This window comes from Streptomyces sp. NPDC045967 (genome assembly GCF_056430495.1).
In genome coordinates, this window is the sequence record NZ_JBWKLE010000012.1 from 125,347 (window position 1) to 178,630 (window position 53,284).

60 protein-coding genes and 3 pseudogenes (1 of these 63 cut by a window edge) are annotated in these 53,284 nt (G+C 71.2%); 33 read left to right on the forward strand and 30 right to left on the reverse strand.

Going from position 1 to position 53,284, the window contains the following annotated elements:
• Positions 1-124 precede the first annotated feature (124 nt).
• From AC07FY_RS22730 to AC07FY_RS22745, 4 genes are all read right to left on the reverse strand, one after another.
• Positions 125-2,236, reverse strand: a complete 2,112-nt coding sequence (locus AC07FY_RS22730; protein ID WP_479008937.1) for a xanthine dehydrogenase family protein molybdopterin-binding subunit — start codon at positions 2,234-2,236, stop codon at positions 125-127.
• Positions 2,237-2,262: 26 nt separating this feature from the next.
• On the reverse strand, positions 2,263-3,282 hold the full coding sequence (locus AC07FY_RS22735; RefSeq protein ID WP_479008939.1) for an FAD binding domain-containing protein: 1,020 nt from the start codon (positions 3,280-3,282) through the stop codon (positions 2,263-2,265).
• The gene (locus tag AC07FY_RS22740) at positions 3,279-3,920 is read right to left on the reverse strand and encodes a 2Fe-2S iron-sulfur cluster-binding protein (protein WP_479009089.1); all 642 of its coding nucleotides are present in this window, start codon (positions 3,918-3,920) and stop codon (positions 3,279-3,281) included. The genes AC07FY_RS22735 and AC07FY_RS22740 overlap by 4 nt, the downstream gene beginning before the upstream one ends.
• A 154-nt stretch (positions 3,921-4,074) precedes the next feature.
• Positions 4,075-4,296 carry a hypothetical protein gene (locus AC07FY_RS22745; RefSeq protein ID WP_479008941.1) on the reverse strand — a complete coding sequence of 74 codons (222 nt, stop codon included), beginning with the start codon at positions 4,294-4,296 and terminating at the stop codon, positions 4,075-4,077.
• Between the two features lie 426 nt (positions 4,297-4,722).
• Here AC07FY_RS22745 and AC07FY_RS22750 point away from each other — a divergent pair, with 426 nt between their 5' ends.
• Positions 4,723-5,409, forward strand: coding sequence for a hemerythrin domain-containing protein (locus tag AC07FY_RS22750; RefSeq protein WP_479008943.1), 687 nt, complete (start codon positions 4,723-4,725; stop codon positions 5,407-5,409).
• Positions 5,410-5,651: 242 nt separating this feature from the next.
• The gene (locus AC07FY_RS22755) at positions 5,652-6,905 is read left to right on the forward strand and encodes a PP2C family protein-serine/threonine phosphatase (RefSeq protein ID WP_479009091.1); all 1,254 of its coding nucleotides are present in this window, start codon (positions 5,652-5,654) and stop codon (positions 6,903-6,905) included.
• A 134-nt stretch (positions 6,906-7,039) separates the two neighbouring features.
• Here AC07FY_RS22755 and AC07FY_RS22760 read toward each other — a convergent pair whose 3' ends face one another.
• Both AC07FY_RS22760 and AC07FY_RS22765 read right to left on the reverse strand, forming a co-directional pair.
• The gene (locus AC07FY_RS22760) at positions 7,040-7,243 is read right to left on the reverse strand and encodes a cold-shock protein (RefSeq protein WP_019072426.1); all 204 of its coding nucleotides are present in this window, start codon (positions 7,241-7,243) and stop codon (positions 7,040-7,042) included.
• A 239-nt stretch (positions 7,244-7,482) separates the two neighbouring features.
• A complete protein-coding gene (locus tag AC07FY_RS22765) occupies positions 7,483-9,207 on the reverse strand; it encodes a PP2C family protein-serine/threonine phosphatase (protein WP_479008946.1) in 1,725 nt (574 codons plus the stop codon).
• A 295-nt stretch (positions 9,208-9,502) separates the two neighbouring features.
• Between AC07FY_RS22765 and AC07FY_RS22770 the strand changes: the two are divergent.
• Positions 9,503-9,616: pseudogene (locus AC07FY_RS22770) on the forward strand (LuxR C-terminal-related transcriptional regulator); the annotation flags it as partial.
• Here the strand turns inward: AC07FY_RS22770 and AC07FY_RS22775 are convergent.
• The gene (locus tag AC07FY_RS22775; RefSeq protein WP_479008948.1) at positions 9,589-10,629 is read right to left on the reverse strand and encodes a hypothetical protein; all 1,041 of its coding nucleotides are present in this window, start codon (positions 10,627-10,629) and stop codon (positions 9,589-9,591) included. The pseudogene AC07FY_RS22770 and the gene AC07FY_RS22775 sit on opposite strands and share 28 nt — an antisense overlap.
• Positions 10,630-11,220: 591 nt before the next feature.
• On the opposite strand from AC07FY_RS22775, the gene AC07FY_RS22780 reads away from it, so the two are divergent.
• From AC07FY_RS22780 to AC07FY_RS22815, 8 genes are all read left to right on the forward strand, one after another.
• Entirely contained in the window at positions 11,221-13,455 is a 2,235-nt protein-coding gene (locus AC07FY_RS22780) for a HAMP domain-containing protein (RefSeq protein WP_479008950.1), read from the forward strand.
• Positions 13,456-13,461: 6 nt separating this feature from the next.
• Entirely contained in the window at positions 13,462-15,060 is a 1,599-nt protein-coding gene (gene pgsB, locus AC07FY_RS22785; RefSeq protein ID WP_479008952.1) for a poly-gamma-glutamate synthase PgsB, read from the forward strand.
• Positions 15,057-15,539: a poly-gamma-glutamate biosynthesis protein PgsC/CapC gene (locus tag AC07FY_RS22790; protein WP_479008954.1), complete on the forward strand. Its 483-nt coding sequence runs from the start codon at positions 15,057-15,059 to the stop codon at positions 15,537-15,539. The genes pgsB and AC07FY_RS22790 overlap by 4 nt, the downstream gene beginning before the upstream one ends.
• 46 nt (positions 15,540-15,585) lie before the next feature.
• Positions 15,586-16,665, forward strand: coding sequence for a C40 family peptidase (locus AC07FY_RS22795; protein ID WP_479008955.1), 1,080 nt, complete (start codon positions 15,586-15,588; stop codon positions 16,663-16,665).
• 132 nt (positions 16,666-16,797) lie between these two features.
• Positions 16,798-17,193: a DUF4190 domain-containing protein gene (locus AC07FY_RS22800; protein ID WP_479008957.1), complete on the forward strand. Its 396-nt coding sequence runs from the start codon at positions 16,798-16,800 to the stop codon at positions 17,191-17,193.
• A gap of 141 nt (positions 17,194-17,334) precedes the next feature.
• Positions 17,335-17,766 carry a large conductance mechanosensitive channel protein MscL gene (gene mscL / locus AC07FY_RS22805; RefSeq protein ID WP_479008959.1) on the forward strand — a complete coding sequence of 144 codons (432 nt, stop codon included), beginning with the start codon at positions 17,335-17,337 and terminating at the stop codon, positions 17,764-17,766.
• 284 nt (positions 17,767-18,050) lie between these two features.
• Positions 18,051-18,782 carry a hypothetical protein gene (locus tag AC07FY_RS22810; RefSeq protein WP_479008961.1) on the forward strand — a complete coding sequence of 244 codons (732 nt, stop codon included), beginning with the start codon at positions 18,051-18,053 and terminating at the stop codon, positions 18,780-18,782.
• Positions 18,783-19,182: 400 nt separating this feature from the next.
• Positions 19,183-19,431: a hypothetical protein gene (locus AC07FY_RS22815; protein WP_479008963.1), complete on the forward strand. Its 249-nt coding sequence runs from the start codon at positions 19,183-19,185 to the stop codon at positions 19,429-19,431.
• A 78-nt stretch (positions 19,432-19,509) separates the two neighbouring features.
• On the opposite strand, the gene AC07FY_RS22820 is transcribed toward AC07FY_RS22815, so the two are convergent.
• From AC07FY_RS22820 to AC07FY_RS22835, 4 genes are all read right to left on the reverse strand, one after another.
• The gene (locus tag AC07FY_RS22820) at positions 19,510-21,636 is read right to left on the reverse strand and encodes a PP2C family protein-serine/threonine phosphatase (protein ID WP_479008965.1); all 2,127 of its coding nucleotides are present in this window, start codon (positions 21,634-21,636) and stop codon (positions 19,510-19,512) included.
• Positions 21,637-21,640: 4 nt separating this feature from the next.
• A complete protein-coding gene (locus AC07FY_RS22825) occupies positions 21,641-21,916 on the reverse strand; it encodes a hypothetical protein (protein WP_479008966.1) in 276 nt (91 codons plus the stop codon).
• A 257-nt stretch (positions 21,917-22,173) separates the two neighbouring features.
• Complete coding sequence (locus AC07FY_RS22830; protein WP_479008968.1) at positions 22,174-22,479, reverse strand: cupin domain-containing protein; 306 nt, start codon at positions 22,477-22,479, stop codon at positions 22,174-22,176.
• 194 nt (positions 22,480-22,673) lie between these two features.
• Positions 22,674-22,982, reverse strand: coding sequence for a hypothetical protein (locus AC07FY_RS22835; protein ID WP_479008970.1), 309 nt, complete (start codon positions 22,980-22,982; stop codon positions 22,674-22,676).
• Positions 22,983-23,174: 192 nt separating this feature from the next.
• Here AC07FY_RS22835 and AC07FY_RS22840 point away from each other — a divergent pair, with 192 nt between their 5' ends.
• Positions 23,175-23,936 carry a dienelactone hydrolase family protein gene (locus AC07FY_RS22840; protein ID WP_479008971.1) on the forward strand — a complete coding sequence of 254 codons (762 nt, stop codon included), beginning with the start codon at positions 23,175-23,177 and terminating at the stop codon, positions 23,934-23,936.
• Positions 23,937-24,080: 144 nt separating this feature from the next.
• On the opposite strand, the gene AC07FY_RS22845 is transcribed toward AC07FY_RS22840, so the two are convergent.
• On the reverse strand, positions 24,081-24,491 hold the full coding sequence (locus AC07FY_RS22845; RefSeq protein ID WP_479008973.1) for an ATP-binding protein: 411 nt from the start codon (positions 24,489-24,491) through the stop codon (positions 24,081-24,083).
• 73 nt (positions 24,492-24,564) lie between these two features.
• Between AC07FY_RS22845 and AC07FY_RS22850 the strand changes: the two genes are divergently transcribed.
• The 5 genes from AC07FY_RS22850 to AC07FY_RS22870 all read left to right on the forward strand — a co-directional run bounded on the left by AC07FY_RS22850 (position 24,565) and on the right by AC07FY_RS22870 (position 28,978).
• Complete coding sequence (locus AC07FY_RS22850; protein WP_479008975.1) at positions 24,565-24,780, forward strand: aminotransferase class IV; 216 nt, start codon at positions 24,565-24,567, stop codon at positions 24,778-24,780.
• A gap of 139 nt (positions 24,781-24,919) precedes the next feature.
• Positions 24,920-25,861, forward strand: coding sequence for an AEC family transporter (locus tag AC07FY_RS22855; protein ID WP_479008977.1), 942 nt, complete (start codon positions 24,920-24,922; stop codon positions 25,859-25,861).
• A 337-nt stretch (positions 25,862-26,198) separates the two neighbouring features.
• Positions 26,199-27,194, forward strand: coding sequence for an AraC-like ligand-binding domain-containing protein (locus AC07FY_RS22860; protein ID WP_479008979.1), 996 nt, complete (start codon positions 26,199-26,201; stop codon positions 27,192-27,194).
• A 648-nt stretch (positions 27,195-27,842) separates the two neighbouring features.
• A complete protein-coding gene (locus AC07FY_RS22865; protein ID WP_479008981.1) occupies positions 27,843-28,343 on the forward strand; it encodes an N-acetyltransferase family protein in 501 nt (166 codons plus the stop codon).
• A 110-nt stretch (positions 28,344-28,453) separates the two neighbouring features.
• A complete protein-coding gene (locus tag AC07FY_RS22870) occupies positions 28,454-28,978 on the forward strand; it encodes a cupin domain-containing protein (protein WP_479008985.1) in 525 nt (174 codons plus the stop codon).
• Positions 28,979-29,026: 48 nt separating this feature from the next.
• Here AC07FY_RS22870 and AC07FY_RS22875 read toward each other — a convergent pair whose 3' ends face one another.
• A complete protein-coding gene (locus tag AC07FY_RS22875; RefSeq protein WP_479008987.1) occupies positions 29,027-29,395 on the reverse strand; it encodes a VOC family protein in 369 nt (122 codons plus the stop codon).
• Between the two features lie 251 nt (positions 29,396-29,646).
• On the opposite strand from AC07FY_RS22875, the gene AC07FY_RS22880 reads away from it, so the two are divergent.
• The 6 genes from AC07FY_RS22880 to AC07FY_RS22905 all read left to right on the forward strand — a co-directional run bounded on the left by AC07FY_RS22880 (position 29,647) and on the right by AC07FY_RS22905 (position 34,311).
• Positions 29,647-30,243: a hypothetical protein gene (locus AC07FY_RS22880; RefSeq protein ID WP_479008989.1), complete on the forward strand. Its 597-nt coding sequence runs from the start codon at positions 29,647-29,649 to the stop codon at positions 30,241-30,243.
• A gap of 473 nt (positions 30,244-30,716) precedes the next feature.
• Positions 30,717-31,256 carry a 2'-5' RNA ligase family protein gene (locus AC07FY_RS22885; RefSeq protein WP_479008990.1) on the forward strand — a complete coding sequence of 180 codons (540 nt, stop codon included), beginning with the start codon at positions 30,717-30,719 and terminating at the stop codon, positions 31,254-31,256.
• A 324-nt stretch (positions 31,257-31,580) separates the two neighbouring features.
• Positions 31,581-32,042, forward strand: coding sequence for an LIC_13387 family protein (locus AC07FY_RS22890; protein ID WP_479008992.1), 462 nt, complete (start codon positions 31,581-31,583; stop codon positions 32,040-32,042).
• A gap of 132 nt (positions 32,043-32,174) precedes the next feature.
• Positions 32,175-32,558 (forward strand): VOC family protein, encoded by a 384-nt coding sequence (locus AC07FY_RS22895; RefSeq protein WP_479008994.1) that lies wholly within the window; start codon positions 32,175-32,177, stop codon positions 32,556-32,558.
• A 245-nt stretch (positions 32,559-32,803) separates the two neighbouring features.
• Positions 32,804-33,805 (forward strand): ArsR/SmtB family transcription factor, encoded by a 1,002-nt coding sequence (locus tag AC07FY_RS22900; RefSeq protein WP_479008996.1) that lies wholly within the window; start codon positions 32,804-32,806, stop codon positions 33,803-33,805.
• Positions 33,806-33,909: 104 nt separating this feature from the next.
• A complete protein-coding gene (locus AC07FY_RS22905; protein WP_479008998.1) occupies positions 33,910-34,311 on the forward strand; it encodes a hypothetical protein in 402 nt (133 codons plus the stop codon).
• Positions 34,312-34,429: 118 nt separating this feature from the next.
• On the opposite strand, the gene AC07FY_RS22910 is transcribed toward AC07FY_RS22905, so the two are convergent.
• From AC07FY_RS22910 to AC07FY_RS22920, 3 genes are all read right to left on the reverse strand, one after another.
• Positions 34,430-34,726, reverse strand: a complete 297-nt coding sequence (locus AC07FY_RS22910) for a zinc-ribbon domain-containing protein (RefSeq protein ID WP_479009000.1) — start codon at positions 34,724-34,726, stop codon at positions 34,430-34,432.
• Between the two features lie 133 nt (positions 34,727-34,859).
• Positions 34,860-35,324: a DUF4142 domain-containing protein gene (locus tag AC07FY_RS22915; protein WP_479009002.1), complete on the reverse strand. Its 465-nt coding sequence runs from the start codon at positions 35,322-35,324 to the stop codon at positions 34,860-34,862.
• Positions 35,325-35,510: 186 nt separating this feature from the next.
• Positions 35,511-35,984 carry an SPW repeat domain-containing protein gene (locus AC07FY_RS22920; protein WP_479009004.1) on the reverse strand — a complete coding sequence of 158 codons (474 nt, stop codon included), beginning with the start codon at positions 35,982-35,984 and terminating at the stop codon, positions 35,511-35,513.
• A gap of 296 nt (positions 35,985-36,280) precedes the next feature.
• Between AC07FY_RS22920 and ctaD the strand changes: the two genes are divergently transcribed.
• Both ctaD and AC07FY_RS22930 read left to right on the forward strand, forming a co-directional pair.
• On the forward strand, positions 36,281-38,020 hold the full coding sequence (gene ctaD, locus AC07FY_RS22925; RefSeq protein WP_479009006.1) for an aa3-type cytochrome oxidase subunit I: 1,740 nt from the start codon (positions 36,281-36,283) through the stop codon (positions 38,018-38,020).
• Between the two features lie 12 nt (positions 38,021-38,032).
• On the forward strand, positions 38,033-38,371 hold the full coding sequence (locus AC07FY_RS22930; RefSeq protein WP_479009008.1) for a hypothetical protein: 339 nt from the start codon (positions 38,033-38,035) through the stop codon (positions 38,369-38,371).
• A 20-nt stretch (positions 38,372-38,391) separates the two neighbouring features.
• Here the strand turns inward: AC07FY_RS22930 and AC07FY_RS22935 are convergent, their stop codons facing one another.
• Complete coding sequence (locus tag AC07FY_RS22935; RefSeq protein ID WP_479009010.1) at positions 38,392-38,853, reverse strand: STAS domain-containing protein; 462 nt, start codon at positions 38,851-38,853, stop codon at positions 38,392-38,394.
• Between the two features lie 693 nt (positions 38,854-39,546).
• Positions 39,547-40,005 carry an STAS domain-containing protein gene (locus tag AC07FY_RS22940; protein WP_479009012.1) on the reverse strand — a complete coding sequence of 153 codons (459 nt, stop codon included), beginning with the start codon at positions 40,003-40,005 and terminating at the stop codon, positions 39,547-39,549.
• A gap of 266 nt (positions 40,006-40,271) precedes the next feature.
• Between AC07FY_RS22940 and AC07FY_RS22945 the strand changes: the two genes are divergently transcribed.
• Positions 40,272-40,736, forward strand: coding sequence for a DUF4383 domain-containing protein (locus AC07FY_RS22945; protein ID WP_479009013.1), 465 nt, complete (start codon positions 40,272-40,274; stop codon positions 40,734-40,736).
• Between the two features lie 19 nt (positions 40,737-40,755).
• Here the strand turns inward: AC07FY_RS22945 and AC07FY_RS22950 are convergent, their stop codons facing one another.
• Both AC07FY_RS22950 and AC07FY_RS22955 read right to left on the reverse strand, forming a co-directional pair.
• The gene (locus tag AC07FY_RS22950; RefSeq protein ID WP_479009015.1) at positions 40,756-41,340 is read right to left on the reverse strand and encodes a TIGR03086 family metal-binding protein; all 585 of its coding nucleotides are present in this window, start codon (positions 41,338-41,340) and stop codon (positions 40,756-40,758) included.
• Between the two features lie 437 nt (positions 41,341-41,777).
• The gene (locus AC07FY_RS22955; protein WP_479009017.1) at positions 41,778-42,941 is read right to left on the reverse strand and encodes a serine hydrolase domain-containing protein; all 1,164 of its coding nucleotides are present in this window, start codon (positions 42,939-42,941) and stop codon (positions 41,778-41,780) included.
• Between the two features lie 102 nt (positions 42,942-43,043).
• On the opposite strand from AC07FY_RS22955, the pseudogene AC07FY_RS22960 reads away from it, so the two are divergent.
• A pseudogene (locus AC07FY_RS22960) lies at positions 43,044-43,223 on the forward strand (TetR/AcrR family transcriptional regulator); the annotation flags it as partial.
• 138 nt (positions 43,224-43,361) lie between these two features.
• Positions 43,362-43,586 (forward strand): hypothetical protein, encoded by a 225-nt coding sequence (locus tag AC07FY_RS22965; protein WP_479009093.1) that lies wholly within the window; start codon positions 43,362-43,364, stop codon positions 43,584-43,586.
• A gap of 135 nt (positions 43,587-43,721) precedes the next feature.
• Here the strand turns inward: AC07FY_RS22965 and rpsR are convergent, their stop codons facing one another.
• The 4 genes from rpsR to rpmG form a co-directional block, all read right to left on the reverse strand.
• On the reverse strand, positions 43,722-43,958 hold the full coding sequence (gene rpsR / locus AC07FY_RS22970) for a 30S ribosomal protein S18 (protein ID WP_479009019.1): 237 nt from the start codon (positions 43,956-43,958) through the stop codon (positions 43,722-43,724).
• A 46-nt stretch (positions 43,959-44,004) separates the two neighbouring features.
• On the reverse strand, positions 44,005-45,156 hold the full coding sequence (locus AC07FY_RS22975; protein WP_479009021.1) for a CobW family GTP-binding protein: 1,152 nt from the start codon (positions 45,154-45,156) through the stop codon (positions 44,005-44,007).
• On the reverse strand, positions 45,156-45,401 hold the full coding sequence (locus AC07FY_RS22980; RefSeq protein WP_479009023.1) for a type B 50S ribosomal protein L31: 246 nt from the start codon (positions 45,399-45,401) through the stop codon (positions 45,156-45,158). The genes AC07FY_RS22975 and AC07FY_RS22980 overlap by 1 nt, the downstream gene beginning before the upstream one ends.
• 64 nt (positions 45,402-45,465) lie before the next feature.
• On the reverse strand, positions 45,466-45,630 hold the full coding sequence (gene rpmG / locus AC07FY_RS22985) for a 50S ribosomal protein L33 (RefSeq protein WP_479009024.1): 165 nt from the start codon (positions 45,628-45,630) through the stop codon (positions 45,466-45,468).
• 67 nt (positions 45,631-45,697) lie between these two features.
• Here rpmG and rpmB point away from each other — a divergent pair, with 67 nt between their 5' ends.
• A complete protein-coding gene (gene rpmB, locus AC07FY_RS22990; RefSeq protein ID WP_479009026.1) occupies positions 45,698-45,934 on the forward strand; it encodes a 50S ribosomal protein L28 in 237 nt (78 codons plus the stop codon).
• Positions 45,934-46,239 carry a 30S ribosomal protein S14 gene (gene rpsN / locus AC07FY_RS22995; protein ID WP_479009028.1) on the forward strand — a complete coding sequence of 102 codons (306 nt, stop codon included), beginning with the start codon at positions 45,934-45,936 and terminating at the stop codon, positions 46,237-46,239. Before rpmB ends, rpsN begins: the two co-directional genes overlap by 1 nt.
• 58 nt (positions 46,240-46,297) lie before the next feature.
• Here the strand turns inward: rpsN and AC07FY_RS23000 are convergent.
• A pseudogene (locus AC07FY_RS23000) lies at positions 46,298-46,739 on the reverse strand (DUF4396 domain-containing protein).
• A gap of 82 nt (positions 46,740-46,821) precedes the next feature.
• On the opposite strand from AC07FY_RS23000, the gene AC07FY_RS23005 reads away from it, so the two are divergent.
• The 3 genes from AC07FY_RS23005 (at position 46,822) to AC07FY_RS23015 (ending at position 49,606) form a co-directional block, all read left to right on the forward strand.
• Positions 46,822-47,604, forward strand: a complete 783-nt coding sequence (locus AC07FY_RS23005; RefSeq protein WP_479009030.1) for a SpoIIE family protein phosphatase — start codon at positions 46,822-46,824, stop codon at positions 47,602-47,604.
• A gap of 153 nt (positions 47,605-47,757) precedes the next feature.
• Complete coding sequence (locus tag AC07FY_RS23010; RefSeq protein WP_479009032.1) at positions 47,758-48,930, forward strand: PP2C family protein-serine/threonine phosphatase; 1,173 nt, start codon at positions 47,758-47,760, stop codon at positions 48,928-48,930.
• 220 nt (positions 48,931-49,150) lie between these two features.
• Positions 49,151-49,606 (forward strand): MarR family transcriptional regulator, encoded by a 456-nt coding sequence (locus tag AC07FY_RS23015; RefSeq protein ID WP_479009034.1) that lies wholly within the window; start codon positions 49,151-49,153, stop codon positions 49,604-49,606.
• Between the two features lie 26 nt (positions 49,607-49,632).
• Here the strand turns inward: AC07FY_RS23015 and AC07FY_RS23020 are convergent, their stop codons facing one another.
• The 5 genes from AC07FY_RS23020 to AC07FY_RS23040 all read right to left on the reverse strand — a co-directional run.
• Complete coding sequence (locus AC07FY_RS23020; RefSeq protein ID WP_479009036.1) at positions 49,633-50,133, reverse strand: MarR family winged helix-turn-helix transcriptional regulator; 501 nt, start codon at positions 50,131-50,133, stop codon at positions 49,633-49,635.
• Positions 50,134-50,224: 91 nt separating this feature from the next.
• Positions 50,225-51,490 (reverse strand): PP2C family protein-serine/threonine phosphatase, encoded by a 1,266-nt coding sequence (locus AC07FY_RS23025; protein WP_479009038.1) that lies wholly within the window; start codon positions 51,488-51,490, stop codon positions 50,225-50,227.
• Complete coding sequence (locus AC07FY_RS23030; RefSeq protein ID WP_479009040.1) at positions 51,487-52,512, reverse strand: SpoIIE family protein phosphatase; 1,026 nt, start codon at positions 52,510-52,512, stop codon at positions 51,487-51,489. Before AC07FY_RS23030 ends, AC07FY_RS23025 begins: the two co-directional genes overlap by 4 nt.
• Positions 52,512-53,018 (reverse strand): anti-sigma regulatory factor, encoded by a 507-nt coding sequence (locus tag AC07FY_RS23035; protein ID WP_479009042.1) that lies wholly within the window; start codon positions 53,016-53,018, stop codon positions 52,512-52,514. Before AC07FY_RS23035 ends, AC07FY_RS23030 begins: the two co-directional genes overlap by 1 nt.
• Positions 53,002-53,284 carry the 3' portion of an STAS domain-containing protein gene (locus AC07FY_RS23040; protein WP_479009044.1) on the reverse strand. Its footprint extends 125 nt past the window's final position, so only the last 283 of its 408 coding nucleotides appear in the window; its start codon lies off the right edge, out of view; its stop codon occupies positions 53,002-53,004. The genes AC07FY_RS23035 and AC07FY_RS23040 overlap by 17 nt, the downstream gene beginning before the upstream one ends.

Sequence of the window (53,284 nt, forward strand, 5' to 3'; positions counted from 1 at the left end):
AGAACGGAATTGGCCTCTGATCTCAGCAACCCCCGGGGGAAAAACGCTCCTGCGGGGGGGGGGGGGGGGGGCTGTCCTCTCCCCCTCCCCCCCCCCCCCCCCCCCCCCCGCCGGCGCATTCCTCTCAGCCGGCCCGGCCGAGTGCGGTCAGTACGCGGTCCGGTGTCAGGGGGAGTTCGCGCAGGCGGTGTCCCGTGGCGTGGCAGAACGCGTTCCCGATCGCGGCCGCCGTCCCGACGATGCCGATCTCGCCGATCCCCTTGCTGCCCATGGGGTTGAGGTGCTTGTCGTGTTCGTCGATCCAATGGACCTCGATGTCCGGCACATCGGCGTGCGCCGGTACATGGTAGGAGGCCAGGTCGCTCTCCACGAAGTCTCCGAACACCCCGTCCATCGTGCTGTGTTCGGTCAGCGCCATGCCCAGTCCCATCACCATGCCGCCCTTGAACTGCGACCGCGCGGTGAGCGCGTTGAGGATGCGGCCGGCGGCGAAGACGCCCAGCAGCCGCCGTACGCGAACCTCCCCGGTGACCGTGTCGACCCTGACTTCGGCGAAGTGCGCACCGAAGGCGTGCCGGGAATAAGGGGACTTCTGCTTGGCGGACTGCGTGGTGTCGGCGGACGCGGACAGCCCCCCGGCCGGCAGCGGCCCGTGGTGGCGTTCCAGGCGGGCGGTCAGCGCGTCGCAGGCGTCGTGGACGGCCCACCCCCAGGAAGCGGTGCCCGAGGAACCTCCGGCGAGCGCGGCGGCGGGCAGGCCCGTGTGTCCGATGGCGACGGACACACGGTCGAGCGGAACCCGCAGGGCGTCCGCCGCGATCTGGGCCAGGACGGTACGGGCTCCCGTTCCGATGTCGGTGGCGTTGATGTCGACGCGGTAGCGGCCGTCGGGCAGGGCGTACGCCCGGGCGGTGGAGGGCGCGACGAGCACGGGGTAGGTGGCGGCCGCGACTCCACTGCCGATGAGGTGGGGGCCCTCCCGGCGCGGCTCGCGGCTGCGGGCCCAGCCGAAGCGCTCGGCGCCCTCGCGCAGGCACTCCACGAGGTGCCGGCTGCTGAAGGGAAGGCCGCTGTCGGGCTCGGTGCGGGGTTCGTTGCGCACGCGCAACTCGATCGGGTCCATGCCGAGGGCGTCGGCGAGCTCGTCCATCGCCGATTCCAGCGCGTACATCCCCGGCGCCTCCCCGGGGGCACGCATCCAGGACGGGGTGGGTACGTCGAGGGCGACGACGCGGTGGCTGGTGCGCAGGGCGGGCGCGGCGTACATGACGCGGGCCGGCACCGCGGCCTGCTCGACGAACTCCCGGACGCGCGAGGTGTGCGTGGTGACCTCGTGCGTCAGGGCGGTCAGGGTTCCGTCGGTCCGGGCGCCGAGGCTGAGGTGATGCACCGTGGGCGCGCGGTGGCCGACTGTGGCGGGCAGGTGGGCGCGTGGCAGGGCGAGCTTGACGGGCCTTCCGTAGTGGCGGGAGGCCATCGCCGCCAGGACCACGTGGGGGCGCGGTGTGCCCTTGGAGCCGAATCCGCCGCCGACGTGCTCGGAGACGACCGTGACGTCGTCCTCGCTCAACTCGAGCAGCGCGGCCAGCGTGCCACGGACGGGTCCTGCGCCCTGGCTGGAGTCGTGCACCGTGAGGTGGTGGCGTTCCGCGTCCCAGTCGGCGACGGCGGCGTGGGGCTCCATGGGGTGGTTGTGCAGGGGCGGCACGGCGTAGGCGCAGTCGATCCGTACGGGGGCGGCGGCGAGCGCCGCGTCGGGGTCTCCCTGCTCGCGGTGTGCGGGATGGCCCCCGTTGGCCTCCTCGGGGGCGTAGGCGCCTGGGTGGTCGGCGCCGAAGGTGGCGTCGTGGGGTTCGCGCGCGTAGACGATGCGTACCGCGTCGGCGGCGGCCCGGGCGCCTTCGGCGGTGTCCGCGACGGCCAGCGCCACGTACCAGCCGCGGTGGGGTACGCGCAGGTCCTGCAGGAGGCGCAGGGTCGGGTCGTCGGCCGCGCCGAGGCGGGGCGCGTCGTGCGGGGTCAGTACGCCGAGCACGCCGGGCAGGGCGGTGGCGGGCGCGGTGTCGATGGAGCTGACGCTGCCGCGCGCGATCGTGGCGGGCACGGGCCAGGCGTAGACGCAGCCCGGGGGCGTGTGTTCGGCGGCGTAGCGGGCGGAACCGGTGACCTTCTCGCGTCCCTCGCTGCGCCGGGCGGGGCTGCCGAGGGCGGTGGGGCTGTCGGCACGGGTGGGCATCGCGGGTTCCCTTTCGGCTGGGGCGGTCACGGCTGGGGCTGGGCGGGAGGGCTGCCGGAGGCGGAGCGGATCAGCGTGCCGAGGGCGTCGCAGGCGAGGTTCCGGGCGAGGTCGACCTTGAAGGCGTTGTCGCGCAGGGGACGGGCCGCGGCGAGCTCCGCGTCGACGGCTTCCCGTACCGTCTCGCCGGTGGGTAGGGCGCCGGTGAGGTGTTCCTCCGCGGTGGCGGCGCGCCAGGGCCGGTGGGCGAGGCCGCCGAAGGCAAGGGCGACGCGGCGGATGCGGCCGTCGTCGAGTTCGAGTACGGCGGCCACCGAGGCGAGGGCGAAGGCGTAGGAGGCCCGGTCGCGGGCCTTGCGGTACAGGGAGACGGCTCGGGGCGCGGCCGGGGGCAGGACCACGGCGGTGACGATCTCGCCCGGGCGGATGACCGTGTCCTGTTCGGGGTGCTCGCCGGGAAGCCGGTGGAAGTCGGCCGCCGCCACCTCGCGGGTACCGTGCTCGCCGCCGTAGAGCTCGATCCCGGCGTCCAGGGCGGCCAGGGCCACTGCCATGTCCGAGGGGTGGGTGGCGATGCAGTGCGCGGAGTGGCCGAGGACGGCGTGGTCGCGGTGCACTCCGTCGAGGGCCGCGCAGCCGGTGCCCGGTTCCCGCTTGTTGCAGGGCTTGGACACGTCCTGGAAGTAGGGGCACCGGGTGCGCTGGAGCAGGTTCCCGCCGGTGGTGGCGACGTTGCGCAGCTGACCGGACGCGCCGGCGAGGACGGCCTGCGACAGGGCGGGGTAGCGGGTGCGCACCAGCGGGTGGACGGCCAGGTCGGTGTTGGTCACACCGGCGCCGACCCGGAGCCCACCGGTGGGCAGCTCCTGGACGTCGTGGAGCGGCACCCGGGTGAGGTCGATGAGGGTCTGCGGGGTTTCCACGCCGTGCTTCATGAGGTCGACCAGGTTGGTGCCGCCGCCGAGGTAGCGGGAGCCGGGGTGGTCGGCGTAGGCGGCCGCGGCTTCCTGGAGGCTGGTGGCCCGCAGGTAGGCGAAGGGCTTCACGCGATCACGTCCCGGGGCGGCGCCTGGTCGGGGCTCTCGGTGCCGCCGCAGGCGGCGACGGCGTCGGCGATCCCGTTGTAGGCGCCGCATCGGCAGAGGTTGCCGCTGAGCCGCTCCCTGATCTCCTCGGCCGACAGGGCGGCCGGGCAGGTGGGGTCGGCGGCGGTGGCCGCATCGGTGGCGTACGAGGGGTGGCCGGCGGCCGCCTCGCGCAGCACCCCGGTGGCGGAGCAGAGCTGGCCGGGGGTGCAGTAGCCGCACTGGAAGGCGTCGTGGTCGAGGAATGCCTGCTGGAGGGGGGAGAGGGCGCCGTCGGCGGCGAGCCCTTCGACGGTGGTGATCTCGGATCCGTCCTGGGCCACGGCGAGGAGCAGGCAGCTGTTGGCGCGCCGGCCGTCGACGAGGACGGTGCAGGCTCCGCATTGCCCGTGGTCGCAGCCCTTCTTGGATCCGGTCAGGTCCAGCCGCTCGCGCAGGGCGTCGAGGAGGGTGACGCGGTTGTCCAGGTCGAGGGTGCAGGTCCGGCCGTTGACGCGGAGCGTGACGTGCGAAGTCGCGACCGGCGGGCACCCGACGTGCGGACTCTCGGCTTGCGCACGTGGCGGGCCTGCGGCGGAGGGCGGATCGGCCTGTTGCAGAGGATGGTGTACACGTGCAGCCACAGTTGTCCTCCATGTCGGGTTTTGGGAAGTATGACCTGTCGCCTTCCCCGACGCGGTGGTCCCACACGTCCGCGCAGCCGCGGCCCTCGGACACCGGCGGCCCGTCCAGGACGGTCCAGCTGGGCGGGGGTCACCACTCGGGGTGGACGTCGTGGCTGTCGTAGCGGTGACCGGCGGGGGTGGTCCAGGGCCGGAACCGGCCCGGACCGGTCGAGGCCGGGCTGTAGGTGACGACCTCGTGGGTGTCGTCGGTGACGATGACGGCGCCGGCGCTCTGGGCGCGTCGCAGGGCGTGGGTCCAGTGGGGGCCGTGTCGGCCGGTGACGTAGTCGGGGGTCTTGCATCGCGCCATGGGTTCGCCCCTTCTCCTTCGGTCGTGGACCGGCGCTGTCACGCGCAACCGCGTGGTCTGGCGTGATACCCCGGGCCGACCACCGGTATACCCGGGACACGGCCCGATTTCCGGCGGCGTGCACGCCCGTCGGGGCGAACGGTTTGCGCGCGGCCGCGGGGGTTGCCGGTCACCTCACCCTCCAGGGCGCACGAAGCCGCGCAACAAGCGGCCGAAGCGCTTTCGGGGGCCCGGGCGAGGGGGACGTTCGCATGCACCGTACGGCGACGCCGTTTGCGCGCGCACCGCCAGGGCAGGCGCTGGCCGGGCCGACCGAGCGCCATGGGTCCTGCGACACGTCAGACCGGGAAACGCGCACGGCCCGCGGTCCGCCGCCGAGAACCGCCCCCGACCCGCACCGTACCCACCGACGGAAGGATGCCCCCCGTGTCCCGGTCCATCGCTCAGCAGACCACCAGTCAACTCGGCGGCGAGGCCAGCGTGCTGTCGCGGCAGCGCCGCGACCACGCGGAACTCGAACGCCTCATGGAGTTCTACACATCCGCCGATGCGCCCGAGCCGGACCGGCAGGCGGCGCTCCGCGACGTCTTCCAGCTCACGTTCAGCCACGCTTTCGCCGAGGAGACCGTGCTGTGGCCCGCCCTGCGGCGGCTGGCCCCCGACGGCGAGGAGCTCACCTCGCACGTGGAGCAGGAGCACCAGCAGATCAACGACCTCGCGACCGAGATCCAGTCCACCGACCCGGACGACCCCCGGCATGATCGACTCGTCATGGAGGCGTTCGCCCTGATCCGCCAGGACATCCGCGATGAGGAAGACGTCCTGCTGCCCCGCCTCCAAGAGGCCGTGAGCAACGATGCCACCCGCCTGCGACGCCTCGGCACGGCCTGGGAGGTGGTGCGGCGTACGGCTCCCACCCGCCCGCACCCCGCCGTGTCACGACGGCCCCCGGGCAACGCCCTGGCCGGTGTCCCCCTCAGCGCCACCGACCGACTCCGCGACGTGCTCTCCCCCGCCTCCCCGTCGCGCAGCCGTGGCCTGGCCATCGCAGCCGCCGCGACGGCCGTCGCGGCGGCCGCCGGCCTGATCGCCGCCGTGCGCCGCAGGCGCTGAGCAGCGCACCGCGGATGCGGCCGGACGGCCGCAGAAGCCGGAAGCCGGAAGCCGGTGCGCACGGACCGCAGCGACTCTCGCGGAGAGCGGGATCCGATCGACACCGGCAGACCGGACGTGGGAGCGGCGGAGCGGGTAGGCGCCCCTCGGGGCAGACGCACGCTGGAGATGGCACAGTCGGTTCTTCGCAGCCGACGGGAGATGAGGCGGCCGTGAGCGACCGGACGGAAGACTCGCGGCGGATGCTGGTCGGGCTGTTGAACGCCAGCCACCTGCTGCGCTTCGAGCAGCTGCCCGCACGGGTCGGCGAGTACGCGGCCACCGCCGGTCTGACCGACGTGCGCATCTACCTCGCGGACCTGCAGCACGACGTGCTGCGCCTGCTCACCGGCCACGGCCTGGACGCCGGACAGGACAGTGGCGAGTACCCGGCGCAGCTGCCGATCGAGGGAACCGTGGCGGGCCGTACCTACCAGTACGGGCAGATCCTGCCGGCATCCGGTGAGGGGGAGGACGTCCACCGCTGGTGGATTCCGCTGCTGGACGGCACCGAGCGGCTCGGCGTCCTGCACCTGGCATCGGCGACGGATGACGACCACACCAGGCAGGACATCCTGGCGCTGGCGTCACTGGTGGCGATGCTGGTCGTCGGCAGCAGCGGCACCAGCGACGCCTACGCCCGGCTGAGCCGGCTGAAGCCGATGAACGTGGCAGCGGAGATGCAGTGGCAACTGATGCCGCCGCGGACCTACGCCGACGACCGCGTGGTCATCGGAGCGGTGATGGAACCGGCCTACCAGGTCAGCGGGGATGCCTTCGACTACGCCACCGCCGGCGACGTCCTCCACCTGTCGATCTTCGACGCCATGGGGCACGACACCGCCGCCGGCCTGACCGCCAACCTCGCGGTCGGCTCCTGCCGCAACCGGCGCCGGCAGGGCACCGGCCTCGCCGAGCTGGGGGACGCCGTCGAAAGGGTGCTGCTCGAGCAGTTCGGCCGCAGCCGCTACGTCACCGGCATCCTGGCCGACCTCGACACCTCCACCGGACTGCTCACCTGGGTGAACCGGGGACACCACCCGCCGGTCGTCATCCGCGGCGGACGCTGGGCCACCCGACTGCAATGCCCGCCGGCCCACCCGCTCGGTACCGACCTGGGGCTTCCCACCAAGCTGTGCCGGGAACACCTCCAGCCCGGCGACCGCCTGGTCTTCTACACCGACGGCATCACCGAAGCCCGCACGGCGAAGGGTGAGGAGTTCGGGCTGCGCCGCTTCACCGACTTCCTCATCCGCCACCACGCCGACGGCCTGTCCGTCCCCGAAACCCTCCGCCGCCTCATGCGCGCCCACCTCCACCACCACGGCGGCCGCCTTCAGGACGACGCCACCATCCTGCTGTGCGAATGGCTCGGTCCCCCCGCAGCCGGCACCGCACGCGCCGCACCGCTGGCCGGTGTCCCCCTGCCACCCGGCACACCCCCCACCGGCACGTGACCCGGGCGTCGGCAGGGCGAGACGAGCGCACGGGGCCCTGGAGCACGCCACCGAAAAAGCCGGGGCTGCGCAGCGACAGCTGCGCAGCCCCGGCTCGGTCCGTCAGATCCCGACTCGGCGGGTGCCGTGCGGGGTCAGGCCGGGTTGATGTTCTCCGCCTGCGGGCCCTTCTGGCCCTGGGTGACGTCGAACGTCACGGCCTGGCCTTCCTGGAGCTCACGGAAGCCCGAGGAGTTGATCGCGGAGTAGTGGGCGAAGACATCCGGGCCGCCGCCGTCCTGGGCGATGAAGCCGAAGCCCTTCTCCGCGTTGAACCACTTCACAGTTCCCGTAGCCATGTCTCATGCCTTCCAGTCGAGTACGCCTCCCGCGACGTGCGGAAGGCGGAGGTGATCGCCCTGGTTCCTGCGGCACAGCACAGCAAAAAGCCCACGCCAAGGCGTGGGCAAAGGGAACTTCCGAACCACGACAGCTGACGCAGACGGTACACGTCCGCACATGGTGTCACCACAGGAAAACGGACACAGGGCGCGCCTTTTCCCCGGACCGGGGGTACGCCGGGCCCCCACGGGGTTCCTCAGGGCGTCCCGGCCGGGGGCATGCGGATGGCGAGCACGGCCACGTCGTCATCGTTGTCGGCCGGCCGCGCGTGCTCCATCAAAGCGTCGGTGAAGGCTTCCAGCGGGTGACCCGCCAGACGGGCGGCGTGGTGGCGCAGCTGCTCCAGGCCGTCGTCGAGGGTGTGCTTGCGGGATTCGATCAGTCCGTCGGTGTAGAGCACGAGTGTGGACCTGGGCGGCAGGGGGTGGGTGGAGTCGGTGCGGGGCGTTCCCGTCTGGGTGCCCAGCAGGATGCCGGGGCCGCCTTCGAGGTAGCGGGCTCGACCGTCGTGGGTGACCAGGAGGGGTGGGGGGTGGCCCGCGTTGGTCCATTGCAGTCGCCAGTTCCCGCCGGCGCGGGCCTCGAGCCGGCCCATGATCATGGTGGCCGTGCCGACGTCGGTGATGTGGGGAAGGGCCTGGTCGAACCGCTCGACGACGGAGCTGGGCGGTTCTTGCCAGGACCAGGCGTAGGCCCGCAGGATGTTGCGGACCTGGGCCATGCCGGCTGCGGCGTCCAGGTCGTGTCCGGCGACGTCCCCGATGACCAGGGCGAGCGCGCGGTCGGGTAGCTGGAAGACGTCGTACCAGTCGCCGCCCACCTGGGAGGCGCGCGGTGCGGGCAGGTAGCGGGCGCTCATGTCCAGGCCCTGGATGCGGGGCAGGTGGGGCAGCAGGTGGCGCTGCATGGTCTCGGCGACCTTGCGCTGGCGCTGGTAGAGGCGCGCGTTGTCCAGTGCCAGGCCGGCTCGGCGGCAGAGGTCCTCGAGGAGGGGGATCTCGGCCGTGGTGAACGGCTCCGGCTGTCCGGATCGGCCCAGGGTGAGTGCGCCCAGGACCTCGCGCAGTCCGCGGATAGGGGCGATGACGGCGGAGTGGATGGCGGTGGCGTCGAAGAGCCTGCGCTGCTCGACGGCGACGGGAGAGTCGGGCGGGCCTTGGTACGTCTGCGGCGTGGCCAGGGTGGATCCGGCGCCGCGCAGGGCTCGCGACAGGGGCAGTGGGGAGGTCTCCGGTACGGAGAAACGCGTCCCTTGCAGGTCCTGCCTGCGCACGACGTGCCCGTTGTCGTCGTGGGCGACCAGGGTGCGCTGGACTTCGCCGCTCTCGATGACGAGGTCGATCACCATCCAGTCCGCCAGGAGCGGGATGACCAGCCGCACCAGTCTGTCCAGTGCCTCGCCGACGTCCAGGGTGGCGGTCAGCTGCGTGGTGGTCTCGGCCAGCAAGGCCAGCCGTTCCAGTTCGGGCAGCAGTCCTGCCTGGAGGGTGGCGACGGGCGGAGCCCCTCCGGAGGGGTCGTACGGGTGGAACACCACCAGCGCTCCGGTCTCCACCGGGGTGATGCGCAAGGGGGTCACGAGCCACGACGCCGTCAGCAGCGAGCCGTCCCCGCATGCGAAGAAGTCCCGCTCGCCCTGGCGGACCCGGCCGGCGACGAAGGCGGCCATCATCGGGCACCGGCTGCGGGGCATGCTCATCCCGTTGGCCTGCCGGTGCAGGAGATCGTGCGCGTCGTGCCCCAGCAGTTCTTTCGCGCAGCGGCCCAGCAGCATCTCCGCCTGCGCGTTCACCGCGACGATGAGACCGTCGGCGTCCACCGCGTAGGCTCCCGCCCCCAGCCTGTCCAGCGCCTCGCCCAGCAGGCGCTGCAACACCGAGAGGCGCTCCGGGGGGCCGGTCGCCCCGGACGGACTGTTCATCCCCGCACCTCCACGCTCCCGGTTCAGCCATCGCGCCCGGTGCCGGCGCCCTGCCGGGCGGCGGGTGCTCGTCACGGCATCGGCAGCCGCACGCGGGCGGTGCTGCCGCTGCTCGGGGACAGCTGATTGACAGCGGGAAATGTACACGCCCGGCACGGATGTCCGGGGCCTGATCACCGGCCGGCCCCCATGTCCGGAGCTCGATCATCGCCCTCACGCCCGGGCTCCTCACCCGCCGCGGCGTGCTGCGGCGTCCCAGCCTCCGCAGGGTGACGGGCCCTCGGCCGGGGTGGTGGTGTCGGAGGCGACCGTCAAGACCCACCTCCACCACACGATGACCAAGCTCGATCTGCGCAGCAGGGCCCAGGCCGTCGTCGTGGCCTACGAGTCGGGACTCGTCACCCCCGGCCGGCCGCAGCCGGGTCCGGAGCCGGCCGGCCGGCCCCACCACGCCGCACCGCGGCTGCGCCGCCCGAACCGGCGCCCCGCTTCCGCCCCACCCCCGCCCCCGGTCCGAGGCCCGGTAGCGGGGAGCGGCGAGCCGGTCTCGGACCAGCGGTTCGTCAGTGCCGTGAGCGAGGCCGCGGTCCGGTCGAGTGCCGCGTCGTCGGATCTGACCGTCTTGTTCAGTTCGACGTGGAGGAAGCGCACCTTCTTGTCGGCGGCGAGTCGCCCCTGTTCGTTCTCCGTTCCGGCGAGCTTGCACCGTGCCCCGTAAGCCGGGCAGACCTTCAGCCCGGCTCGCCGCAACTCCTCGGTCAGCCGTCGCGCGTCCGCGACGGCCGCCTCGCCGACGCCCGTGGAGATCACCGCGTCCTGACCGGGGAACGACTCGTTGGCGAAGCCGTGGAGCTGGACACCGGGAAGCCCGCGCCGTGTCAGCTCGTCGACCACCGCGTGGAAGACGGAGTCGTCGCGGTGTGCCACGTCCGCCGCGCCGTCCTCGGCCGCGTTGCGGTGGGCGCCTGCGAGCACCAGCACCCCGCCGGGCGCCCCGCGGAGCACCCGCGTGCCGAGCACTTCCGTACGGGCATCGGCGACGGGGTGCGGGACCTGCACCGACCAGCGGGGCGGGCTGGAGAGGTCGACGTACACGCGGCCCCAGCCGCGGTTCGCCGAGCCCGACGCACCGACCGCGTCCGCCACCTCCGCGTACCGGCGTCCGCTGGCGGCGTCCGTGACGGTCAGAAGCGTGAAGTCGATGTCGGCCAGCCGAGCTCGTGCGGCGTCCTGGTCCCCGTCGAGCACGAGCGCCACGGCCTGCGTGAGTACGAGCCGCTCCGCGCGGGTGGGGATGCGATATCCGCCTCGTTCCCCGAAATCAGCCGTGAACCGGGTGACCCTCTCCTCGAGGTCCGTTCCGGCCGACGGCCGCGGCTCGACGCCGGCCGGGCCTGGGGAGGGTGACGTGCTGGGGTTCATCGCCAAAAGCATCAAAGCAGCACAAAGCACCGTCAAGGCGCCGCACAGTACTGCAATCGTTACCCGGCTGGTCGATGGTGCACTCATAGTCATATGAAAATATCGGAGTGATGACCTCCGCTTCTCCTCCCGTCTGCCTCCGGGCCGCGCGAAAGCCCGCCCGTCCGGCTTTCGCCGATCGGGCTGCGGCATTCTGGATGCTCCAGGAGGCGGACGGGCCGCCCTCCCCCGGCGGAGGCCCCCGGCTCGGACTCCGGTCGCGCCGGACGACGCCCCGCAGGACGGCGACACACTCCTCGGGTGCTCCGCGGTGAGCTGAGCCGACGGCGGCTGAACCACGAAGCCGCGTCAACGCCCGCACGCGCCGCACGACCTCCTTCCCAGCCGCAGGCCCGCCCCGCCCCGGGGCCTGGCATGGCCCGGACACGGAAGTGCGCGGCGTTCAAGCGTCCGCCCCCGACACCACACGCATGTCCGAACACCGGAGCCGGTGCCTGGCCGCACCGGCTCCCGGACAGACAGAACCAAGAGGAGCCTCCGTTGGCCGCGTCGCGATCGAGTCGGCGGCGCCGTGCCCGCCGCAGAGCGGACATGTCGCTGCTGGGTGGCATCCGGCCACCCATCGCGGCCCTGTCGGCCCTGCTGCTCGCCCTCGCCGCCCTCACCGCGTTCCAGCTCGGCCGCGTGGGCGATGCGGCCGTGCCCCCGGCCGTCCTGAGTTCGCAGCAGTACTTCGCCGAGGACGGTGCCATAGCCCTGCGCGCCTCGCTCGACGAGAGCATCACCGACCTCGGCCGCACCGCCTCGTTCTTCAGCGCGGGCGAGCCTGTCTCGCCCGACTCGGTGCTCGACAAGCTGGGCGCCGTCTACCAGAAGTGGCGCGGCATGGCCGTCGTCGAGATCAAGTCCGGCCGTCTCGAAGCGCAGCGCGGCGAGAACCTGCCGCTCTCCGCCATCGATCTGACCGGGTTGAACGGCAAGGCCGCGCCTGCTCCGCGCATGGTCCGGCTCGAGAGCGGCGAGACGCGCCTGCTCACCTTCGCCGTGCTGTCCTGGCCCAACCGGCCACAGCAGCTCCTGATCACCTCCAGCAGCCTGAAGGTTCCGGTCGCCAGTGCCGGCAAGTCCCGTGCGATAGCCGTCCTCGACTCGTCCGGCGAGGTCCTGAGCAGTGACGGCGCCGCCGACTCCGAGCACATGCGCCAGCAGCTCGGCTCGTTCGCCAAGACCACGGCCCAGGAGGCTTCCCAGCACCCGCTGCAGGCCAAGGAGCCCGGATCCGGCGGCTTCGCCGGGGTCAGTGGCGGCCTGCTGGGTGACTCCACGGACGGTCAGCGCTTCGTCGCCGGATACGCCCGGCTCGCCGGTTCCGAGCCGGGCGTGGGGACCGACGCGACGGCCCTCGGCCTCACCGTCCTCTCCCTGGTCGGCGTGGCCGAGGAGCGTTCCGTCGCCGTCGACTCCTTCTTCTGGATCTCAGCGGCCGGCGCCCTCCTCGTGCTCGGCGCGCTGGCCGTCGTCCTGCTCGTGCTCACGGTGCAGCGCCCGCTGCTCGGGCTGTTCCTGGAAAGCCGCCGGATCGGTCGTGGTGACCTGCGCCGCCCCGTCACCGTTCCCAGGTTCGGCGAGACCGCCCGGATCGGCGCGGCTCTCGACCGGCTGCGCCGCCAGCTTCTCGGTGAGCCCGGTTCGCCACCCCCCGGCGCCAAGACCGGCCGGCGCGCGCGCATCGGATCCCGGGCGCTCATCGCGGCGTGCGGCCTGCTCCTGCTGGTCTGGTCCGCGCCGCTCCTGTTGACGCTGAACCGTGCGGGCGCATCCGTCGCGGTCCCCCGGACGATCGTCGAGGACCAGCGCGAGCGCACCGACACGATGGCCGACCGCGTGCGCCGTGCACTCAACGAAGGCCATGCCGACCTCAGCTCCGTCGCCTCCGTACTGAGTGCCACGAACACACCGGCCGACATGACGAAGGTGCTGGAGCGCACCCGCGCCCAGCACGGCCGTTACGAGTCCCTCTACGTGCTGAAATCCGACGGCACCCTCCTGGCCCAGGCGGGTGGCAAGCCCCACCACACCGGTGGCAAGCCCCCCTCGGGCCATGCCGTGACCGTCGTCGAAAGCGGCAATCAGCCGGTCATCACCGAGTACGCCGAAGCACCCGCCCTGGGCGGCGCGTCGGTGGTCGGCGAGCTGCGCATCGACTTCCTCAACGCCATGCTCAAGCGGCCCGGGCTGGGCCAGGTCCGCGTGCTCGACGCCAAGCGCCGGGTGCTGGGCGGCGACAACGGCTACCTGGCCTTCTCCAGGCTGCCCGAGAAGCGGCTCGATGCCCTGGCGGCCAAGGCCAACCGGAAGTCGGACAACGGTCCGCGCCCGAGCAGCGTCCTCCTCCGAGAGGGCGGCGCCGTGTCGGTCGCCGCTGCGGCTCCCATGACCGGTGGCGGCGTGGCCCAGCCCCTGGGGTGGACCGTGGTGACCTGGCAACCAGTCCAGGGCCTGGACATCCCCGCGTACACCCTCCAGAACCGCACGGTGCTGGCCGGTCTCCTCGGGCTCACCGGCGCCGCCGCCTGCCTGGGCTGGATCCACATCATCGTCGTCCGGCCGCTGCGTGATCTCACCGCGCGCGCCGAGGCCCTCGCCGACGGCGACCGCCGGACCGTCCTCTACCCGACCCACCACGACGAGGTCGGCGCCGTCACCCGCAGCCTGGAAGTCATCCGCCAGCAGCTGCTGGAGCAGCGCAAGCGCGAAGCCGGCGCCGCGCCGGACACCGCGTCCGGACCGAACGGCGGCCGCGGCGTCCCGGCCGGAAGGAACTGATCCCCCGTGCTCTTCCTGTACTGCGTGCTCCTCCTGTGCTGCCTGGTCATGCTCGTCGCAGGCATCGTCGAGCAGCGGCGGCACTTCGCCAACCTGGCCCAGATCCGAAACAGGGTTCTGGTCAACGGCATCCGGGGCAAGAGCTCCATCACTCGGCTGTGCGCGGGAGCGCTGCGCGGCGGTGGGCTGAGGACGGTCGCCAAGACCACCGGTACCGCGGCCCGCTTCATCCACCCGGACGCCACCGAAGAGCCGGTCTACCGCAAGTTCGGCATCGCCAACGTCGTCGAGCAGATCGGCATCGTGCGACGGGCGGCGGCCTACCGGCCGGACGCGCTGGTCATGGAATGCATGGCGGTCATGCCTGCGCTCCAGGAGATCAACCAGTCGAAGCTCATCCAGTCGACCATCGGCGTGCTGTGCAACGTTCGTGAGGACCACGTCGCCGAGATGGGCCCGACCCTCGACGACATCGCGCGTTCCCTGTCCCGTTCGATGCCGCACGGCGGCATCTGCGTCACCGCCGAGAAGGAGCGCTTCGACGTCCTGCAGAAGGAGGCCGACGCGCGGAACTGCCGGCTGATCTACGCGGACCCCGACACGGTCAGCGACGAGGAGCTGCGCGGCTTCAGCTGGTTCACCTTCAAGGAGAACGTCGCCATCGCGCTCACCGTCGCCGATCTCCTCGGCGTCGACCGCGAAACCGCCCTGCAGGGGATGTACGACGCGCCGCCGGATCCGGGCGTGCTCTCCGTCGAGCGGTACCAGACGCCCGACGGCCGCAGGGTGCGTTTCGCCAACGTCTTCGCGGCGAACGATCCCGAGTCGACGCTGATGAACATCAACCAGCTCCTCGACCTCGGCGCGATCGACCGCCCCTTGAACGTGGTGATCAACTGCCGCCCCGACCGCGTCGAACGCAACGGCCAGATGGGCCAGATCATCCCCGACCTGGCGCCCGACAAGGTCTTCGTGATCGGGCATCCCGCCAAGAGCGCCATCGACGCGATCCCGGCCGAATGGCGTGCGCGCGCGGTGGACCTGGGAGGCGACCAGCGCGACGGCGAGGAGTTCATGCACGAACTGCTGAGCCACCTCGGTGAGAGTTCCTCGCTGGTCGCCATCGGCAACATCCACGGGCAGGGCGAGATCCTGCTGGAGCACCTCGCGGAGCTTCCCGCGTTCGAGGAGGACGCCGACGGGGCGGCCGCCCCGGGCGGGCCCGGAGCGCCCGGCGGCCACGCGCAGGCGGGGCCGCCGGCCCACCTCCCGCAGCACCTGACGCACCTCGACCCGTACGCGGATCTCACCCCGGCTCAGGAGGCGCGGTTCACCCCGCCGCCCGTACCCCGGCAGTACGTCCATCCCCGCTACCCGTACGAGCAGAGCGCACCGTACGAACAGGGCGAGTCGTACGAGAAGCCGCAGAACGGCCACGACCCCGAGGTCCCGTACGGGCGCCAGGAACCGCAGGACCGCCGCCCGGAGTGGCGGCCCCAGCAGCCCCGACTCCACCCGCCCCAGGAGCCTTGGCCGAGCCGGCCCCGGGAACCGCAGCCGCCCTACCCCGCCCCGCACTGGCAGAACCCAGGAGAATCCCGTTGATCCCCGCAGTCCTCACGCCCGAGATAGCCGCGATCGGCATCGCGCTGGGCCTGCTGTTCTCCCTGGTGTGCTACCTGACGACGAACCTTTCGCCCGGCGGGATGATCACCCCGGGCTGGCTCGCGCTCACCCTCATCGAGGACCTCCAGCGCGCCGCGCTCGTCGTGGGCGTCACCGTCCTGACGTACCTGCTGACCCTGGTCACGCAGAGGTTCGTGATCCTCTACGGCAAGCGGCTGTTCGCCGCCGTCGTCCTGATCGGCGTGCTGCTCCAGGCCACCGTCGTCATCGTGCTCCAGATGCAGTTCCCGCTGCTCTACGCGAACCAGACGCTCGGCTTCATCGTCCCCGGCCTGATCGCCTACCAGCTGATCCGCCAGCCCAAGGGCGCCACGCTGCTCGCCACCGGCTCGGCGACCCTCATGACGTACGTCGTCCTGACCTCAGGCATCCTGCTCGGATTCCTGCCGCACGCCTGACGAGCACTGCCCGACCCGATCACCCGCGTCGTTCCCGGAGCACCCGATGACCGCCAGACCCGCCCGCCGCACCCGCCCCGTCCTGCACGCCACCGTCGTCACGAGCCTGCTGGTCGCCAGCGCGTACTGCACGTACGAGCTGCGCAAGAAGGAGCAGGCCACCGCCCCCGTGGCGCAGCTCGTGACCGACCAGGGGCCGCAGGGCGGCGCCACGGGCGGTCTCGACGGCGCCCGCAGGTGGGACCGGTTGAAGAACCCCGAGCGCTCGGTGCTCCGCAGCGCGGACGGTGCCGTGCTCGCGACGTTCACGGACGGAGCCCGCACGGCCACGCTCACCGGGAAGAACCGCACCTTCACCGAACCCGCCACCACGCAGACCCGGGTCGTCACCGACACCTGGGTCCGCCTGCTGCCGGAAAGCTGGCGCAACGGGGCGGAGCGCGAGCAGTGGTTCCAGGACTGGCTCAAGAAGTACTACGGCAGCGAAGAGGACGACCTGTTCGCCATCGCCTTCCAGTACGGGCACCAGGCTCCGGTGAAGAAGGACGCCGCCGGAGTGGCCTACGCGGGTGACGCCTCGTTCGGACCGATCAACCCGAAGGGATCCGAGGGCAACGACCTCCGCCTGGAACAATCGGACTTCTACGACTACCTGGGTACCCCCTACACCTTCCGCAGCGGCGCCACGGAACGGCCGGAGAAGCTGAAGTACCGGGCCCTGGACTGCTCGGGCTTCATCCGCGCGGTGTTCGGCTACCGCAGCCGTTTTCCGCTGATGGCCAACGACACGACCGGCGACGGCCTCCCGCGGAGCGCCAACGGGATGGCGCGCGCGAAGATCGGTGTCGACATACTGCCGCTCAAGGGTGTCTCCGCACAGGACCGGCCGGCTTCCATCGACGTGTTGCAGCCGGGTGACCTGGTGTTCTTCAAGCTCGACGCGCGCACGGGCGAGCGCCTGGACCACACCGGCATGTACCTCGGGAACGACACCGACGGGCACAAGATCTTCATCTCGAGCCGGGAGGAAGCCGACGGCCCGACCATCGGGAACAAGGGAGGCGCCTCGCGCCTCGACGGCAACGGCTACTACGCGGGCACCCTGCGCAGCGCGAAGCGGCTCTGACCGGCGGTTCGTTCGTGGCGCGCGGAGGCGGGCCGGCAGACGGGTTTGCGCGGGGCAGTCCGTGGCAGACGGATCAACATCGCACCGGTTCGAGCGAGTTGCCCCGTAGCCCCCCGAGAAGGGACCCCTTCCATGTCCGACGCGCATCACTCCCAGGCGTCCACCGCCTCCACGCCGGCCAAGACCGGCAACGGCCTCGCCGTTGCCGCGCTCGTCACCGGCATCGCGTCCCTGCTGCTGCTCTGGCTGTGGTTCGTGGGCATTCCGCTGGCACTGGTGGCCATCGGACTGGGCGTAGCCGCCCTCCGCAAAGCCCGCCGGGGTGTCGCGGGCGGCCGCGGCATGGCCATCACCGGCCTGGTCCTGGGTGCCGTGACGGTGGTGATCGCGGGAATCCTGGTCGCCGTCGGCGTGTCGATCCTCAACTCCGACGAGGGCAAGGACCTGCAGGCCTGCCTCAACACCGCGCAGACCCAGCAGGAGAAGCAGGAGTGCTCGAACCGCTTCAACGACGACATCGATGACTGACACCGCGCCTCCCCGGCCAGGAGCCGGCTCCCGCACCCCTGTGACGTCCGCGCTCCTCGACGCGGACAGCACGGGGGTGCGCGATTCGGCGGCCGTGATGCGGCGGTCGATCGAGATCAAGAGCTTGTGAGGAGTGAGTAGGTGAAGGGCTTCCGCAGTTTCATCCTGCGCGGCAACGTGGTCGACCTGGCCGTCGGCATCGTCATCGGGGCAGCGTTCACCGCCGTGGTGAACGGCTTCGTCGGCGCGTTCCTGACCCCGCTCGTCGGCCTGGCCGCCGGCGCCACCGGCGACATGAGCCGCAAGACCTTCACCGTCGGCGCCACCGAGTTCCCCTACGGCGCCTTCATCAACGCGGCGATCAGCTTCCTCCTCCTCGCCGGCGCCCTGTACTTCCTGGTCGTGCTCCCGATCAACAAGCTGCACGAACGCCTCGCCCCCCATCAGGACGTGCAGGCCCCGAAGCGCGACTGCCCGGAATGCCTCAGCCCCGTCCCTGCCCAGGCCCGACGCTGCGCCTCCTGTACCGTCCCGCTGCCCGCCCTGCCCGCCCAGGCCGGCGAGACGACCTAGCGCGCCGGGTGACGGGCCCCTCCTTTGATCACGGGCCGGAACGGGCCACGTGCGTGTCGTAACGAGGGCAGCTCCCCCGCGCCTGGACTTGGACCATCCTCCTGGGAAGACAGGTCGAGCTGACGTCGCACGCGCCTCCAGCTGATCATGGACCGGCGTATGCGGCCTCACGCGACGGTCTCCGGTTGCCGAAGGGATCACAGCGGGCCCGTCCGGCGTTGAACCGTCAAGCGGTGCGCTCCGCACAAGCACACTGGGCCGCCCATGGGACGAGGAGGATTTCGATGAACGCCGTCGAGGAGAAGCGGCACGAGCTGGACGCTGTCAGCATCCTGAACGCGAAGAGGACGCTGATCCAGCTGCTTGCCCGGGCGGGGGTCTCCACCGGCGACGCGGAGGGCCTGATCGCCTTGGTCGAGGCGGGCGCCCTTGCCGAGGCGTACGAGACGGTCGGCGCGCTCGGAGGGGCCGTGCCGGGGGACAAGGGCGAGCCGTACGAGTCCGGCTGGCTGGACGGCGCCCGCGCCGTCACCGACGGACTCGCTGCGGTCGTTGCCCGGGCACTGCGGCAGAGCGCCGACCCAGAGGGGCCGACCAGCGCCCCGGAGGCCCGGCCGCCGGTCCGGCGGATGGAGGTGGAGCGCACGAAGGTGGCCGCCACATCGCTCTATCTCACCTTCACCGCCGTCTCCGATCTCGACCCCGAGGTCACCGAACAGGTGCTCGGTGCCGTCCTGCGCACGATGACCCCCGGGCAGCGGGCCGGGTACGCCGGCCGGCTGGCGGAGTTCGCCGCGGCGCACCAGGCGCGTCTGGAGCGGCTGTACGTGGAGTACGGGCCGGGCAGTGCCACCGCCATCCACGGCCGCTACTCACTCCTGCACTCCCCCACCAGCGTCGCCGTACTGGAGCGGCTCGCCACGACCGCGACCGCGCTACGGGAGGAGTGGGACGCCGCCGAGCTGCCGCCCGTCTGGCTGGACGGTCTGACGAGGGCCTGGAGCGCGGAGGGCTGACCGCGCGGCGTGGAACGGGCACGCGCACCGGGTGCGCCGTACCGGCTTCGTGCGCGGCGACCCCGCTGCTGGGCGTCCTTCGCTCCGGCATGGCCCATGCGGGTCTGCGCGGGCCTGTGGCCTCCGCCCGGTTCGCCGTCGTACGGCTGACCGATGACCAGATCCGGAGAACGCCACCGGCCATAGTCGCCGTCGCACTCGCCGCCCGGAACGGGCTCGGCCCCGGCCAGCGCCACGCCGCTCGACGCGCCGGCCGGTACGGGGGCGTCGGGCCCCTTCCCCGCGGCAAGGGCGGGTGAGCCCGGGCCCGCGTGCTTGCCCGTCGCGGGAGGGTTGAAGGGGCGAGGAAAGGACAGGCGCCAAGTCGGCAGTACTCGAAACCAGTGCAGGGAGCGTTGTCATGGATCCACGGGAACGGAAGGACGGCAAGTCACCGCTGGAGCGTGTGACCGGCGAGAACGACGTGACCCCCGAGGAGGAGCGGCAGCAAGCGGCGCGGTCCGGCGGAACGGGCCGGATGCAGGACGCGGCGCACAAGATCAAGGAGGCGGCACGGGAGGTCATGGGAACCGGAAAGCGCGAAGCGACGCAGGGCACTCAGGAGCAGCGGGACATGCTGCGCGGACGCCGTGACGGATCAGAGCAATGACGGCAGAGCAGTGACGTACGAGCACTGCCGTACGGGCTCTGACGTGCGGGCTCTGACGCACGAGCACCGGTGTCCCCCTCATGACCGTTCCGAGGACGCCTGGATGAGGAGGAGGGCAATGTCGTCGTGCCGGGGCGCGGAGGCCGTGGCGTAGGCCACGAGAGCGTCAGCCACCTCGTCCATCGTGCGGCCCTGGACCTCGGTGAGGTGGCGGGCGAGGTCGGCGGTGGTGTCGTCGATGTCGGTGCCGGGGACTTCGACGAGTCCGTCGGTGTACAGGGCGAGCATGCTGCCGGGCGGCAGGGAGATGTCGGTGGTCGGGTAGTCGATGTCGGGGGCGATGCCGAGGAGCAGGCCCGGGGTCACTTCGAGGACCTCGGTACGGCCGTCGGGGTGGCGCAGGATCGGCGGCGGGTGCCCCGCGCTGGCGAGATGCGCGCGGTGCCGTACGGGGTCGATGTGCGCGATCAGGCAGCTGGTGAAGAGGCCGGGGTCGAGGTCGACCAGGAGCCGGTTGGTGCGGGCGAGGACTTCGCCGGGGGACGTGCCGAGGGCGGCGTGCGCGTGGACGGCGGTGCGGACCTGCCCCATGAGGGCGGCCGCCGTGATGCTGTGGCCCTGCACGTCGCCGATCGCGACGGTGACGGCCGTGCCGTCCCGGCGGATGAGGTCGTAGAAGTCTCCGCCGATGTCCATTCCGCGGCCTGCGGGCAAGTAGCGGGCGGCCACGTCCAGGCCTCGGACGGAGGGGAGGCGGTGCGGGAGGAGGACCGCTTGCAGGGTGTGGGCCAGCTCGTGCTTGGTGTCGTAGAGGCGGGCGCGGTCCAGTGCCTGGGCGACAAGGCCCGCGAGTGAGGTCAGCACGGCGCGTTCGGCGGGCGTGAAGGAGTGGGGCCGGCCGTAGGCGAGGACGAGGGAGCCGACGACACGGTCGGAGGCGATCAGCGGCAGAAAGGCCCAGGAGGCCATGTCGTCCAGATGGACGGCTGCGGGGTACTCGCGCTGCAGTTCGGCGAAGGTGGCGAAGAAGTGGGGCGTTCCGGTGCTCAGGACCCGTGCCGTCGGGGTGTGGGCGGTCAGCGGCTGGCCGTCGAGGAGGTCCATCAGGTCGGCGTCGTATCCGCGGTGACCTACGTTGCGGAGCCGGCCTTCCTCCGCGGTCAGCAAGGCCATCGCTTGGGGGCCGAAGGCGGGCACGATCTGGTCCGCGACGAGATCCACGACCTCCTGCACTCCGACGGCCTCGGTCAAGGCGGCCGCCAGGTGCATCAGATGGTAGAGGGACGTCACGCCGGCCAGTTCGGCGGAGGGCAGCGGCTGCGGCCGTACGTGTGAACCCTGCGGGCCTGCGGCCGGGGTGATGTGAACGCTGATACCGGAAGCATCCGGGTAGAGCTGGAACGACAGCCATGTGTCAGGCGGACGCAGTGCCGTGAAGGACGTGGGCTGACGGCTGACCACCGCCGCCCGGTAATGATCTTCGAAGACCGGCTCGCGCATCCACTGCAGCACCTCCCAGGGCCGGGCCCCTCGCAGGGCCGCGGCACCAGCGCCGATGAGATCGGTGGCAGCGGAGTTGATGAAGGTGATGCGGCCGTCGAGGTCCATCGCGCAGCATCCCAGCGGCAGGCGCTCGGCGAAGCTGACTCCGGCCAGCGCCTCGTCCCGGTCCGGGACACGCGCCGTGGGCGGGGCCAGAACACGGGGCGTGTCGATCGGCAGCGCCAGGCTCCCGCTGTCGGCGGCCCGGCGCAGCACCGTGCACGCCGTGGTGCGGAAGGTGTCCATCGCCGCTCGTTCGGCCGGGCTCAGTTCCGGCGGGCGGAAGGCGGGCCAGAGCAGGACGAGACCGCCCGACACGGCGGCCCCTTTCGTGATCGGGGCGGCGGCGAGCATGAAGTCGTACGGCAGCACGAGTCCCAGCCGGGGATAGCGTTGCGCGACCTCTTCCCGACCGCCCAGCCAGACCAGGCGCTCGTCCCGTATGGCGTCCGCGACGGGGACGGGTGCGCTCAGGTCGATCCGCGCCCAGGGAGCCGTGATGTGCCCCGGAGCTCCGGAGACCACCAACAGGTGCAGGACCCGCTCACCAGGCGGAAGCACGTAGACGAGGGCCACCGAAGCCCGAGTGGTCTCGACCAATTCTGCTACGGCGGCGTCCAGCTGCTCGAGGGCGGCCCCTGCGTCGGAGGCGGCGGGCTGCATGCCCCTACCCTCCTCGGGCGGCGGCGGGCGACAGCCGGGCGCGCCCGTAGCGGCTGGGGGCCGCCTCCGCGCCGATAGCCAGGCCGGCACCGATCCGCGCCCAGCCGGCACCGTCCTCCCGGTCCACCCTCACCTCCAGGTGCACCAGCTGTCCGGCCGGCTCCGGCAGCGTTGCCACCACCGCGCTGTGGCTGACGCGGGCGAGTGCGGGTGACGGGCCGTGCTGCGCCTCGGTGTGGAGGTCTTGGACGCGTCCGATCGGGGCGGCACCGGCTGCCACCGTCGCCTGCCGCGCCGAGGCGGCCTGCTGCCACCTGCGCCGTACGCGCCACGCCGCCTGGCGATGGGCCGCCCGGCCACAGCGCCGGCAGGCCGCCCTGCCGGGCTCCGGAATCCGAGCGCCGCACCCGTCGCACCGGCCGTCACCCATGGGGCGACCATATGCCCGCTGTGCGGTGACGGCATCCCCGGCCGCGCCCAGGACCGCGGCGTGACCCCGAGGCCGCCGTGGCCGCTCTCAGGGCCGCCTGGACGCCCTCACGTCCCGGGTTCCTCCACGATCATCAAGGTGCCGCGGCTGCCGGGGCGGACAGCATGTCGCGCACCGGCCGGTATCCGGTACATCTCGCCCGCCCGCACGGTGACTTCGGCCCCCTCCACCTGCAGTTCGAGCTGCCCGTCGAGCACCAGCAGGACCTCAGCAGCCCCGTGCGCCTCTTCCTGGACCGCTCTGCCGTCCATGCGCAGGACTTTCACGCAGGCCGCCCCCACCTGCCCCACGGTGCGGGAACTCCAGGCAGCCGACAGCGCGGCCGCCGTGTCCACGACGTTGATCGGACCCATCACATGCCTCCCCCGCGAGCTGCTCGCACCACGGCCCGAGCAGCCCGCCCGTCACATTCAGCGGATGCCCGGAAGCTATCCGAGCAGCGACGACCGTTGGTGGACCGTTTGGCAAAACCTGCCGCCGTCACGAAGGTCCCGCTCATCACGCCACGCTTGTACCGTGCCCCGTAGGTGGCGGCGTGGAGGTTCCTTCAGAGGTCGTGGCCCTGCGTGGTGAGCCAACGGTGGACGGCGGACTTGTCGGAGACGGTGATGTGCGCGGGGCCGGATGGAGTCGGGCCCTCATCCTCGTTGAACGCCGTCTCCGTGACCCGAGCCGTGACCCAGTCGGCCAGTTCCCGGGCGGCCGCCGGCGACAGGCGACCGTCCTCCCAATCCCGTTCGGCTTCTCGGGCAGCCGACGCCTCGTGCGACTTCGCCTCACGAAGCCACACCGGCACGAGTCGCTCGACGACCTGCTCATCCGTTGGGGGACGCGGCTGCTCACTGGATTCGCTCATCCTGCAAGACTGACATCCCGAGCCGTGCCCCGTCGGTCACCTCACCGAACGGTCCCTCCGGCGGCACACCCGCCCCGTGGGGCGATGACTGCCAGGACGCGCGCATCGCCGCACCGCAGACCGCAACCGCGCGGTTCTGCCGGCGGCAGAACGCCGCACTGACGGGACTCGGCGCCCCCTATCGTCCCTCACATGACGACAGTGACGACGCGGACGGTGGAGTACCCGGCGGACGGTCTGACCATGAGCGGGTACCTCGCGCTCCCGGCCGGTCTCGAGCGACGGCCCGCGGTCCTGCTGGGGCCCGAGGGCCTCGGGCTCAGCGAAGTCGAGCGCCGCCGAGCCGACGCCCTCGCCGAGTTGGGGTACGTGGCGCTGGCCTTCGACATCCACGGCGGGCGCGTCTTCACCGACCCCGAGGAGATGCTCGCACGCTGCATACCGCTGCTCGCTTCACCCGACCGGATGCGGGACATCGGCCATGCTGCGCTCGACGTGGTGCGCGCCGAGCCGCGGACCGACCCCGATCGGATCGCCGTCGTCGGCTACGGCACCGGGGGCGCCATCGGGCTGGAGCTGGGGCGCGACGGCGTCGACCTGCGCGCGATCGGTACGGTCAACGGCCTGATCACGGGCCGGCCGGGCGAGGCGGCGCGCATCCGCTGCCCGGTGTGGGCCGGTGTCGGGTCGGAGGACCCGATCATGCCGCCCGCGCAACGGGAGGCGTTCACTGCCGAGATGCAGGCCGCGGGCGTCGACTGGCGTCTCGTGGTCTACGGCGGTGCCTTGCACGCCTTCCACCATCCGCCGGTCGGCCATACCGTGCTTCCCGGCGTCGGCCACCACCCACGACACGCACAACGGGCCTGGCGCGACGTCGTCGACCTGCTCACCGAGTGCCTGCCCGTGACGGAGGACGGCCCGGATGCGGCTGCAGGAACTGACCGCCCGTGAACGGGAGGCCGGCGTGGGACCGGGCGCAACGCGTCTCACTCGCCCGCGAGTCCGGGCCCGGTCGCCCCGCGCCCCACCTGACATGCCGCCTCGGCTCGATCAGTCGTCGGGCCAGGCATCCCGGCTGAGCCAGGCGGGTGGCCGTCACGGCTCGGGGCCGCGTGCCACTCTGGCGTGGACGGTTTTGCCGCCCTGGGGTGTGGGGCGGACGGCCGTGTCCTCGGCCAGGTCGCGGACCAGGATCCAGCCCCATCCGCCGGCTCCGTCGGTGTGGGGTGCGCGCGTGCGGGGCGGGACGGGGCTGGAGTCGGTCACGTCGATGTCGATCCCGTGATCGTCCAGCAGCAGATCAAGGGTGCAGGGGCCGCCCGTGTGGCGGATCGCGTTGGTGACGAGCTCGCTGGTGATCAGCACGATGACGTCCGCCACGGCGCCCGGCACGGGCTGCCCCCCGTCGGCGGCCTCTTGGAGAAGGAGCAGTGCCGCGTCACGGGCGGCCGCCGCGGCCGCGGTGTCGGGCAGCAGGTCCAGATGCCGGTGGAGGGGCAGCGTCATCCACTCCTCCAGGAGAGTCGTGAAGGTCCTCGACCGGCCCCTACCCGCCCGCACCGCCGATACGGGTCCACCTGTGTACACCCCGACCAGCCGGTGCACCATCGACGGGATCACCCGGGCGTGCGGGCCGGCGCTCGCGGAGCGGGAGGGGATCGAGTGCGTGGTCGCCGATCTGCCCCCGGCGTTCGCGGGCGAGGCCGACGGCGCGTTCCTGTGCGGGACCGCGTGTGAGATCCTCCCCGTCAGCCCCTCGATGATCATCACTACGACGTCGCGGGCAACGCGGTGACACGCAGGATCGTCGCGGGCTGCCGGGAGCCGGTCCGGGGGTGCGCCCAGCTGCGCGCACCCGGCGGTCGGGTCCGGTAGCGAGCCGTCGCGACAGGGAATCAGGCCCCCTCGGGTGCCGCAACAGCAAGGGCACGTGCATGGGAGCCGTTGATGCTCTGGAAAAACTCGCACCGGTGGTGCTGGCGTTCGGCTGCGGGGTCGTTCTGGCGCGGCGGAAGGTGGTGCCGGCCGAGAGCTCCAAGGCCTTCGCGGACTACGCGTTCCTCTTCGCCGTGCCCTGCTTCCTCTTCGGGAACATCTACCGCAGCGACCTGGGGGCCCTGTTCGACTGGCGGGCCATCGGCGGCTACGCGGCCGCGGCGTGCGCCGCGGCCGCGCTGGTCGGAGTGCTGAGCTGGGCCCTGGGCGTACGCGATCCCCGGGGGGTGGCGCTGCGCATCATGGCAGCCGTCCAGGTGAACACGGCCTACTTCGCGGTGCCGGTGTTCATCATGCTGTTCGGGAACGCGGCACCGATCTTCCCGGTGCTGCTGTTCCAGGTCTGCGTGTTGTCCCTGATCATCATCTCGATCATGGAGCTGGGCCGGCCGGACCGGGTCGGGAGTCCGGCGCGGCGGCTCGGATCGGCGGTCGTCGCCTCGCTGACGACCCCTGTCGTGATCGCCTGCAACGCGGGCATCGTGCTGAACCTGCTGCCGGTCACGGTCCCCGAGGTCGTGCTCGACGGCTTCGCCTTCGTCGGCGACAGCGCCTCACCCGTCGCCCTGTTCGCCCTCGGCCTGCACCTGGGCGGGAGTGGCCTGAAGATCCGGGGCACCTCCCTCGAGGAGGTCGGGATCATCGGGTTCAAGTGCCTGGCGCTGCCGGTGATCACCTTCGCGGTGTGCCACTACGTCTTCGGGGTGGAGGGCGAGTGGCTGAGCTACCTCGTCCTGATCGCGGCGATGCCCGCGCCGCAGAACCTGTTCATCTTCGCCCAGCGCTACGACGTCGGAGTCGACATGTCGGCTTCCCTCGTCATCAAGAGCTCGGTCGTCGCGCTGCTCCTGCTGCCGCTGTGGATACAGCTGGTGGCCTGACCGGCCTGAGCCCTTCCGACACCGGCGCTCGGCCCGCAGCATGGACAGGCTGGGCGGGTTGACGCCCCGGACGCCCGCCTTCGGCGGTGACACCCAGTGGACCAACACGGTCGCCGAGCACGAGGGCCTCTCGGCGCCGCCGCGCGTGTTCGTGGTCGGGGGCCGTCTCCGTGAGGACGAGCCGCGAGCTCACGGAATCGAGGACGGAAGTGGTGGGACCGACCCTCGGTCGCCGGGCACCGGCTCGCTCCGCACCGCTGCACGTCGACGGCAGCACCACCCTCCTGCCAGAGTGTGGCCGGGCAGCGTGAAGCCCAGGTGAACGGGATGGGGAGCGATGATCGGGACAGTGTTCCGCAGTACGGACGTATCGGCGGAGGACCGGTTCGAGTACTGGCGGGAACTGGTGGGCCGCACGCACGCGCCCAGCGAGATGAGCAGTGAGTTCGCGGCCGATTTCTGGGCGGAGCAACGGCTCCTGGAGTTGGGGCCGGTGACGGTGTGGCCGGCGTCGTTCAGGCCGATGCGGTTCCTGCGGGGCGCACGGATGGTGCGGCAGTCCGACCCGGAGTTCTACCACGTGTCCCTGGTCCTCGGCGGTGAACTGGGGGTCGAGCAGGCGGGCCGGGCCGACCGGCACGGTCCGCAGGACCTGTACGTGGTCGACACCTCGCAGCCGTACGACGTCGGTCCGCCGGTCGCCGGGGACAGTCGCGTGGTCACCGGCGTGGGCGTGGAGTTCTCCAAGACGCTGCTGCCCATACCGCCGGACCGGGTCGCGGACGTGCTGGCCAGGCGGCTGTCGGGAAGGGAGGGGGTGGGCGCCCTCCTGACGGGCTTCCTCACCGGCCTGCACCAGCAGGCCGACTCCCTCCAACCCTCCGACGTACCGCGCTTGGGCACCGGTCTGCTCGACCTGCTGCTGGCCTGGTTCGCCCACGTCCTCGACTCCGAGAACGCGTTGCCCCCGGAGACCCGCGAGAGAACCCTGACCACCCGGATACGCGCTTTCGTCCGGCAGAACCTCCATGATCCGGGACTGACCCCGCCCGTGATCGCCGCCGCGCACCACATCTCCCTCAGCTACCTCCACCGCCTCTTCCAGAACCACCGCCAGGGCGAGAGCGAGACGGTCGCAGCCTGGATCCGCAGCCAACGCCTGGAAGGCGCCCGCCGAGACCTGGCCGACCCCGCGCTGCGCGCCACCCCGGTGCACAGCATCGCCAGCCGCTGGGGCATGTGCAGACCGGCCGACTTCAGCCGCGCCTTTCGCACCACCTACGGCGTATCGCCCTCGGGATACCGCCGCCAGGAACTTTCCGGGCGTGAGTAGACGCAGATCCAAGTGGCAGTGGACTCCAGGCCAACGACACGAGCGGGTTCCGCGCACATGATGGAGAACACGCGGACACGCGGGGCACACGGACGAACCACTGCGGAGCCGACGGTGGGACCGCGCGCCCATCAACCGCCGTGAACTGAGGGGTCCTTACATTGAAATCCTGACCGCTGTCCATGTCGGCGCTGCTCGCCGCACCTGTGATCGCTCTGGTGGTGGCGTCCGAAGCGCACTGAGGCAGGACGTGCAGAACATGAACCACCGGATCACGGTGTGCACGGTGGACGGGCTGGGCAACACCGCTCACCACCCGTGCTCCGGCTGGAGGACCTGCGCGGAGAGATCTTCCACCAGCACGCGGATCAGGGCGCAACCGAGCCCTGGATCCAGGGGCCGCACCTCGGACGGCCAGATCGTGCCGCGCTCCGCGGGGGAGTGAGCGGCCCGGTACGGCCGATGTGGTGGTGGGCCGCTGCGGAGGCCGCATGGTGCGCAGACGCGGCGGCCCTTCGTGCGAGCCCCCACCACCGTGCGGTACGTGCCGTCACGTGACGCCGGCGTGACGTGGTGCCGGGTGACGTGACGCACGGTTGGCGCTCGCGAACGCGCCCTCGGTACACGCCCTTTGGGTAGGGTGAATGAATGATCCAATGTCGTCGTGCCGGCGTCGCGGACGGGACGGTCCTGGGCGAGATTCACGCTGCCGCCTGGGAGCAGTCGTACGCACCCTTCTTCGAGGCGGACTTCGCCGCCCGCCAGGTCGCGAGCCGACGCACCCGGTGGCACGACAGGGTCGCCCTGGAGACCCCGGTGATTCTGGTCGCCGAGTGGGAGGGCAGGCCACTGGCGCTGTCCTCGTTCGCACCGTCCACCACGCGGCCGGGGATGGCCGAGATCCTCAGTTTCTACAACCATCCCGATGGCTGGGGCAGCGGTGTCGCCGCCGCCCTGATGGCCGAGACCTTGCGGCACCTGCGCGCCGAAGGGTTCGCCCAGGTGCACTTGTGGACCCTGCGGGACACCGCCCAGTCCCGGCGCTTCTACGCGAAGTCCGGCTTCCGGGCGAGCGGCGCGGCACGAAGCTGCGACTTCGGCGAGGGGAACTTCCTCGAGCAAGTCGAGTACGAACGTCCCTGCCGGTGATGGACCGGACCTGAACGCAACCGGAGCGAATCCCGCCCCGGCGTACGCCGCCCGCCCCGCACGCGGGCATCAGAAGGAACCCTCACATCGGCTGCAGGAGGACGGACGCCGTGCTCACCGCACACCAGTGGATCGACGCCCTCGGCCTGGAAGCCCATGTGGAGGGCGGGTACTTCCGCCGGACCTTCCAAGCGGACCACCGCCCCCGGATCCGCACGCCAGACGGCGACCGCTACACCCTCACCTCCATCCACTACCTGCTCACGCACTGGTCGCCGGTCGGCCACTGGCACCTGAACCGGTCCGACATCCTGCACTTCCACCACCACGGCGAGCCGGTCACCTACCACCTGATCCACCCCGACGGCTGCCACTCCACCGCCGTCCTCGGGCCGGACCCCCGCCGAGGACACGTCCTGACCCTGGCTGTAGCGGGAGGCGTCTGGAAGGCCTCCCACCTCACGGCAGGAGACCACGCCCTGATCAGCGAAGCCGTCGCGCCCGGCTTCGACTACGCCGACATGACCCTGGGGCACCCCGACGACCTCGTCACCCGCTTCCCGGCGCATGCCGAGCTCATCCAGCGCTACTGCCGACCCACCCGGCCGGACGCAGCGGCCACTCCCCCGGCGTAACCGGCCTCCCGTGGCCGCCCCCGGCCGGCGCAGGCACCCGGAAGGCCGTCACCGAGTCCGGATCGGCTGGGTGAGGTTCACCGGGTTGCCGTCGGGGTCCTGGATGTGGGCGACGCGCTGTCCCCACGGCATGTCGGTGGGGCCGCCACTGAGCGAGCCGCCGAGCGCCGTCACCCGGTCGAGCAGCGCATCGACGTCGTCCACAGCGATGCTGAGCAGGATCCGCGGTGCCGCCCCGGTCCCCTCAGCCGCCTTGGTCACCAGCCCGAGGTCGGTGTCACCGATGCGCAAGCCGAGGTAGAAGGCCGGCCCCTCCTCCGGTACCCGGAAGATCTCCTCGGCGCCGAACAGTTCCGTGTAGAAGCGGCGCAGGACATCCTGGTCGGCGGTCAAGATCACTGGCTGGATGGTGGACATGTCACTCCTTGACAGAACGGTCGTGTCACCGGGTAGACCGTTCGAGGGCGGTGAACTCATCGGCCGTCACCCCACTGCGTGGCCACACCGGCAGCCCAGAGTCATGGCCGAGGCGCTTTTGGGCGGTGGCGGGGCTGACGGCGGGCCGTTCGGACCAGTCGAAATGGCGGCGCCGGGCAGGGCGCGCGACGGTGTGGGCAGCGCCGACAGCAGTTGGTGCTTCCACCACCGCGCCCGCGAAGGGGACCCGCATGTCCGAACGCAATACCGTCCTACGCAGCCTGCACGACGTGGGGCTGGCCGCCTGGTTCGGTGGCTCTTTGATGGGCGCCGTCGGCCTCAACGGTGCTGCGAAGGAGCAAGGCCCCAGCTGGGAGGAGGGGGCGCGGATCGCCAGCTCGGGGTGGGCGAAGTGGACGCCGGTCAGCGCCGCGGCGATCGGCCTCCACCTGGTCGGGTCCGGTGGCCTGCTCGGCGCCAATGCCGCCCGTGTAGCCACGCAGAGCGGAGTGGCCGCGTCCACACTGGCCAAGACGGTCCTGACCGGCGCGGCCCTGGCCGCGACCGCGTACGCCCGGATGCTCGGCAAGAAGATCGAGCAGGCTTCCTCCGACAACCCTCAGGACCGCGAGCAGGCCGACCGCTCCTCCATCGACCTCAAGCAGGCCGAACAGCAGCTGGCCCGCATCCAGTGGGTTGTACCTGCCCTGACCGGGGGCCTGCTGGTCCTCAACGCCCTGCACGGGGAGCAGCAGCGTCCCAGCGAGCAGGCCCACGGCATGTGGCAGCGCTACCGGAGCGTGGCCCCCCATATGCCGTCGCCGGGCGACTGGCACTTCTCCCACTGACCTGCCGTCACCGTGCACCGCCCGTGACGCGCACCCAGCGTGCCCCCACGTGTTCTCGGGCGGCGGCTTCCGAGTGAACTCTCGAACCCGTTCGAGGTGCTCGGTGGCGTAAGGACGGGTGACAGCCGACCGCGATCCTATGGGTCCGCCTTGGTGACGGACGGTGACATCTGTCATCGTCCGTCACCACAGTCGCGTTTTCGGCACCTGCAGCCCCGATACCGAACCGCACTTGCGGCCCTGTCCAACTGAGCCCCCCACGGGAACGGCCGCTTCGCCCAGATCGCCTACACCACGCTCAAGCGCTTCGCGCCGGGGGGACGCGGTGAATCGACGGACGGTGCCCGCCCGGCCCGGCCCTTGCGTTCCTCGCGGCCGACCGGGAGGCGGGTCGGGTGGATTGGGCGGTCCTCGGCGTCGTTCCACGAAAAAGAAGCCGTGCCGTTCACCCGGAGATGTCACCATGCGATGTCATGGCTCATGACAGCACGACGACATTCCTGGCAGGCCAGACGGGGCTCATCGTTCGGATTCCGGAAGCGGAGTCGGCGGTCCGCACGTGGCGCGAACAGCTTGACCCCTCAGCTCGGGCCGGGGTCCCGGCACACGTCACCGTGCTCTTCCCGTTCCTCGCGGAAGACCGAATGGATGCGCGCGTCCACTCCGCTCTCGCCGACGTGCTGGGCGACCACCCGGCCTTTGACCTGCGGTTCGAGAAAACCGGCCGCCTCCCGGAAGTGCTGTACCTGGCCCCCGACCCTGACGTGCACTTGCGGCAGCTCACAGAGGCGATCGTCGACCGCTGGCCCGAGGCTCCGCCGTACGGCGGCCGGTTCGCCGAGATCGTGCCGCACCTGTCCGTGGCCCAAGGTCAGGACGATGCCGTCCTGACCCGGATCGAGGTCGACCTCGCTTCCGGACTCCCGTTCACGTCTCGCGTCACCTCCGTCGAACTGATGGTCCACGGCGGTGTGAGATGGCAAGAACGGGCTTCGTTCGCACTCGGTGACTGAGGCAGGCCATGCGCCCGGCCCGGTCGGATGCCCGTCGGGGCAGCGGATTGCTCCCGCCGGATCCGTCGCCAACGGAGCAAGTTCCACGACGGGCGTCGGCGCACCTCCCCCAGGGCTCGGGCCTGCGGCAAGCCGGCCCGCCTCAACGCACGCCCGTACGGGTCAGACCTCCCTCACCGAGGAGGTCCGCGGCCGGCCCGTACCCCTTCGACCCGACAGCGGCACCGCGTGACACCTCACCCGGGACACCCACCATGGCTCTACAGGTGTAGAGTTCCCCTCGACCTCTACACCTGTAGAGGTCAGATGCGCGAAGGAGCCCCCGTGAGTGCAACACCGAAACCCGTCCCGAGCCACCAACCCGATCCCGTACGCCCCTTCACATGGGGTGCCGCCGGTTTCATCCTGCTGGGTGCGGGCCATCTCGCCCTCACAGCCGTTGGGGAACTCAGCGAGCCGACCGCACAGCAGCAGGCGTCATCAGCGGCCATGCGAGCGTCGACCATGACGCTGCTCGGCCTTGAGCGCAGTACCTTCGAGATCGTTCACGGCATGAGCCTCGCCATGGCCCTGTTCGCCATCGCATGCGGGCTCCTTGCCCTCACTGCCGTTCGGCACTGCCCGACACTGGTCCAGCACCGCGGCGCGTTCGGCTGGATACACCTGGCCGCCTCGCTCGTCACCTTGGCGATAGCCCTGGTCTTCCTGCCCGCTCCGCCCATCATCGTCCTCGGCATGACCAGTTGCGCCTTCGCCTTGTCCACCTACCGGGCGGCGAAGCCCTGACCCACCTCAACCCGAAGTTCGAAGAACAGACCTGGAGGCGCGCGTCGAAGAAGCTGCCATGCGTCTGGGCTGCGGGTGCGGGCGAGGGCGGCTCGGTGGCGTTCGGTGTGCAGTTCGGGCAAGCTCACGCGCATGGTTTCGGTATTGCAGAACGTGGCGATTGACTGTGCGGATGCCTACGAGTTGGCCAGGTTCTGGAGCGGGGTGACGGGTCGTCCGCTCCATCCAGAGGACAGGCCGGGTGCTCGGGAGACCCAGGTACTGCTGGCGGAGGGCCCAGTGCTGTACTTCAATCAGGTGCCCGAGGCCAAGACGATCAAGAACCGGCTCCACCTGTGCTTGCGCCCGGAGACCTCGCGGGACGAGGAGGTGGAACGGCTGATCGGCCTCGGTGCCGCCTTGGTCGCCGATCACCGGAATCCCGACGGTTCGGGCTGGGCCGTCCTTGCCGATCCGGAAGGCAACGAATTCTGCGTTCTCCGGAGCGAGTCCGATCGAACCACGACGGGCTCGTGACGCCGTGCGCCACCCCGCCGATGTCGTGCGGCCGCTCTTCCCGGCCTCCCAACCGCTCGCCGATCACTGCTACGAGGACGGTTTCTCGTAGCGGTCCGGGATCCTGTCGTACGTCTGCGGCCATGGCGCGGCGCCATGGCCCACCACCGCCATGACGAGGCCGGAACCCGCCTTGCTGCGCTTGTGAGTTGGAGGATGCTGGGGATGCGCCAAGGCGCCCCACTTCGGCGGCAGGAGGCCGGTCGGTGTTACGTATTCACTTCACGGCGGAAGACCTCGCCAGGACACGGGTGGCCGCAACAATCGGCGTCGCAGCCGAGGTCTACTACAGCCTGGAGCTCCTGAGGGACAACCGCGGGCTTCCGCACTTCCGTTCGTGGCGGTCGGCAATCGTGGGCCAGATGGGAGCGGACACGCGCCCCCTGACGTCCCTGGTGCCCCTGCGCGGACCCGGGCTCGATCTGCTGGCCCTGATGGGCGATGTCCCCTCGCTGGACCACGCCTTGGACAATCTGCTGCACACTCCGGTGTCCCGGCTGCGACGGGAGTTCGAGGGGCTCGAGTTCCACCCCGGACACCTGTCCTGGGCCAGGCGGGTGTCCGAGGGTGACCGCGAAGCCCGGCGGGAGCTCGCCGGGGCCGTGCGGGCCTGCCATCGGCTGACCGTGGAGCCCTACTGGGATCGGGGGCGGTCCGAACTGGTCGCGCTGTCGACCCGTTGCGCGAACCTGATGCTGGAGGGAGGCATCGATCTGCTGCTGCGTTCGGTCTGCGCACCGCTGGTCCGCTGGCGTCCACCGGTGCTCGAAGCTCCCTACCCGCGCTCGGTCGAGGTGCGTCTCCAGGGAAGGGGGCTGATCATCACGCCCACGGTCTTCTCCGAGCACGCGGTGAGCCTCCTGTGGAACCCGCTCGATACCGCGCAGCCACCCCGACTGACCGTACCGGCTCTGCGCAGGCCGCTGACCGGCTCCGGGTCGATGGAAGCGGACGGCTCCGCCATGCGGAACCTGGCATCCCTCCTCGGCCGGACGCGCGCCGGCGTCCTGCACCTGACGGCAGAAGGCTGCACGACGAGCGAGCTGGCCCGCCGCCTCAACGTCACGGCCGCGGCGGCAAGTCAGCACGCGACAGTGCTGCGGAACACGGGCCTCATCACCACCAGCCGCCGAGGCGGGTCCGTGCTGCACTCCATCACCCCCTTGGGGCTGGCCTTGCTGCGGACCGGTGTCCTGGGGGAACCGTGAGGCTGCCCGCCCCCCTTTAAGCCGTGGCTTAAGAGGTGGGCCGCGGGCGGCCGACCCGTCCAGGATGTGAAGCCGCAACCGGCTCATCCCACCCTGGAGATCGTATGAAGACCCCTCTCGCCGCCGCGCTCGGTTCGGTCGTGCTGGCCGCGGGCGCGTTACTGGGAGCTCCCGCCGCCAGCGCGCAGACCACCGCCTACCCCACCAACCCTGTCGACGTGACGTACGGCGCCAGCTACATCCGCGGCACCCTGACCTGGTACAACCGGGGGGTCGGTTTCGATGGCGTACTCCGGGCCGTTGGCTGTCGCAGGGCGTGGTTCGGCACATACGGAGCCTCCGGCAACCTGCTCGCCGCCAGGAGCACCAGCACCAAGTGCGACGTGACGTACCCCATCAATGTCGGAATCCCCGCGGATGTCCCCGGTGGGGCCGCGTCTGTCATCGTCTGCCTGGACGACGCGGACGCGAACCCGCTCAAGTGCACCCGGTACTACCGGCCCTGACGGTCCGGGCGACCGGCCGCGTGGTGACAACGCCATCGGTTGACGGGGGTGCCGGTCCCAGGACAGGCGCCCGACCGGATCGTCCGTACCGGGTCCCGGCGGCAGCATCGGTGATCCATCAGGCTCCGGGGTGCCGGTACGACTGCCGCGACTGGCCGTGCGCTTCCCCGGGAGCGCCGCCTGCCGCTTGGACCTGCAACTGTGCGGCCCACTCCTTGGGCACCTCCTGCTCCATGCCGCAGAACGTGCACTGTGTTGCATAGTTCGTCGAGACGGGGAACAGCGGCACGAAGAACAGCGTGAACTTGCTGACGCGCTTCCTGAGCGTGTGCGCGGCGGCGTTACCGCAGTGACGGCAGGTCAAGGTCAGTATCGCGAGCTGGTACAGGTACAGCTTGGTGCCAAAGATGATCATGAGTCGGCCCTTCCCGTATGCGAGCCCACCGCCCGGCGGAAGACGCCGGCCGAGACCCCTCTTCGCCATGAGGCGGGCGGCGGCTACACGGTCGCCGCCCGCCTCCTCACCGTAGCCGGGCTCGTCCTCGGGATCAGCTGCTCGGAGGCATGGGGTGGCAGGTGCCGCCACGCACCATTTCCAGGTGCATGGCCACGATCGGGCGGGCCTTCTGGGCCGCTGCCGTCGTCTCGGCGTCCGCGCCACGGCTGATCTGCTCGTCTATCCGGGCCAGCGTCTTGGTGTGGGCGTCCTCTTGCGCGGCCAGCCATGCCTGGTCGTAGGCGGCAGTGCCCGCCTTCGCCTTGATGTCGGCCAGTACGGTCTGCTGCTCCTGCGTGGCGGCGTCGGGCAACGTCACGTTGCCCTCCTTGGCCAGCGCGGTGAGATCCGCGTCGAGCTTGGTGTGGTCACGCACCAGGGCGGCTCCCGCGTCCTTCACACAGGTTCCCTCGGCGTTCTTCTGCGCATCCTGGCCGGCGGCGATCTCCGCCAGGTTGCCCTGGTGCGCCGTACGGACGTACTCGGCGTCCGAGCTGCCCGGCGTCGGAGCCGCCACGACCGAAGACGCACCGGCACCCGTCAAGGCTGCGGCAAGCACCGCTGCGGTCAACCATCTGCTGCTGCGCATCATTGCTCCTCCTTGCTCCGCATGGCCGCGCCCGCCGTGGCTTCCGGAGAGAAGCCGGTCACGACGCGGCCGTCTCGCCCGGCGCCTGTCCACCCACCTCGGGGCCAAACACCCTCAGCGGCGGGTCTCGGTTCCGGGACGGCGTACGGTCTCGGCTCGGCGGTCGGTGCGGATGATCAGCAACGAGACCAGCGAGCACGCCAGGAGTACGGAGCCGACGGCGATGTCGAGGACGAGATTGCCGTTGTCCACAGCGGTCTTCTGGAGCCCCAGAACGAACGGAGAAACGATCATCCACAGGCCCGCCAGGCCGATGACCGCGTCGGAGCGCCAGCCGCTGCCCCGGTAGATCCGCAGGCCGACCACGAACAGCAGGAAGCCCCCGATCACCGCCTCGTTGATCTGTGCGTCCTTCGCTCCGTCATGGGTCGCCATCGGAAAGATCCACAGGGCGGCGGAGGCGGCGAGCATGATCAGCCCGATCACCTGATCGTGGACGCCCTGCCGGAAGGCGTGTGCCTGCGCCGGTGGAACCGCGGCGTGGTGGGAGCGGGAAGGCGCGTGGGAGTGGGAGTGGTAGATGGCCATAGCGTCAACCTCCTGACGATGGCCTACCCGGACCGGGAAGGAACATCCTGCCGGGGCAGCCCGAGCTTGAAGCGCCGCCTGCGAAACCGGCCCGGCTCCTGTCGAGCGAACGCAGGAAACCCACTCGATCGGCCGATCACGATGAGTGAGCCAATCGGGTCACAGCGCGCCTGCCGTATGGCTCGCCGTCACGTTCCGTAGTACACCTGTAAACCGCGCGTAAGGCTTGCGGCGGCGGGTACTCGCGCGTCCGCCCGTGTGATCTGCCCGTCTGAACCGATGCAAAGGAATCGCCCATGGCGACGTCGACCGAGCCCGTCACGCCGATCCCGGTACGGGGTCGCTCGTGGGGGTCCGTGCTGGTCTCCTGGCTCACCACCACGGACCACAAGAAGATCGGGCACCTCTACCTGATCGCGTCGTTCGGCTTCTTCATCATCGGCGGCGTACTGGCACTGCTGCTGCGAGCGGAACTGGCGCGGCCGGGCATGCAGATCGTCTCCAACGAGCAGTACAACCAGATCTTCACCCTGCACGGCACGATCATGCTGCTGTTCTTCGCAACGCCGACCTTCGCGGGTTTCGCCAACGCGATCATGCCGTTGCAGATCGGTGCACCGGATGTGGCGTTCCCGCGGCTGAACATGCTGTCGTTCTGGCTCTTCCTGTTCGGCGGCCTGATCGTCGTGGCCAGCGTGCTCACCCCGAACGGCACCGCCGACTTCGGCTGGACCGCCTATACGCCGCTGAGCAATTCAACGCGTACCCCGTCCATCGGCGGCGATATGTGGATCATGGGGCTGGCCCTTTCGGGTTTCGGCACGATCCTGGGTTCGGTCAATTTCGTCACCACGATCATCTGCATGCGCATGCCCGGCATGACGATGTTCCGGATGCCGATCTTCACCTGGAACATCCTGCTCACCTCGGTGCTGGTGCTCTTCGCCTTCCCGGTCCTTGCAGCGGCGCTGCTGGTACTGGAGGCCGACCGGAAGTTCGGAGCCCAGGTCTTCGACCCGGAGAACGGCGGTGCGCTCCTGTGGCAGCACCTCTTCTGGTTCTTCGGGCACCCCGAGGTCTACATCATCGCGCTGCCCTTCTTCGGCATCGTGACCGAGATCTTCCCCGTGTTCTCCCGCAAGCCGGTCTTCGGATACCTCGGTCTGATCGGCGCGACCGTGGCCATCGCCGGCTTGTCGCTGACCGTGTGGGCGCATCACATGTTCGCCACCGGGGCGGTGCTGCTGCCCTTCTTCTCCTTCATGACGTTCCTGATCGCCGTCCCGACCGGCGTGAAGTTCTTCAACTGGATCGGCACGATGTGGAAGGGATCCATTTCGTTCGAAACACCCATGCTCTGGGCCATCGGATTCCTCGTCACCTTCCTCTTCGGCGGCCTGACCGGAATCATCCTGGCGTCGCCCCCGATGGACTTCCACGTCACCGACAGCTATTTCGTCGTCGCCCACTTCCACTACGTGGTGTTCGGCACGGTCGTCTTCGCGATGTTCGCCGGTTTCTACTTCTGGTGGCCGAAGATGACCGGCACCATGCTCGACGAACGCCTCGGGAAGGTCCATTTCTGGACCTTGTTCATCGGCTTTCACGCCACCTTCCTGGTACAGCACTGGCTGGGTGCCGAAGGAATGCCGCGCCGCTACGCCGACTACCTGGACGCTGACGGGTTCACCGCACTGAACACGGTGTCATCGATCGGTTCGTTCCTCCTCGGTCTTTCGACGCTTCCGTTCTTCTACAACGTGTGGAAAACCGCCAAGTTCGCGCCCCGCGTCGAGGTCGACGACCCGTGGGGATTCGGCCGGTCCCTGGAATGGGCCACTTCCTGCCCGCCTCCGCGGCACAATTTCGTCACCCTGCCCCGGGTCCGTTCGGAGTCGCCCGCCTTCGACCTGCATCACCCCGAGATCGCCGCCTTGGACTACGCGGACGACCACAAGCGGGACGTCATCGACCAGGACAAGGCCTCCGCACCCCGCGGCGCCGTGTCCGGCCAGGACCCCGACCAGGCCAAGTAGCCGGGCCGGCTGATGAGCGAACGCTCCGAGGAAGCGTCGGCCGGGCTCGCCCGGATCGAGGGATACCTGATGAGCCAGGCAGCGCTACGAGAGGCCAAGGACGAGGGCGATGCTTTCGCCCGCGCCCTGACCTGGCTGGGCTCCGGTGAACGGGACGAGATCTCCGAGCGTTTCGCTCAGCACCACCTGCGCCTGCGCAAGGAGATGCTCGCCGCCACCGTGGTCCGCGCCGAGGAACTCAAAGCCGAGTACTCACACCGCTACGAGCACCTGCGCAGCCGCATCACCGGCTTGGTGGTGACGGGGTTCGGACTCTGGACGGCCGTGCTCGTCCTCTTCTGCCGACTCTGAACCGGAGCCCCGCGCTGTGGTCAACCGCTCCCTCGTTCCCCCTTCGCCGTGACGCGGTGGGGCTTCGGAGCGGTGCGTGCGGCGCCGATGAGGCGGGCGAGCGCGGCGCGGGCCCGGACACCGGCGCGGACGTGGGACACCTCGACCGCATGGGGTTCGGCTTGCCCGCCCCACAGCTCGGCAGGCTCGGCTTCCCCTGCTGCGGCCAGGCCGAGGAGGTGCCGTGGCTGGCGCTGCCATCCGATGGTGAGGAGCGCGGCGCCGGTGCGGCGTGCGTGGTGGTGCAGGCCCAGGAGGAAGTGGAGCCCTGCGACGTCCATGAAGGAGACACCGCTCATGTCGAGGACGACGGCTTCACACGCCGGCAGGTTCTCAACCACACGACGGAGGTCGCCTTCGGCGCTGAGGTCGATTTCCCCGCACGGCAGGATCAGCACGCTGGTGCCGATGTGCTCGACGGTGATCTCGAAGAAGCAGGCCATGGCGGGCACCTCCGACGTTTCTGAGCCCTCCCCTCCCGCCTTACCCCGCGCCATGGGGAGTATCCGTGAACGATCTCAGCCGGGTCGGGACCCTGTCTCCGTTCCGGCCACACGCCGCCGACCGGCCCAGTCGTGGCGGCGACGAGCGATGCGGGGGTTCCCCGGCATCAATGCGGGCGGCAGGGGTGGCACCTGCGGCGGGCCAAACAGACGCCGTCGGCTTCCTGGTGCAGCACCCGGGCCATGGCCTTGCCGCACACGCTGAGCGGTGGCCCTCCTTGGTGCCCCTGGCCACCCGGGCCGGCGCGGCCGGCGCCCACGCGCTGCCCCTCCGCGTCGGTGGGCAGGTCGTCGGCGCCCTCAACATCCTCACCGGCCACACGCGCCCGCTGCCCTCTGCGGACATGCGCTGGTGCAGGCGCTCGCCGACGTCAGCCCGCGCTCGGTGATCAACCGGACCCCCGCAGCACCGCATCCGGAGGCCGGCCCGCCGACACCGCCCACGCGCTGGTCCACCGCACCCTCGCCCCGCAGATCGTCCTGCATCCCGCGCAACAGAGGGCAGAAGGGGTGGGCAAACCCGCTCGGTGATGCGAGGTGGGCCGGCCCGGCCGTCGCCGACCGGCTACCGGGAAACCGGCCGGGCTACCGGAAGCCCGACCCGGCGACCGCGGAGGTCGCGACCACGGGATGTCAGGGCCTGCGCACCGGCGGTGGGGCGGTCGCTGCCCCCGCGTCGTTCCGGGCCGCTTTCCGCCGGGCCCGGGCGGGTCCGCTCGCGCGGTGGGCCGCGGCCGAGTCCCGCAAGGAGCGACGCAGCGCCCGGGTCGGCGCACAGCGGGGGGTGCCCTGCAGATCAGCGGGCGGATACAGGCCGTCGACGAGGTCCAGGAGCCGTCGGGTTTGGCGCTGCCAGTTGTAGGCGAAGAACGCCACGCCGCGACCGTCGAGGCCACGCACGAATTCGAGCAAGGTCCGCAGGCCCACGACATCGACGAACGTCACATGCCGCATGTCGCACGCCACGACGGCGATACCGTCCAAGCCGGCCAGGGCCCCTTCGAGACCCTCACGCGTCTCCATGTCGAACTCACCGGCCGGGGAGAGGTGCGCCGTCGGCCCGTAGCGCCTGACCACCATCCGGAAACCCATCTCGACTCACCTCGCCGTGATCGGCGGCTCCAGCCCGCCCTCCGCATCCGGCTGCAAGGGCCATATCGATGGTCGCGCACCTCTCAGGTCCTCTGCAAGCTCAAGCCGTACGTGCCCCCGTACCGCCCTGACGTGCGACAACGCATGCAGGCCGGCCCCGGCGGCTCACGGCCTGGACGGGCGAGCCATGAACGGGGTGGAGATGGGTAGCCGCCGGTTCGAGGCGAGCTGCAAGCGCCGAACACTCCAGCTCCGAGGCGGTTGACATGTCATCCCACCACCACACCGGCGTCACCTCCCGCCGGACCCCTGTACAGCAGGCGGCTCTCGCCGTGGGCGCCATCTTCTTGCTGGTCGGCATCCTGGGGTTCATACCGGGCGTCACCACGGACTACGACACGCTCTCCTTCGCCGGGCACCACTCCGAAGCGAAACTGCTGGGCGTCTTCCAGGTGTCCGTCCTGCACAACATCGTCCACCTGCTCTTCGGAGTGGCCGGCCTCGCCATGGCCCGCACCGCCTCGGCGGCCCGCGCCTACCTCATCGGCGGAGGGGTCCTCTACCTGGTGCTGTGGCTGTACGGGCTGATCATCGACCACGACAGCGCGGCCAACTTCGTGCCGGTCAACACGGCCGACAACTGGCTTCACTTCGTTCTGGGCCTCGGCATGATCGCCCTCGGTGTGGCGCTGACCCGCCGTACGGCGGGCGGTGTGAGGCACCGGTCCTGAGGGCCTCGCGGGTGGGGCTCTACGCGGGGCGCGCCGCCTGGTCGGGGCGCCGCCCCAGGTACTTCAGCAACTCGGCCACCACGTCGTCCCCGGGTTCCGCCGACACCACCGGTGCGAAGGCGAAGGGGCGCAGCGGCTCGACGAACTGCCGCGCCGCCGCGAGCAGTTCGGTCGCAAGGTGCGGGGTCAGCGGCGAGGGCTGCCCGGTGGCGACGGCGATGTCCCAGGCGTGCACGGCGGCGTCAAGGGCGCAGGCGCTCACTCCCAGGGCTGCGGGCATCGTGTGCGGCGGGAGGGGGACGGGGACCTCCGCCTGGTCCACGGGCACGCGTGACCACGCGGCAGCGGCCGCGCGCACTGCCGCCTGCGCCACCGCCAGCGGTTCGTCGTCCAGCTTCCCCGACGGCGCGAACGGGTCCTCGGCAGGGCCGGTGCCCTCTCCGAGGAACGCGGCATAGCCGAGCTGGTCGCCGGCCGCATGCTGCAGCACCTGGAGGGCGTTCCACTCGCCGCACGGGGTGGCCCGGTCCCAGGCGGCGGGCGCGACGCCGCGGACGGCGGTCAGCAGGGCTTCGTGGGCCTCGGCGAGAACGTGCCAGTTCATGGGTGTACTCACGGTGCCACCTGTCTCGATCAAGGGTTGGACACACACACCATGGCAGGACCACGAGCTCGCGTCATGCGGTTCGCTTATGTCACAGCGGAGTTGAGCGCGAGCGGGAGCGCCGAAGTCATCAAGCGGCACGCATCAGGCGCCGTCGAGGACGATGGCGTACGCCGTCTCCCGGACCTCGGGCTCCGGATGGCGGCGCAGTGCCAGGACCGCCTCGCGGCAGGGATCCGGCCAGTTCTGGCGGGCCCCGACGGCCGTGGCGAGGCCGGTGGTTCACCACCCCAGTGTGCCGCGGGCCGGGGGATCGGAGCGGCGGCATTCCGAGGGCCGGTCCCCCCATCCTCCTTGCGTGCGGCACCACCCTCAGCGCCCGGGCGAGGGGGATCCGTCGAGGACGTGCCCCCAAGTTCGCAACGTGAGTTGGCTGGTCAGCGGCACAGAGCCTCGTCCACGACGCGGTCGACGTGCTCCATGACGGCCTTGTCGGTCGGTTGGGTGGTCACCGCGACATTGGCGGCGCGGCCGCCGTCGGTGGCGCCGCCCCGTGTCTCGTATCCCGTCGTGCTGCCGCCGTGGCCCCAGTAGACCCCGCCGCACGACAGCGGCTTGCTGACCAGCCCGAGGCCGTAGCGGGCACCGGGACCGAAGTACGCGGCGGGAACGGTGGTCCGCATCTGGGCGAGCTGGGCCTCCGAGAGAAGGTCGCCGTCCAGGAGCGCGCGATAGAAGCGGTCGAGATCGGAGTTGGTCGAGATCAGCTGGCCTGCCGACCAGCCCCAGGAGGGGTCGAGTTCCGTGACGTCCAGCGGGAGGCCGGCCGCGTCCCGGTCGTAGCCCTTGGGGTGGGCCTCGCGGATGGTCGAGTCACCGGGGGCGGGGAGGTATGTGTGGCGCAGACCGATGCGCTTGATGATGCGCCGGTCGAGTTCCTCGGCGTAGGAGTGCTTCGTGACCTCCTCGATGAGCATGCCCGCCAGCACGTAGTTCGTATTGCTGTACGCCCATTTCTTCCCGGGTTCGAACTCCCCCTGGTGCGCCAGGGCGCGGTCGAGCAGCTGGCGTGGGGTGTAGGAACGGGGCTCGTCGTCGAGGTACTTGACGTAGTCGGGCAGTCCGCTCGTGTGCTGCAGGAGCTGGCGGACGGTGATGTGGCGTCCGTCGATCCCCTCGCCGCGGACCAGACCCCGCAGGTAGGTGTCGATGGGGGTGTCGAGGCCGATCTTTCCCTCGCCGACCAGGTGCAGCACGAGCACCGAAGTGAACGCCTTGGTGTTGCTGCCGATCCGCACTTGACCGTCCTTGGGGACCTTGGCGCCGGTGGCCAGGTCGCCGACCCCGGCGGTGTAGGTGCGGGTGTGGCCTCGGGGGTTGGTGACGCTCGCGAGTGCGGCGGGCACGCCGTCGGACTCGACCAAGGCGTGCAGGCCCTGGCGGATGGTATCCGGCCCGGCCGCGGCAGACGCCTCGGGAGGGCCCAGGACACCCAGCGTCAGGACGCCGACGGCCAGCGCGGCCGCGGCCGGCACGGCTGCGCCTCGGCCGCCCCGCCGCCATCCGAAGCGTACGGACGTGTGCCTTGCTCGCTCACTCATGAACCAACCTCCGGGGAAACGTCGAGAACCAGCGGTCACCGCCGGTCCCAGCATTCCCGGCTCCGGCTGCGCGGGGCGATCCTGCTGGCCGCCCCGCTGCACGTGGGGCTAACCCCCGGCTCCGCCCCGCCCCGGCACCTCGGCGGGCCCGGCGCCGGGCTCCGCGCACAACTCGCGGCCTCCGTCACGGCAGGGCTGCTGTACTCCCTCCGGTTCACCCGGGACGAGGCCCTGCTCGCCACGGACCGCGACACACTGGTCGCCCGCTACGGCGCACTGCTCCACCACGTTCTGGCACCGCAGGGCCTGGGTCCTGTCGTCAAAGTGGCGCCTGGCCCGCGGGATCGGCGGCGTCCGGGCCGCCCTCCGAACGGCAGGCTCCAGGGTGCCCCGCGGGCCGGCCGGCCGCAGGCTGGACGCATGCCTGACCACACGGAGATCGTCGTCCACCCCGTCTCCCCGAAGGGCGGGCGGAAAGTGACCGTGCACGCGCTGGGCGTGGACGCCGACCTCGGCCGCGCGTACGCCCCCTCCGACGTGGCGGAGTTCCTGCGCCGCGCGGGCCTGGAAGGCGTGGACCTCACCGTGGACGGGCCGATCCGCTGGGAAGGCGGCGGCCCCGGCATCTGGACCGCCGACATCTGACCTCGGGCCTACGAGGCCCCCGCTGATGCGTCCCGGTGGGCTCGTCCGGGCCCTGCCGAGCATGCGCGAGGCTCGGCCCGCTCGGGTTCGGGCCGGGGCGGCGCTTCGCCGTCCCGGCCCGAGCCCCGCATGCGGTCAGCGGGTCGCGTACGGCAGAAGGGCCATCTCGCGGGCGTTCTTGACGGCGGTGGCGAGGGCCCGCTGCTGCTGGGCCGTCACCCTGGTGACGCGGCGGCTGCGGATCTTGCCGCGGTCGGAGACGAACTTCCGGAGCAGGTCGGTGTCCTTGTAGTCGATGTACGTGATCCCGGCCGTGTCCAGCGGGTTGGGGCGGGAGGTGGCGGGCTTGCGGAGCTCGGTGCGTCGGGCCATGGCGGCTTCTCCTGGTCAGTGCGGCGTGCGGTTCGTGCGCGGGTGGTCAGACGGAGTCGAGGAGGGCGTCGAAGGCGGCGGGCAGGTCCTTCCACGCCTCCGGCCCCGACGCGAACTCCGCGTCGGTCAGCAGGCAGGAGTCGAGGAGGTGTTCCAGCCCGTCCCGGTCCAGGCCGGGTGAGGTGAAGACCAGGTGCTGGCAGCAGTCGCCGTGCGCGGGGTCCCAGTCGAGCGCCGCTGCCGCCCGGCGCACGGGCGACACCATTTCCCAGGCCGCGTCAGGCAGCGAGGCCAGCCACGGTCCGGCGCTCTCCACGCACAGCGCTCCGCCGGCCGCCTCCCAGGCGAGCAGCGTGTCCGGGCGGTCGGCGAGCCAGAACCGGCCGCGGCTGCGCGCGGCGGCGCAGCACAGGTCTTCGAGGGCCTGGTAGAGCCGTTCGGGGTGGAAGGGGCGCCGCCGGTGCCATACGAAGGTGGTGACGCCGGCCTCGTCGGCGTCCTGCGGCAGGAGCGCGCACGCCGGGTGCTGCGCGGCGGCCGCGGCCTCGACGTCGAAGCCGGCCAGAGCGGCCCGGGCGAGTTCGGCGGAGGCCGCCGGCACCCTCCGTGCCGTCGGGTGCAGTTGGGCGAGCAGGGCTCGGTCCTCGTCGTCGGCGTCGCCGCTGTCGACCACGGCCAGGACGGGCGCGTACTCCAGCTGACGGGCCCAGGTGTCACCGACGGTGCGCTGGTCGGTGGGGGCGGCGGCGAGTCCCGCTTCGGCCAGGTCGTCGCCGTTGGCGAGATACGGGAGGACGAGTGCGGGGTCCACGGCGGTGATCACGCTCGCAACGCGCATGCGGTCTCCCCCGTGTCCGGCTACGGCCTCGGCCATGGCCTTCGGCTCGACCGAGTCCCACAGCTCGACGACGGCGAGCCGGGTCAGGCCGCCGTCGGCCAGGCGCTGCAACTCCGGGACGAGATCCTCGCGCAGTGCGCAGCAGGCGCAGTCGTTCACCAGCGGCGTCTCGTCGCTGGAGACGGGTCCGGCAGCGTCGCGGATCCGGCGCTGGACCGTGCCCTGCGGGCCTGATGCGAGGTCGTGGTGGAGCGCGACGCTTCCCGGGACGCCGCGCAGGAGGTGTTCGACGACCTCGTGGCGGGCGGCGGAGTGGAGTCCGGCGACGATCGCCACGGGGAGTCTGCGGTCGTGCCCCATCAGCGGGCTCCGTAGCGGCGCTCGAAGCGTTCGACACGGCCCGCGGTGTCGAGGACGCGTGCGGTGCCCGTGTAGAAGGGATGGCTCGCGGAAGAGATCTCGACGTCGACGAGCGGGTAGGTGTGGCCGTCCTCCCAGACGATGGTTTTGTCGCTGGTCATCGTGGAGCGGGTGAGGAACGCGGTGCCGGAGGCGGAGTCGCGGAAGACGACGGGCCCGTAGGCAGGATGGATGCCGGGCTTCACGGGAAGCACCTTTCGACGGTGTGGGCGGGTGGGTGTGGGACCGGGCTGCGGAGTACGGGGATGGTCAGCGCTCTTCGCGGAAGTCGACGTGACGCCGGGCCACCGGGTCGTACTTGCGCAGCACCAGCCGGTCGGGGTCGTTGCGCCGGTTCTTGCGGGTGACGTAGGTGAACCCCGTGCCGGCGGTCGAGCGGAGCTTGACGACGGGGCGGATCTCGTTGCGTGGCATGTGGCCTACTATATGGGAACGATTTTCATTACCAACAACCATCCCACTCAGAGAGGTCCCGCCACCCATGTCAGCCCACTGCCAACTGACCGGTTCCCGACCCGGATTCGGCAACTCCATCTCCCACTCCCACCGACGCACCTCGCGCCGTTTCGACCCGAACGTCCAGCGCAAGCGCTACTGGCTCGCCAGCGAGGGCCGGCACGTCCGACTGACCTTGAGCGCCAAGGCGATCAAGACCGTGGACACGATCGGCGTCGAGGCCGCCGTGACCCGGATCCGCGCACGGGGAGGCAAGGTCTGATGGCGAAGAAGAGCAAGATCGCGCGGAACGAGAAGCGCAAGGAGGTCGTCGAGCGGTACGCCGCCCGGCGGGCGGAGCTGAAGGAGATCATCCGGCGCCCCTCGACCGCCCCGCCGGAACGCGAGGCCGCCCGGGCAGAGCTCCACCGACAGCCGCGCGACGCCAGCGCCACCCGGGTCCGCAACCGCGACAGCGTGGACGGTCGCCCCCGGGGCCACCTGCGCACCTTCGGGCTCTCGCGGGTGCGCGTGCGCCAGCAGGCGCATGCCGGCTTCCTGCCGGGGGTGACCAAGTCGTCCTGGTGACGACCGCCCCCTCCCGGCCGCGGACACCAGCGGCCGGGCGCGGCGCCGCACGGGCTGGTCAGTGGTAGGCGTGGACGACGGCGTGACCCTTGCCGCGGCCGATCGTCCACTTGTCGAGCGGCCTCGTGATCACGAAGGCCACGGCGAAGCCGCCGGGCAGCGCTCCCCAGAACAGCCCGTCCGACAGGTGGGCGTCCATGGCGCCGGGGACCAGGGCGATGATGCCGTTGTCGACGAGTTCCATCACCGCGATCGAGACGGTGTCCGCGGCCAGGGCGACCTTCAGGGCGGTCTTGAAGCCGAGGCCCGGCCTTGCGGATCGCGAACAGGGTGAAGGAGTAGCCGAAGACGAACGCCGGCGTGATCACCAAGATCACCCTCTGGGCGTTTCCCCACATCAGGGCGGTGCCGATGACCATGCCGAGGATCTCGCCGATGGCGCATCCTGTCAGGCGGTGCAACGTGGCCTTGGCCGCGGCCCCCCAGGTCACTCCACCCATCGGGTGACCGGCGTGACGGGCATGCGGCGGCCGGCCCACCGGAGGCCAGGCTCCCGAGGGCGTCGGCACCGGCCGTCCCCGCATGTGGGCGCTCACCATCGGCGACGTCTGCGGCAAGGGCTCGGCCGCCGCGGCGCTCACCGGCCTGGTCCGGCACACAGCACGCATCGCGGGCCGCTTCCATCCCGTCCCCCGTACCGTCCTGTCCGCGGTGAACACCGCATATCGACGACCGGCCCGCTCACCCCTTCTGCACCGCGGTCCACGCCCGGCTCGTCCTGACCGATCGGGTCTCCAGCGGTGCGGCGGTCGGCGAGCCGGCCTCCCCCGCCGCACGACCGGGCCCCGACCGCGACCCCGGCCCCGTGATCGCCGCCGCTCGGTTGCACCTGGCCCTGGGCGGCCATCCCCGGCCCCTCGTACGCCGGGCCGAGGGCAGCCTGACCGCGCTCGGTACGCCCGGCACCCTGCTCGGCCGTGGCCACTTCGGAGAAGGCCGTCATCACCTACGGCGACACCCCGCCCAGCGACGACTTCGCCATACTGGCCCTCCGTATCACCTGAGGGCGCGGCAGGCCGGTGGGCAGCGGCCCGTACCCGGCCGCGCGGCCCGCCAGCCGAACGATCGGACGGACGGTGCGCTCGCATCACCGCGGGCACTGCGGGCATGGGCATGATGCGAGGCAGTGACCATACGTACAGAGGAGGCGACACGATGTTTCACGATGCTGTGGTTCCTCACCGTCCTTCGCGGTGCGGTGGTGCCTCACGGGTCTGCCGCCGTGGCGCAGCGGAGCGCTTTCCCGCCCGCGATGTGGTCCGATCTTCAAAATCGGGGCAGGTAGGATTAATAGTTGTCGCATGACAACTATCGGTTGTCCTCCGGCGGAGCGAACTCCCGGCCGGACTGCGGTCGTTGCCTCCCTCCTCGGGCGCGAGTGCCGTGCGCGCGTCGATGCGTGACACGACACCCGGCACCCCTGTCCCCCTCGGTACATCTCGAAGGAATGGCCTCACCATGACGAACTTCCTGGCTGTGGAACGCGCGGTGCGCACGGCGGCACCGGATGACCTCCTGCGCACGCTCCGCAACGCCCTCGTCGAGCACTTCGAGGCGTCGGAAGTCCTCCTGCTCATGGCCGATTACAGTCTGACCTGTCTGCAGCCCGTGACCTTCCTGCCCCATACCGCCGAACCGCTTCCGGTGGAGAGCAGCCCCGAGGGAAGGGCGTTCGCCAGCCAGGAGCCGTACCGCCAGTACGCGGCGCAGAACGGCGCGGTGGACCTCCATCTGCCCGTCACCGTCCGCGGGGACCGCCTGGGGATCCTGACCGTGCGGTTGCCCGAGTCCAGATGCACCTCCGAGACCGTCTCGGAGCTGAGGGAACTGGCCGAGCTGCTGGGGCACGAGATCGTCGTGGCCGAGCGCGACACCGACCTGTACCTGCAGGCGCGGCGGGCAACCCGGCTCACCCTGGCGGCGGAGATGCAGTGGCAGCTGCTGCCCGCCCGCTCCTGTGCGCGCCCGGAGTACGCGATCGGAGCGCAGCTGGAGCCGGCCTACGACATCCATGGCGACAACTTCGACTGGTCCACCACCGGGGAGACCCTCACCCTGACCGTCACCAACGGCATGGGCAAGGGGATCGAGGCCTCGCTGCTCACGAACCTGGCGATCAACGCCCTGCGCAACGCGCGCCGGGCGGGCATCGGGATCGCCGATCAGGCGGCCCTCGCCGATCAGGCGATCTACGCCCGGTACCGGGGCGCGGAGTATGTCTCCACGCTCCTGCTCTCCTTCGAACTGGCCACCGGTCGCGGGCATGTGGTGGATGCCGGGTCCCCGCAACTGTGGCGGTTGCGGGACAGAACGGTGGAGCGGGTCGCCTTCGAGGCTCAGCTGCCCCTGGGCATGTTCGAGGACACCGGCTACGTGACCCAGGACTTCGAGGCACTGCCGGGCGACCGGTTGGTCTTCGTCAGCGACGGGGTCTACGCGGCTGCCTCCGCGGGCGGTGAGGCGTACAGCGAGCGGGCTCTGGCGCGGGCCATCCAGGCCACCGGCCTCCTTCCGGCTGCCGGGGTTCCGCGCGGCATCCTGCAGGAGTTGGCCGTATACCGCGAAGCGGCCACGCAGGACGACGCTCTGGTGCTGTGCCTGGACTGGTTCGGCCGGGACGGCTCGGCCTGATCGGGCCGGGCTCCGGCCGGCCGGGGAATCCGGCCGGCTGCGGCCCACGAGCGGGGCGCACGGGGTGCATGTGCCCCTTGATGGCCTCTGGTGGCATCTGACAGGGATACTCTCCCGCCAGGGGGCAGACGGGAGGGGTACCCCGATTCGACGCGCACATGTCGAGGCGGACCGTCTTCTCGGGGGCATTGCACCTGTCTCATGGGGAGTGACGGCCACGATGGACCGGGCGGGACCGACGCAAGACCCTCTGTACGACGCAGCGCTCGAGGTCGCCGCCGTTTCCGAGGCGCTGGTGGAGTGCTGGACCGGGGCCGGTGAAAGCGCGGACCCCCGCCTGTCGGCACTTCAGGTGCGGGCACTGCTGGCCGTCCGCGACTCCCCGGAGGTCAACCTCTCGCGGCTGGCCGAGGTGGTCGGCGCCTCGGCTCCCACCGCGAGCAGGCTTTGTGACCGGCTGGAAGCCGCCGGGTACCTGCGCCGGGACCGGGCCGCGGTCGACAGGCGGGAGATCGGCCTGACCCTGACCAAGCAGGGGGAGACGACACTGGTCGCCCTGTTCGAGCGGCGTGCGCGAAGCATCTACGAGATCTTGCGGTGGGTGCCGGCCGGGCAGCGCGAGGACCTGCTGGCCGGCCTGCGGGCCTTCGCGGCGGCCGCCTCGCGCCTGGGGTAGGTGCGCGAGGGCGCTGGGCGGAACGCTCAGGCGATGTCGCAGATGTCGTCGTCGGCAGGCGCGTCGTCAAGCCCGACGTGGTGGAGGGCCGCATGCTGGAAGGCCGTCAGGCCCTCGAAGAGGGACCGCTGCTGCCCGGGTGACATACGGGCGAGAACGGCTTGGATCTCGTTCGCCCGAGCGGCGCGTACCGAGGTGAGGACGGCGTGTCCCCCTCGGCTCAGCCGGACCTCCACTTCCCGCCGGTTGGCCGTGGCACGGGAGCGCTGGATGAGGCCGGCGGCTTCCAGCCGGTCGCAGAGGCGGCTGACGGAAGGGGGCGTCGAGCCGAGCGCCTGGCCGAGGTCGCGCAGGTTGACGCTCTCGCGTTCGTCGATGACGGTGAGCGCGCGCAGTTGGGAGGGCGGCACGGCGGTCAGGGCCTCCTGACCGCGGGGCCACAGGAGGCTCAGCATCTCCAGAACAGCGGCTGCCTCGAGAGCCACCTGTGCAGGGTAAAGGGATGGCAACGGGACGGCATGCGGCATCGCACCAATCTCTCATCCCCGCGGACATTTGTCAGCCCGCGGACGGACACCCGGAGGCGGGATCGGGCCGCTCAGCGGGGTGCGCGGTCCTTCAGGCGGGCGGCGACTTGAGTCGGAAGGCGAGGGCGAGGGTGTCGTCGGCGTGCTGGACCACGGTGTGCATGTCGGCGGCGACCGCACGGGGAATCTCGGCAACTGCCCGGTGAGCGTGGGCCCGTAGGGCGTGGACCAGTCTGCGCTCCCCTTCGAGGGTGTCCCTGCGGCTGTCGGTGAGCCCGTCGGTGTACAGGAGCAGCAGGTCGCCCGGTTCGATCCCGACGGTGAGGATCGCGTCACTGCCCGGAGAGGGGAAACCGATGCCCCTGCCGCCCACTTCCAGATAGCGGGTGGTGCCGTCGCCCCGGAGGAGGAGTGCGGGGGGATGGCTGCCGTTGGCGAGTCGGAGTACGCCGGTGGCGGGGTCGAGCCGGCCGAGGAGGACGGTGGCCATCAGGTCGGGGTCGATGGGCTTGAGGAGGTGGTGGGTGCGGGCGAGGATCGACTGCAGGCCGTGGCCCTCCAGCGCCAGGGCGCGGACGGCGTGGGTGACGGTGATGGCGCTGCGGGTGCTGGTGACGCCGTGGCCCAGTGCGTCGACGACGGTGACGTGCACGGTGCCGTCGGGCAGCGCGAACCAGTCGTAGAGGTCCCCGCCCGTCGGGGCGGCCGGGTCGGCGGGCGCGTAGTGCACCGCGAGATCGAGGCCGGCGATGTCGGGTGGCGGGGGCCGCAGGGCGTCTTCGAGCTCGCGCAGCACTTGGCCGTGTGCGTGGCGCAGCCGCTCCTCCTGTTCTTCGAGTTGTACGTAGAGGGCGAGGACGCCCGCGTTGGTTTCGGCGAGTTCGTGCCGGAGGAGCCGCTGATCGGCTGTGAGCGAGTCGGCCAGGGCGAGAGCGGCGCGCAGCTCCTCCTCGGCGTCGCGTGCCGGGTCGCCCGGCGTCGTCTGGTGACGGGGCTCGGGCAGGCGGGCTGCCTGCGGGCCGACGGATCGGCGACCGGGGCGGCGCGGTAGTGCGAGCCGCCAGGTGGCCGAGCCGGGTGTGGTGGCGGGGGCCGGCAGCGGCAGGTCGTGGCAGGGCAGCAGGGCGGGCCCGGCGACGCGCAGGGTGATGGCCAGGTGGGCGCCTTCGGGTTCGGTCCCGTCGTCGTACTCGACGGCGAGTTCGACGGGGTGCCCGGCCTGGAACTCGGGGGCGGCCAGATCCGTGACGGACAGGACGAGGCGGCCGCGCACCTCGGCGGGCAGCCGGTGGGTGCGGGCGAGAGCCCGTACGGCATGGCGCAGCGCGGCCATGTCCTGGAAGGTCTCAGCGTTCATGACTGCGCCGGGCGGGGTCGGGCGGCGGGTACGGTCGCGTCGTCGCGGGTCCGGTGGTAGCCGTGGACGAGGGCGGTGGCGAGGAGGGGGGCGGGGAGGCGCAGCAGATGGGACGGCGGGGTGTGGGACCAGCGCAGGTCGATGCCGTCGGTGTGGAGTACGGCGGTGGTCGCGGCGGTCAGGGCGATGCCGTGCGTGCGCGGGGTCGGCATCCGCCAGCCGACCGTTCCGGGCTGGCCGGTCAGCCGGTGGTGGACGTCATCGGGGCCGAGGGCCACCACGCGGACGTTGCCGACGCCGCAGTACTCGGCCTGATCGGCCTGGAGGCGCAGCAGGCCGACGGCGGCGCCCCGGGTGTGGCGCAGGGTGCGGTGCATGGCGGTCATGATGTCGGGGAGCGGGCGTTCGGCGGTGGCGTGGAAGGCTCGGACCGCCGCGTGGGCGGCCTCGGCCGCCTCGGGACCGTGCCCGAGACCGTCGACCACGGCGGCTGTGCGCAGCGCTCCGGTGTCGGTGATCGCGGCGGCGTCTCCGCACTGATCCTCGTTCGCCGCGGGCAGGCAGATCGCTCCGACGGCTTCCCGGGCGGCGGAGCGCCGGTCCGGCAAGGTGAGCCGGGCGCAGATCAGGGTGCCGGTGTCGGTGCGTGTCCTGATGGTGAGGTCGGTGGCGATGCGGCTGACCGCGCCGAGGCCCGCGCCGAGGGTGCCGGTGGTGGTGTAGCCGTCGGTGAGGCAGCGTTGGAGTTCGGGCATGCCGGGTCCGCGGTCGGCGGCCAGGATCTCCAGGCCGCCGCCGAGCGGGAGCGGCTGGAGGTAGATGCTGCCGTCGATCGCGTGCTTGTCGAGGTTGCCGGCGAGTTCGGAGGCCAGGACGGCGGCCTGGTCCGGCATGGCGCCGGGCAGGTCGCATGCACGGGCGAGGGACCGGGCGGTTTCGGCGGCGTCGTGGACGGCGCTGTGGTGATCGATCCGGATGTGGCGGGTCGCGCGGATGCCGGCACGGGTACTGAGGGGGGCCATCAGCGCGTCCACCTCGTCGTGATCACTGTCGTGCCGCGGCCGGGTGCGGACCGCAGGTGGAACTCGTCCATGAGCCGACGGGCCCCGCCCAGGCCGTGACCGAGGCCGGGGCCGGTGCTGTAGCCGTCGGTGAGGGCCTTTTCGATGTCGGCGATGCCGGGCCCGTCGTCGTGGATCGTCAGTCGCAGTCCCTCCCGCTCCGGAGCCTGGGTGCGCTCGATGAGCAGGGTCCCGCCGCCGCCGTGGATGTAGGCGTTGCGTGCCAGCTCGCTGGCCGCGGTGACCACACGGGTTTGGTCGACGATCCCGAAGCCGATCCGGAGCGAGGCGGAACGGACCGTATGGCGGACGGTCAGCAGGTCGTCTTCGGTGGTGACGGTCAGCCTGACGGGTTCTTCGGCCTCTCGGCGGCCCGCGGGGTCGGTGGTGGCGGTGGGGGCGCGGGTGGAGATGGGACGGGGAGGGGAAGGAGGGGTGGTGCGGTTGTTGTCAGCGCGAGGTGTCATCTGGCGCCCCTTCCGGGGGCTGCTGGTTGCGGTGCCATCCCAGGGCGGCCATGCCTTGTTCCGTGTGCAGCGCGGTTTCGACACCTGTCAGCTCGATGCCGAGTTCGACCAGGGCGATGGCGACCGACGGCCGCATGCCGGCCACGATGACCCGTGCTCCCAGCAGCCGGGCCATGGCGGTGACCTCCATGAGGTTCCGTGCGACGAAGGAGTCGATGATCTCCAACCGTGAGATGTCGATGAGGACGCCGCGCGCACGGTCGCCG

Bases quoted from the DNA above. Each gene is read 5' to 3' on its own strand.
- AC07FY_RS22730 (WP_479008937.1), bottom strand. From the start codon at position 2,236: ATGCCCACCCGTGCCGACAGCCCCACCGCCCTCGGCAGCCCCGCCCGG.
- AC07FY_RS22745 (WP_479008941.1), bottom strand. From the start codon at position 4,296: ATGGCGCGATGCAAGACCCCCGACTACGTCACCGGCCGACACGGCCCC.
- AC07FY_RS22755 (WP_479009091.1), top strand. From the start codon at position 5,652: ATGCTGGTCGGGCTGTTGAACGCCAGCCACCTGCTGCGCTTCGAGCAG.
- AC07FY_RS22760 (WP_019072426.1), bottom strand. From the start codon at position 7,243: ATGGCTACGGGAACTGTGAAGTGGTTCAACGCGGAGAAGGGCTTCGGC.
- AC07FY_RS22765 (WP_479008946.1), bottom strand. From the start codon at position 9,207: ATGAACAGTCCGTCCGGGGCGACCGGCCCCCCGGAGCGCCTCTCGGTG.
- AC07FY_RS22775 (WP_479008948.1), bottom strand. From the start codon at position 10,629: ATGAACCCCAGCACGTCACCCTCCCCAGGCCCGGCCGGCGTCGAGCCG.
- AC07FY_RS22780 (WP_479008950.1), top strand. From the start codon at position 11,221: ATGTCGCTGCTGGGTGGCATCCGGCCACCCATCGCGGCCCTGTCGGCC.
- AC07FY_RS22795 (WP_479008955.1), top strand. From the start codon at position 15,586: ATGACCGCCAGACCCGCCCGCCGCACCCGCCCCGTCCTGCACGCCACC.
- AC07FY_RS22800 (WP_479008957.1), top strand. From the start codon at position 16,798: ATGTCCGACGCGCATCACTCCCAGGCGTCCACCGCCTCCACGCCGGCC.
- AC07FY_RS22810 (WP_479008961.1), top strand. From the start codon at position 18,051: ATGAACGCCGTCGAGGAGAAGCGGCACGAGCTGGACGCTGTCAGCATC.
- AC07FY_RS22815 (WP_479008963.1), top strand. From the start codon at position 19,183: ATGGATCCACGGGAACGGAAGGACGGCAAGTCACCGCTGGAGCGTGTG.
- AC07FY_RS22820 (WP_479008965.1), bottom strand. From the start codon at position 21,636: ATGCAGCCCGCCGCCTCCGACGCAGGGGCCGCCCTCGAGCAGCTGGAC.
- AC07FY_RS22830 (WP_479008968.1), bottom strand. From the start codon at position 22,479: ATGGGTCCGATCAACGTCGTGGACACGGCGGCCGCGCTGTCGGCTGCC.
- AC07FY_RS22835 (WP_479008970.1), bottom strand. From the start codon at position 22,982: ATGAGCGAATCCAGTGAGCAGCCGCGTCCCCCAACGGATGAGCAGGTC.
- AC07FY_RS22840 (WP_479008971.1), top strand. From the start codon at position 23,175: ATGACGACAGTGACGACGCGGACGGTGGAGTACCCGGCGGACGGTCTG.
- AC07FY_RS22845 (WP_479008973.1), bottom strand. From the start codon at position 24,491: ATGACGCTGCCCCTCCACCGGCATCTGGACCTGCTGCCCGACACCGCG.
- AC07FY_RS22855 (WP_479008977.1), top strand. From the start codon at position 24,920: ATGGGAGCCGTTGATGCTCTGGAAAAACTCGCACCGGTGGTGCTGGCG.
- AC07FY_RS22860 (WP_479008979.1), top strand. From the start codon at position 26,199: ATGATCGGGACAGTGTTCCGCAGTACGGACGTATCGGCGGAGGACCGG.
- AC07FY_RS22865 (WP_479008981.1), top strand. From the start codon at position 27,843: ATGATCCAATGTCGTCGTGCCGGCGTCGCGGACGGGACGGTCCTGGGC.
- AC07FY_RS22875 (WP_479008987.1), bottom strand. From the start codon at position 29,395: ATGTCCACCATCCAGCCAGTGATCTTGACCGCCGACCAGGATGTCCTG.
- AC07FY_RS22880 (WP_479008989.1), top strand. From the start codon at position 29,647: ATGTCCGAACGCAATACCGTCCTACGCAGCCTGCACGACGTGGGGCTG.
- AC07FY_RS22885 (WP_479008990.1), top strand. From the start codon at position 30,717: ATGGCTCATGACAGCACGACGACATTCCTGGCAGGCCAGACGGGGCTC.
- AC07FY_RS22895 (WP_479008994.1), top strand. From the start codon at position 32,175: ATGGTTTCGGTATTGCAGAACGTGGCGATTGACTGTGCGGATGCCTAC.
- AC07FY_RS22905 (WP_479008998.1), top strand. From the start codon at position 33,910: ATGAAGACCCCTCTCGCCGCCGCGCTCGGTTCGGTCGTGCTGGCCGCG.
- AC07FY_RS22910 (WP_479009000.1), bottom strand. From the start codon at position 34,726: ATGATCATCTTTGGCACCAAGCTGTACCTGTACCAGCTCGCGATACTG.
- AC07FY_RS22920 (WP_479009004.1), bottom strand. From the start codon at position 35,984: ATGGCCATCTACCACTCCCACTCCCACGCGCCTTCCCGCTCCCACCAC.
- ctaD (WP_479009006.1), top strand. From the start codon at position 36,281: ATGGCGACGTCGACCGAGCCCGTCACGCCGATCCCGGTACGGGGTCGC.
- AC07FY_RS22930 (WP_479009008.1), top strand. From the start codon at position 38,033: ATGAGCGAACGCTCCGAGGAAGCGTCGGCCGGGCTCGCCCGGATCGAG.
- AC07FY_RS22935 (WP_479009010.1), bottom strand. From the start codon at position 38,853: ATGGCCTGCTTCTTCGAGATCACCGTCGAGCACATCGGCACCAGCGTG.
- AC07FY_RS22940 (WP_479009012.1), bottom strand. From the start codon at position 40,005: ATGGGTTTCCGGATGGTGGTCAGGCGCTACGGGCCGACGGCGCACCTC.
- AC07FY_RS22945 (WP_479009013.1), top strand. From the start codon at position 40,272: ATGTCATCCCACCACCACACCGGCGTCACCTCCCGCCGGACCCCTGTA.
- AC07FY_RS22950 (WP_479009015.1), bottom strand. From the start codon at position 41,340: ATGAACTGGCACGTTCTCGCCGAGGCCCACGAAGCCCTGCTGACCGCC.
- AC07FY_RS22955 (WP_479009017.1), bottom strand. From the start codon at position 42,941: ATGAGTGAGCGAGCAAGGCACACGTCCGTACGCTTCGGATGGCGGCGG.
- AC07FY_RS22965 (WP_479009093.1), top strand. From the start codon at position 43,362: ATGCCTGACCACACGGAGATCGTCGTCCACCCCGTCTCCCCGAAGGGC.
- rpsR (WP_479009019.1), bottom strand. From the start codon at position 43,958: ATGGCCCGACGCACCGAGCTCCGCAAGCCCGCCACCTCCCGCCCCAAC.
- AC07FY_RS22975 (WP_479009021.1), bottom strand. From the start codon at position 45,156: ATGGGGCACGACCGCAGACTCCCCGTGGCGATCGTCGCCGGACTCCAC.
- rpmG (WP_479009024.1), bottom strand. From the start codon at position 45,630: ATGCCACGCAACGAGATCCGCCCCGTCGTCAAGCTCCGCTCGACCGCC.
- rpmB (WP_479009026.1), top strand. From the start codon at position 45,698: ATGTCAGCCCACTGCCAACTGACCGGTTCCCGACCCGGATTCGGCAAC.
- rpsN (WP_479009028.1), top strand. From the start codon at position 45,934: ATGGCGAAGAAGAGCAAGATCGCGCGGAACGAGAAGCGCAAGGAGGTC.
- AC07FY_RS23005 (WP_479009030.1), top strand. From the start codon at position 46,822: ATGTGGGCGCTCACCATCGGCGACGTCTGCGGCAAGGGCTCGGCCGCC.
- AC07FY_RS23010 (WP_479009032.1), top strand. From the start codon at position 47,758: ATGACGAACTTCCTGGCTGTGGAACGCGCGGTGCGCACGGCGGCACCG.
- AC07FY_RS23015 (WP_479009034.1), top strand. From the start codon at position 49,151: ATGGACCGGGCGGGACCGACGCAAGACCCTCTGTACGACGCAGCGCTC.
- AC07FY_RS23020 (WP_479009036.1), bottom strand. From the start codon at position 50,133: ATGCCGCATGCCGTCCCGTTGCCATCCCTTTACCCTGCACAGGTGGCT.
- AC07FY_RS23025 (WP_479009038.1), bottom strand. From the start codon at position 51,490: ATGAACGCTGAGACCTTCCAGGACATGGCCGCGCTGCGCCATGCCGTA.
- AC07FY_RS23030 (WP_479009040.1), bottom strand. From the start codon at position 52,512: ATGGCCCCCCTCAGTACCCGTGCCGGCATCCGCGCGACCCGCCACATC.
- AC07FY_RS23035 (WP_479009042.1), bottom strand. From the start codon at position 53,018: ATGACACCTCGCGCTGACAACAACCGCACCACCCCTCCTTCCCCTCCC.